Below are 56,729 nucleotides of genomic sequence, written 5' to 3'. Positions count from 1 at the left end.
GACAGACCGCGGAGGTCGCCTGACTCCCCCTCGGGGTGGAGAGGGGAACCAACCTCGAGCGGGATGTGTCCTATCCGCGAGCCCGCCACACTGGACGAGGCCGCACGAGACACCTGGGGGATCTCATGGACAACCGACCGAGCCGAGCCGAACAGCGCAGAGCGCGCAACGCGCTCGCCCGCCAGGCAGCGATCGTGATGCTCGCGTTGCTGCTGGCGGGCGCGCGGCGCTGACTCAGAGCGGACTCAGACCGGGATGACCGTCGGCACGATCATCGGCCGCCTGCGGTAGGTGTCGGCGACCCATCGGCCGACGACCCGGCGCACCGCCTGCGCGATGCGGTGGGTGTCGGTGATGCCCTCGGCTTCCGTCCGCGCCAGCTCCATCTCCACGAGCGGCACGACGGCGTGCAGCGCCTTCGGGTCGTCGGAGAAGCCGCGGCCGGAGATCGTCGGGCTGCTGACCGCGCGGCCGGTGTTCGAGTCGATCACCACCGTGATCGCGATGAACCCGCCCTCGCCGAGCACCAGCCGGTCGGACAGGGTCGACTCGCCGACGTCGCCGACGGACAATCCGTCCACGTACACGTGCCCGACCTCGACGCGGCCGGTGCGCGAGGCCTTGCCGTCGACCAGGTCCACGACCACGCCGTCCTCGGCGATCACCACGTTGTCCGGCGCGACGCCGGTGCGGATCGCGAGCTCTCCGTTGGCGCGCAAGTGTTTCCACTCGCCGTGCACCGGCATCACGTTGCTCGGCCGCACCGCGTTGTACAGGTACAGCAGCTCGCCCGCGGACGCGTGCCCGGACACGTGCACCTTCGCGTTGCCCTGGTGCACGACGTTCGCGCCGAGCCGGGTCAGGCCGTTGACGACGCCGAACACCGCGGTCTCGTTGCCCGGGATCATCGAGCTGGCCAGCACGACGGTGTCGCCCGCGCGGATCGAGATCTGCCGGTGCTCGCCGCGCGCCATCCGCGACAGCGCGGACAGCGGCTCGCCCTGCGAACCGGTCGAGACGAACAGCACCTTGCTCTCCGGCAGGGTGCTGGCCTGGTCCAGGTCCACGAGCAGGCCCTCGGGCACGTTCAGCAGGCCCAGTTCGGCCGCGATGCCCATGTTCCGAACCATCGACCGGCCCACGAACGCCACGCGGCGGCCGTGCCGCACCGCCGCGTCGAGCACCTGCTGCACGCGGTGCACGTGGCTGGCGAAGCAGGCGACGATCACGCGCTGGTCCACGCGCCGGATGACGTCGTCGAGCACCGGGCCGATGTCGCGCTCGGGCATGACGAACCCGGGCACCTCGGCGTTGGTCGAGTCCACGCAGAACAGGTCCACGCCTTCGTCGCCCAGGCGCGAGAAACCCGCGAGGTCGGTGAGCCGGCCGTCGAGCGGCAGCTGGTCGAGCTTGATGTCGCCGGTGTGCAGCACGACGCCGGCCGGCGTGCGGATGGCGACCGCGAGCGCGTCCGGGATCGAGTGGTTCACCGCGAAGAACTCGAGGTCGAACGCGCCGACCTGGCGCCGCTCCCCCTCGCGCACCTCGATCAGCTTCGGCCGCTGGCGGTGCTCCTTGGCCTTGGCCGCGAGCAGCGCGTTGGTGAACCGCGAACCGTAGATCGGGACGTCCGGGCGCAGCCGGAGCAGGAACGGGACGGCTCCGATGTGGTCCTCGTGCCCGTGCGTGAGCACGAGGCCGTCGATGTCGTCGAGCCGGTCCTCGATCGCGCGGAAGTCCGGCAGGATCAGGTCGACGCCGGGCTGGTCGTCCTCGGGGAAGAGGACGCCGCAGTCGACGATCAGGAGCCTGCCGTCGTACTCGAAGACGGTCATGTTGCGCCCGACCTCGCCGATGCCGCCGAGCGCGACGACGCGCAGGGCTCCCTCGGGAAGGGCGGGCGGGAGGTGCGTCGGGCCGGGTCCGGCGGGAAGTGAAGTCACCGGGGCATTGTCCCAACGCTGGTGTGCGAGGTGGGGGCGGTGTAGGCCGCCTGCGAATCTGCTTGTGCCACCCGTGCACCATGCCAGTCCGAGGCCGCGCTGTCCTCCAGCGGCACGCCGCCCTGGGCGAGATCGGCCGCGATCTGCTCCAGCTGGTCGTCGAACGGGGCCACGATCGGCAGCCGGGGGTCGCCGATCTCGAACCCGCGCAGCCGCAGCGCGGCCTTGCTGAACGCGACGCCGCCGACGCGCGACATGGCCCGCAGCACCGGCAGCATCCCGCGGTGGTTCGTGCGCGCGGTGGACGTGTCGCCCGCCTCGTAGGCCTCGATCATCGCGCGGATCCGGCCCGCCACGACGTGCCCGATCACGCTGACCACGCCGACCGCGCCGACCGACAGCCACGGCAGGTTCAGGCCGTCGTCGCCGGAGTAGTAGGCGAGGTGGGTGTTCGCGATGACCTCGGAGCCGGCGATCAGATCGCCCTTGGCGTCCTTCACCGCGACGATCCGCGGGTGCTCGGCCAGCCGCTGCAGGGTGTCGACCTCGATCGGCACGATCGAGCGCGGCGGGATGTCGTAGAGCATCACCGGCAGCTCGGTCGCGTCCGCGACCGTGGTGAAGTGCGCGTACAGCCCGGCCTGGCTCGGGCGCGAGTAGTAGGGCGTGACGACGAGCAGGCCGTGCGCGCCCGCCTCGGCGGCGGCGTGCGCCTGCTCGATGCTGTGCGCGGTGTTGTTGGTGCCCGCCCCCGCGACGACGGTCGCGCGGTCGCCGACCGCCTCGACGACGGCGCGGACCAGCTCGGCCTTCTCCTCGTCGGTGGTGGTCGGGCTCTCGCCGGTGGTGCCGTTGACGACGAGGCCGTCGTTGCCGAGGTCCACGAGGTACTCGGCCAGTTCCTGGGCCCGCTTCACGTCCAGCGCCCCGGCCCGGTCGAAGGGGGTCGCCATCGCGGTGAGCACGCGGCCGAACGGACGTCCGGGCGCGGCGGCAGGTGAGGTGGACATGGCCACGACGGTACCTCGTCGGATCGCCGAACCCGGCCCCGACCTGGTGCGCCGCCGGGAACTTCGGAGAATTTCCGCCGTCGCGGCTGTCCTGGAGGAACTTCTCGCGCGGCTACTTGACCTTGGCGGTGATCTGCGCCGGGATCTGGCCGTTGTTCGCCCGCGAAAGGACACAGTAGATCTTGCGGTTCGGGCCGCTGCTGCTGTCGTTGTCCGGCTGCACCTGCCAGGCCTGCTGGGTCGGCACGATCGCCCGGTACGAGAGGTCCGCGCGCTGCTGCGGCGGCACCACCGCGGAATGGAACGACGCCGCACAGCGCGCCTCGGCCGCCCGGCTGATGTCTTCCTGCCCGGGATACGGGGCGACGACCGCCTCGTCGTTGCTCCAGTTCTCCAACGGCAATGGGTCGGCGGTGTCGAAGACTTCGAGCGTGTGGTTCTTCTTGCAGTCGACGTTGTTGTCCGAGCTGATCACCACGCCCGGCTGGACCACGGCGTTGTAGCAGAGCTCGTACGACGAGAACTTGGCTTTGAGGTAGCCGTCCGGGCCGTAGGTGACGGTTTCGGCCCGCTGCTCGTCCTTCGCGGGCGACCAGACCGGCTTGCCGAGGAAGAACCCGCCAGCCAGCGCGGCGATCACCAGCACCGCGACCGCGCCCGCCCACCAGCCGCGGCGGCTCTTGCCTTCGGGCTTCGCGGCCATCCGGGTCGGCTGGCCGCCCACGCGGGTCTCCTGCGGCATCACCGCGGTGGCCGGACGTTGCGTCGGACCGGTGGCGTGGGCCAGCTGCGCCCGCGCCTGAGCCGCGGTGAGCCGGGCTTCCGGGTTCGCCACCAGCAAGCCGAGAATGACCGCGCCGAGCGGACCCTGCACCCGGGTCAGGTACGGCACTTCGGTCATGATCGCGTGCAGCGTGGCGGCCGTGGTGGGCCGTTCGAACGCGACAATGCCCTCGACCGCGAAGTACAGCGTCGCGCCGAGCGACCACAGGTCCGATTCCGGCATCGCCTCGCGGCCTTCGACCCGTTCCGGGGCCATGAACGCGGGCGAGCCGACGATCATCCCGCTCGTGGTGAGCCGCGGATCGTCGATGGCGTGCGCGATGCCGAAGTCGGTGAGCTTCACCCGGCCGTCCGGCGCGACCATGATGTTGGCCGGTTTGACATCACGGTGCACGATCCCCGCGGCGTGCGCGGCCTGTAGCGCCGACAGCACCCGCTCCCCGATCGCCGCCGCCTGCTGCTCGGGCATCGGGCCGTGCGCGCGCACCAGCTCGGCGAGCGTGGGCGCTTCGACGAGTTCCATCACGATCCAGGTGGTGCCCTGGTCGGTGACCACGTCGTACACCGTGACGACGGCTGGGTCGTTGAGCCGCCCGCCCGCGCGCACCTCGCGCAGGACCCGCTCGGAAAACACCGCGGCACCTTCGGATTCGGGCAGCCGCAGCTCCTTGATCGCGACCTGCCGCCCGATCACCTGGTCCTGCGCGCGCCACACGATGCCCATGCCGCCGCGGCCCAGTTCGCCGAGCAGCAGGTAACGGCCGGCCACCACGCGACCGGCGGGAGCCGTGCGGTTCGGGTCGTAGGGGCGGGTCTGTTCGTCGGTCACGGGGTCGGGCTCCTCGGTCGGCTTCGCGCAGATGCTAGTCCGACCGTCCGGGGACGCTGCCGGTTCCGTCCGGTTAGGACAGCGTCAGCCGGTGACTGTGAGCACGATCAGCACCACGTTGAGCAGGATGATCACCGCGGCGACGACGACTGCGAACACCGTGGTGGTCCGGCGGTTGACGTCGGAGCCCATGAGCCCGCGGTCGGAGGTCAGCCGGATCAGCGGCACGAGCGCGAACGGGATGCCGAACGACAGCACCACCTGCGACACCACCAGCGCCGCGCTCGGATCCGCCCCCAGCGCCAGCACGATGATCGCCGGGGCGAGCGTGACGAGCCTCCGTGCCACGATCGGAATCCTCTTGCGCAGCAAGCCTTGCATGATCATCGCGCCCGCGTAGGCGCCCACCGACGTCGACGCCAGCCCGGACGCGAGCAGCCCGATCGCGAACATCAGCGCGACCCCGGGCCCGAGCGCGGCGGCGACTGCCCCGTGCGCGCCTTCGATGGTGTCGACGCCTTGCTGGCCTTGAAGATTCGTCGCGGCCACCAGCAGCATGCCGAGGTTCACCGCACCGGCGAGCAGCATCGCGAACCCGACGTCGTAGCGAGTGGCTCGCAGCAGCCGGCGGCGGCGTTCGGGTTCGGGTTTGCCGTGCCGGTCGCGGACCAGTCCGGAATGGAGATACACCGCGTGCGGCATGACGGTCGCGCCGAGCATCGCGGCCGCGATCAGCACGCTGTCGCCGCCGCTGAACCGCGGGATGAGGCCGTTCGCGAGCCCGGCGGCCGAGGGTGATTCGACGAACAGGCTCGCCAGGAACCCGACCGCGATCACCACCAGCAGGCCGGTCACGACGCGTTCGAACGGGCGCTGGCCGCCGCGGTCCTGCACCGCGAGCAGCACCAGCGACACGAATCCGGTGATCAGGCCGCCCGCCACGAGCGGGAGGCCGAAAAGGAGGTTGAGCGCGATGGCGCCGCCGACGACCTCGGCCAGATCGGTGGCGATCGCGACGATCTCGGCCTGCGCCCAGTACCCGAGCCGCCCCGCGGTCGAAAGCCGGTCGCGCAGCGCCTCGGGCAGCGACTGGCCGGTGACGAGACCGAGCTTCGCCGACAGGTACTGCACCAGCACGGCCATGAGGTTCGCGACGACGATCACCCAGACCAGCAGGTAGCCGTAGCGCGCGCCCGCGCTGACGTTGGCCGCGACGTTGCCCGGATCGACGTACGCGATCGCGGCGACGAACGCCGGTCCGAGCAGTGCCCAGCCTGCCCGCAGCCGGGCCACGCCGCGCGGACGTGTCGCCTCCGCCACCGCCATGTCCGCCCACTCTCTGGTATCGGTCGCCCCAACTCAAAGTTTAGGCGCGCCGAACTTTACCGGGCAAGGGTGTGCTGCGCCACGCTCGCGCGCTTCTCAGGCGGGCAGGAGCACTTCGTGCCCGGCTTCGCGGAAGGCCGCGACGGCCCGGTCGAGGTCGTCGGAGCGCACCAGGATGTGGTCGGTGTCGAAAGTGGACAGCGAGAACAGCGCGACGCCCGCCGCCGCGAGTTCCGACGCGAGCGCGGAAATGACGCCGGTGAGGGTGAACGCCAGCGGCCCGCGGACGGTGAACAGCCGCCAGCCGTCCTCGACGGTGCCGCCCTCGGGCTCGCGGCCGGTCGGGCAGATCACCGACAGTTCGTCCGGGGTGCGGGTGACCGAGACGAGCGCGGGCTCGCCGGGTTCCAGCAGCTCGGCGGGAACGGCCGCGTCGGCGGGCAGCCGCACGACCGAGTAGGGACCGGGACGGAGGTCGATCGCCAGGTGTTTCATCAGTGGTTTGTCAGCCTTCCAGCACTTTCGGGCTCGAGGCGATCTCGGTGCCGTCGGGCAGGGTCGAAATCGTGAAGTCGGCGAACACGTTGGCCGCCGCCTTGTGCAGCTGCCGCAGGCATTCGATGGCCAGCGAACGGATCTCGACGTCCGCGTGTTCGGTGGCGCGCATCGCGATGAAATGCCGCCACGCCCGGTAGTTCCCGGTGACGACGATGCGGGTTTCGGTCGCGTTCGGCAACACGGCGCGCGCCGCCTGGCGCGCCTGCTTGCGGCGCAGGGTGGCACTGGGCGTGTCCGCGAACTTCTCCTCCAGCCCGGCCAGCAGTTCGTCGTACGCGGCGGCGCTGGCCTGCGTGGCCTTGACGAATTTCTCGTGCAGCACCGGGTCTTCGGCGATCACGTCCGGCTCGACGAACTCGGCGTCGCGCTCGGGAACGTAGCGCCGGGAGAGCTGGGAGTAGGAGAAATGCCGGTGCCGGATCAGCTCGTGGGTGAGCGAGCGGGAGACCCCGGAGAAGTAGAAGGTGACCGACCCGTGCTCCAGCACGGCCAGGTGGCCGACGTCGATGACGTGCTCGAGGTAGCCGGCGTTGGTCGCGGTCGCGGGATTCGCCTTCTCCCAGGACTGGTAGCAGGCGCGCCCGGCGAACTCGGCGAGCGCCTCGCCTCCGTCCGCGTCGGTGGACCAGGGCACGTCTTCGGGCGGGAAGAACTCGGTTTTCGCGATCAGCTGCACCTTGGGCGGCACCGGTCTCGCTCCCCTCATGTCGGCTCCGCCAGCCTAACCCGGCGGCACGGGTGACATCACCGCGCCTTGACGTGACGTCACGAGTGACGCCATAGTGGTGTCATGGACTTGACGCCGTACATCGCGAACCTTCGCGAAGACCTCGCGAACACGGCCTCCGCCGGGGACGAGCAGACCCGGCGGGCGGCCGCACTCCTGTCGTCTGCTCTGGAACCGGCCGTCCGGCTGACGCTGATGAACGCGCTGGCCGACCTGGCGGCCGAGGTGACCGCCGCCCTGCCCGGCCAGGTGGTGGACGTCCGGCTCGACGGCCGGGACGTGCGCGTGGTCGTCACCGGCGGCGAGGACCGTGCCGAGTCCGCGCCTCCCCCGCCACCGCCGCCGCCCGCGCCCCCGATCGACGGCGGCGACATCTCGCGGATCACGCTGCGGCTGGTCGAGCAGATCAAGGGCCAGGCCGAACAGGCGGCGGCCGCGCAGGGGGTTTCGCTGAACACGTTCGTGGCGCAGGCCGTGCAGGGGGCGCTCGGCCAGGCGCAGCAGCACCAGCGCTGGCACGACAGCAGCGGCGGGGGCCGCACCGAGACCAAGCTGCACGGCTGGGTCGAAGGCTAGAAGGGGGCAACACCATGGGCGAGAACCGGGAAGACCAGGGGAAGAACACCGAAGGCCGGGTTGGGGAACCCGGATTCGGGAGCACGGGCGGGGCGGAAGCCGGGTCCGGCGGCACTGCCGGTGGCGGGAGTGCTGCGGGCGAGGAGGGCGTTGCGAAGGCATCGGCTGCGCCGGGCGGGGAGTCCGGCATTTCTGCCGGTGCCGCGGGCGAGGCGGGCGTTGCGAAAACCTCGGCCGCACCGGGCGGAGAGTCCGGCTCCACTGCCGGTGCCGCAGGCGACGAGAGCGTTGCGAAAGGCTCGGCTGCGCCGAGCGGCGAGTCCGGCTCTGCTAGCAGCGGTGAGTCCACTTCGGACACTGCGGCGAGCGGGGCGTTCGCGGGGGCGGAGTCCGCGGCCTCGTCGAGCGGCAGCGGATCCGAGCCTGGTCCCGAGGCCGCCGGAACCGCGGCGAGCGGCAGTGAGTCCACTTCGGACATTTCCGCGGCCCGCTCCGGCTCGGATTCCGGGGAACCGGGGCCGTACGTGCGGCTGCAGGACTTCGAGGCGGACGGTCCGGTGGAGCTGGACCTGGGCGTCACGATCGGGCGGGTCGAGGTCGTGCTCGGGCGGGCGTCCGGGGTGACCGTGCGGCTCCAGCACGACGCGGGCGAGCAGCCGTCGTGGGTGAACGGCGTCAGCAGCCTGCTGTCGTGGGTCGGCGAGAAGTTCGGGGACCAGTTCGGCGGCATGCCGGAGTTTTCGGTCGCCGACGCGGTGCGGCAGGCGCGGATCGAGAAGACCGGCAACCGGGTCGTCGTGCGGGCGGCGAAGGCGTGGCAGCTGCGGAACGTCCCGGTGGCGGTGACGGTCCACGCCCCGGCCGGCTCGCACCTCGAAGTGCGCGCGGGCTCGGCGGACGTCACGGTGACCGGCGCCGCGGGCCGCGCGGACATCCTCACCGGATCCGGCGAGGTGGCGCTGGAACGCGCGGACGGCGCGGCCACCATCCGGACCGGAACCGGAGCCGTGAAGCTCGGCCCGACGCTGGCCGGTCTGCAACTGCGCAGCGGCAGCGGTTCGGTCGAAGCGGCGTCGATCGCCGGACCGGCGACGCTCGGCACCGGAACCGGAAACGTCTGGCTGGGCGCGGTCGAAGGCGACGTCATGGCCCGCACCGGCAGCGGCGACCTCTCCGTGGCCGACGCGGCCTCCGGATCGCTCGAACTGATCACCGGTTCGGGAGAGGTGCGGGTCGGCATCCGCAGCGGGGTCCGGGCGGAAGTGGAACTGGCGTCGGCGGCCGGGCGGGTCTCGAGCGAACTGGACGTCTCGGACACGCCGCCGGAGGGCGCGGTAGCGCTGAAAGTCCGCGCCCGCACCGGAACCGGCAACGCGGTGGTGACCCGCGCGGCGGGCTGACGCCGAGAACATCCCGTTTGCCGCGGCCGCCCCCGCTACCCCGGGTGCGCCGGGCAGACGGATGCACAAGGGGGAGGCGGCGGGCCGCACCGGAGGCATCCCGGGCGGCCCGCCGCTTCGTATCGCGCGAATTCCTTTGCGCGCCAAGGAAAGTCGCAGCAGCGAGGACTTCCCTGGCACGCCACGCCCAGCCACTACAGCGTGGATTCTGCCGCCCCGCCACGCCCAGCCACCACAAGGACTTCCGCCCACGCCAACCTGGCTCTCTCAGGAGGGGACCTCCGCGCGAGCCAGTCGAGGCGGCTGGGCGCGGGAGAATCGCCCGCCAAGGCTTCATCTGCGACCGCGGGGGAAATCGCGTCGGCACTGGCGGCGGTCTCGTGAGTGCCTGTGCCGGTTCTAACCGGCACAAGCACTCACGAGACCCGAGGTTGTCCCGCCGCCGTCGCCCTGGTCAGCGCGGGAGCCTCACTTCACCGCGCGCCGCAACGCACGGGCCAGATCGCCCCGCTCCCCCACCGCCACGCCGTCCAGCCCTTGCCATTCCGCCATCGTCCGCAGTTCCCCGGCCAGTTCCGCCGCCACCCGCGCCTGGTCGACGCCCGGTTCGGCGAACGCGCCCTGCACCCGCAGCACCCCGGCCGCCCGGTCGGATTTCAGGTCCACGCGCGCCGAGAGCGCCCCGTCCAGCAGGAACGGGAAGACGTAATACCCGTGCACCCGCTTCGGCTCCGGGACGTAAATCTCGATGCGGTACCGGAATCCGAACAACCGCTCCGTCCGCGCGCGCTCCCAGATCAGCGGATCGAACGGGCACAGCAAAGCCCGTCCGGTCACCGCCCGCGGCGTGCGGGCGCCGGCGTGCCGGTACGCGACCGCGCGCCAGTCGGCGACCTGGACTGGCTCCAGGACGCCTTCCTCGACCAGCTCCTGGACGGCTTGCCGGGAGACGTCCGGGCCCAGCCGGTAGTAGTCGCGCAGGTCGGTTTCCGTTGCCACGCCCAGAGCCCGCGCCGAGCGCTCGATCAGGCCGCGGGCGCCTTCCTCCGCGGAAACCTTGCGGGACAGGATCTCCGGCGGCACGACTCGTTCGGTCAGGTCGTACAACCGCTCGAACGATCGCCGGGTGCCGGTGCTCAGCTGGCCGACGCCGAACAGGTACTCGCAGGCTTTCTTCACCACCGAGCGTTCCCACCACGCCCCGGGACCGCGTTTGACCGCGTCGGTTTCGAGTGCCTTTTCGATCGCCCCGGCCCCGATCGGGCCGTGTTCCTTCACGACCGCCAGCACGTCGTCGAGCAGGCCGGGCACCGTGTCGACCACGCGGGTGTAGTTCCGCCACCAGCCGTCCCGCTTCGCGCCGGACCGCAGCAGCGGCCAGTCTTCGATCGGCAGCAGGCTGGCCTCGTGCGCCCACGACTCGACCAGCAGCCGCGGCCGTCGGGCGCGGTGGCTCCACGCGGCGTCGTCGACGAGCGCCGGGTCGTACGCACCCAGGCGCGAGAAGAGCGGCATGTAGTGCGCGCGCACGGCGACGTTGACCGAGTCCAGCTGCAGCAACTGGACCCGGGACAGCACCTTGGCGAGATGGCGCCGGGTCGGGTCCGTGGCGGGCCGCGGGTCGGCGAATCCCTGTGCGGCCAAAGCGGTGCGGCGGGCGGCGGAAAGGCTGATCGTCTGCATGATGCCGCCATGGTGCCAGCCACCCCCGACAGTTTCGGTACATTGCCCGCGTGAGTGCCGCCGAAGTCCGTCCCGCGAACCCGTCCGACGCCGCGGAGATCGCCCGCATCCAGCGGCTGACCTGGCGGGCCGCCTACGCCGGGCTGCTGGGCGACGAAGCCATCGAAGAACTCGACAAGGCCGACCTCGAAGGCACCTGGGCGGAGACGATCGCGTACCCCGATTCCCGCGTCTACCTGGCCACCGAGGGCTCGTTCACGGTCGGCTACTGCGTCGCGGGCCCGGCGCCGCGGGACGAAGCCGCGGCGGCCGACGGGTCGCCGCCCGAGGACGCTCCGGGGTTGATCGCCTCCGTGGTGGTCGAGCCGCGCTGGGGCCGCCGGGGCCACGCCGGGCGGCTGCTCGCGACGGCCGCCGCCGACCTGCGCGCGAACGGGCTCAGCCGCGGCATCGCCTGGGTCGCGCAGTCCGACCACGCGACTCTCGGCTTCTACCGGCGCGCCGGCTGGTCTCCCGACGGCACCGTCCGCACCCTCGACACCGGCCGCGGCACGCTGCGCGAAGTCCGGCTCACCGGCACGCTCGACCTGGAACTCACGCAGTGACCGGCTCTTCGCGCTTCGCGAAGACCACCCACCGCATCACCGAGTACATGAACACGCCCTCGCACGCCCCGGCGATCAGCCGCGACAGGTGGTACTCGACGCCGAGCGCGGTCAATCCGGCGCCCAGCCCCAGCAGGAACGCCGCGTAGTTCACCGCGATCGCCACCACGTACAGCACCGCCTGACGGCCGACCGGCGCGTGCGAACGGAAGTTCAGCGCGCGGTTCAGCACGAAACTCAGCCCGAACGCGACCACGTAAGCGAGGCTGATCGACAGCCACACCGGCCACTTGAGCCCGCCGTGGAACATCGTCAGCAGCAAGAGATCGACGCCGAACGTGAAGCCGTTGATCACCGCGAAACCGAGGAAACTCGGCGCGACCACGCGGGACAATCCGAACGGCAGGACGCGCACGACGGCGGCGCACAGCCCGGCGAAACGGTCGGCGATCGGCACCTCAGGCACCTGCCCGATCCTGGCAGCGGAAGGTGTCCGAGACCGGTCGGCCAGGTGATCTTCTGGTGCTGGCTCCCGGGCAAAGAGTGGGGTTAGCCCCCGTGATCTTTTCGTGACGGCTGATAGCTTGGAGTGAGCAGGGACACGAAGGGGGTGGCGCGATGGGATGGGTGCTCATCACTCTCGGCGTCGCCTTCGGCTCGGCGATCGTGCCGCTGGTCAACGCCGAGCTCTTCGTCATCGGTCTCTGCGCGAGCCAGCAGAGCGTGCACTGGCTGTGGCTCGGCGGCGCGGTCGCGGTCGGGCAGATCGCCGGGAAACTGCTGTACTACCTGGCCGCCCGCGGCACGATCCGGCTGCCGAAATTCCTGCACGACCGGCTGCACCGCGAACGCCCGCTGACGCCGCGGCGGGTCCGCTGGCAGCTGCGCACCAAGGCGATCCGCGGCAAGATCGAAGCCCTGCGCGAACGCTGCCAGCGCCATCCGCACTGGATGACCGGCACCTACGGGGTCAGCTCGCTCGTCGGGCTGCCGCCGTTCATGGCGACGAGCGTGCTCGCCGGGATGGTCCGGATGCGGCTGTCGACGTTCCTCGCCGCGGGCCTGGCCGGACGGTGGGTGCGGTTCAGCCTGCTGGCGGCGTCGCCCGCGATGTTCGCGGGCTGGCTGCACTAGCCAGCCCGCTGCGGGCGGGGCGGAGCGAGCGTTACCGGCGCTCCGCGGCTTCCAGCTCGATCGCCTTGCGCATGGTCGCCCGCGCCCGCCGCCGGTCCCCCGCGATGTCGTACGCGTACGCCAGCCGGTACCAGGCCCGCCAATCCTCTTGGCTCGCCTCGACTTCCGCGCGGCGCTCGTCGAACCACGCGTCGGCGGCGTCGCGGTCCACGCGGCCGGACGGGCGGCGCGGCAGGTCCGACACGTCCGGGAGGCCGCCCTCGGCGTCCAGCTGCCGCGACAGCCGCTGGATCTGCATGCCGGACCGCCAGGTCACCACGACGATCCACACGCCCAGCAGCGGCAGCAGGAACACGCCGATGCCCAGTGCGATCCCGGCGGGCGTCCCGGTCTGCAGCAGTGCCACGGCCCGGTCCGCCAGCAGGACCAGGTACACCACGAGCGCCGCCGTCATCAGCAGCGCGAAATTGCGGGCTTTCACAGGTCGAGCACGTTCTCCAGGCCGACCGTCAGGCCGGGACGCGACACCACCGAGCGTACGCCGAGCAGCACACCCGGCATGAACGATGTCCGGTCCAGCGAATCGTGCCGGATGGTCAGGGTCTCGCCCTCGCCGCCGAACAGGATTTCCTCGTGCGCCACCAGGCCCGGCAGCCGGACCGAGTGCACGCGGACGTCCTCGACCGAAGCGCCGCGGGCGCCGTCCAGTTCGGACGTCGTGGCGTCCGGGCCCGGAGCGACCCCAGCCTCGGCCCGAGCGGAGGCGATCATCCGCGCGGTGTGCGCGGCGGTGCCGGACGGGGCGTCGGCCTTGCGGTTGTGGTGCAGTTCGATGATCTCGGCCGAGGCGTAGAACTTCGCCGCCTGCGCCGCGAACCGCATCGCCAGCACAGCTCCCAGCGCGAAGTTCGGCGCGATCAGCACGCCCAGCTGAGGCTTGTCCGCCAGCAGCCCGCGCAGTTCGGCCAGCCGCTCTTCGCTGAACCCGGTGGTGCCGACGACCGCGTGCAGGTCGTGCGCGATCAGCCAGCGCAGGTTGTCCATCACCGCGTCCGGGTGCGTGAAGTCCACGACCACCTGGGCCTTCTCCAGCGCGGCGAAATCGTCGCCCGCGTCCAGCGCCGCCACCAGTTCCTGGTCCGCGGCGCCTTCCACGGCTTTCACCACGGTGGCGCCCATGCGGCCGCGCGCGCCCAGCACGCCGACGCGGATCGGGGACTCGGTCATGACGCGATCACCTCGTGCAGATCGTCGGGAAGGTCGTCGGCGTGAGCGTACGGCCCCACCACCGCCGCGGACGACACCCCGCCGGGGCGCCGCAGCAGAGTGCGAGCGAGCGCACACACGTCTTCGGTCGAGACCGCGTCGATCCGCGCGATCGTGTCGTCCACGCCCAGGTACCGGGCGTAGTTCAGTTCGTTCTTGCCGATCCGGGACATCCGCGACGACGTGTCCTCCAGGCCCAGCACGAGCCCGCCGCGCAGCTGTCCCTTGGCGCGCGCGACCTCGGCGTCGGACAGCCCGTCCGCGGCGACCGAGTCGAGCACCTCCCGGATCACGCCCGCGACCTGGCCCAGCCGCTCCGGCTGACAGCCCGCGTACACCGACATGTGCCCGAGATCGGCGTAGCTCGCCACCGACGAATACACCTGGTACGCCAGGCCCCGGCGTTCGCGGATCTCCTGGAACAGGCGCGAGCTCATGCCGCCGCCGAGCGCCGCGTTGAGCACCGACAGCGTGAACCGGCGCTCGTCGTGCCGCGGCAACGCGCGGAAACCGAGCATCACGTGCGCCTGTTCGGTGTCGTCCGGGTGCAGCGCCAGCTTCGGCACGCTTTTCAGCCGCGCACGGCCGGACCGAGGTGCGACCGGCGTCGCCGTGCCGCCGAGACGGTCCTTGAGCGCCCGTTTGACCAGCCGCAGCACCTGCGCGTGCTCGATGTTCCCGGCGACCGCGAGCACCATCCGCGGCAAGGTGTAGCGACGGCGGTAGAAACCGCGCAGCGCGACCGGCGACATTTCGGTGATGGACTTTTCCGTGCCCAGCACCGGGCGGCCCAGCGGATGGTCGCCGAGGATCGCGCTGACGAACTCCTCGTGCAGCAAGTCTTCCGGGTCGTCGTCGCGCATCGCGATCTCTTCGAGCACGACGCTGCGTTCCATGTCCATGTCGCGGTCCGTGCACTGCGCTTCGAAGACCACGTCGGTGACCAGGTCCAGCGCGAGCGGCAGGTCCGCGTCGAGCACCTGCGCGTAGTAGCAGGTGTGCTCTTTCGCGGTGAAGGCGTTGAATTCGCCGCCGACCGCGTCGATTTCTTCGGCGATCTGGGTGGCGTCGCGGTGGCTGGTTCCCTTGAACAGCAAGTGTTCCAGGTAGTGCGCGGCACCCGCGACCGGAGCCGGCTCGTCGCGGGAACCGACGCCTACCCACAGGCCGACGGTCGCCGACCGGGAGGCGGGCACGTGCTCGGTGATGAGCCGCAGGCCGCCGGGGAGGACGCTCCGCTTGACGACCGAACCGTCCGAAGTGGACTCGAGCGTACGGGTGGTGCCGACGGGCTGCTCGTGCCCGGAAACCTGCCGTGCCAATGCAATCCTTTGCTCACATGCGGTGAAGGCCCCCTCCCCGGCCGGAGAGGGGGCCTTCACGGACCAAGCTGTACGGGAGGCGAACCTTACTTGGCTTCGGCCTTCTCCGCCTCGGCGTCGCCCTCGGCGGGCTTCGCCGCGTCCTCTTCCTTGACGACGATCAGGCTGATCTTGCCGCGGTTGTCGATGTCGGCGATCTCGACGCGGATCTTGTCGCCGACGTTCACCACGTCCTCGACCTTCGCGATCCGCTTGCCGTTGCCCAGCTTCGAGATGTGCACGAGGCCGTCCTTGCCCGGCAGCAGCGAGACGAACGCGCCGAACGCGGCCGTCTTCACCACGGTGCCGAGGAAGCGTTCGCCGACCTTCGGCAGCTGCGGGTTGGCGATCGCGTTGATCTTGCCGATCGCCGCCTCCGCCGACGGGCCGTCGGCCGCGCCCACGTAGATCGTGCCGTCGTCCTCGATCGAGATGTCGGCGCCGGTCTCCTCGGTGATCGAGTTGATCATCTTGCCCTTCGGCCCGATGACCTCGCCGATCTTGTCGACCGGGATCTTCACGCTGGTGACGCGCGGGGCGTACGGGCTCATCTCGTCCGGGCCGTCGATCGCCTCGGCGATGACTTCCAGGATGGTGAGGCGAGCGTCCTTCGCCTGCTTGAGCGCGGCGGCGAGCACCTCGGACGGGATGCCGTCCAGCTTGGTGTCCAGCTGCAGCGCGGTGATGATGTCCTTCGTGCCGGCGACCTTGAAGTCCATGTCGCCCAGCGCGTCCTCGGCTCCGAGGATGTCGGTGAGCGCGACGTAGCGCGTCTCGCCGTCCACCTCGTCGGACACCAGGCCCATGGCGATGCCCGCGACCGGCGCTTTCAGCGGCACGCCGGCGTTGAGCAGGCCCATGGTGGACGCGCAGACCGAGCCCATCGAGGTCGAGCCGTTGGAGCCCAGCGCCTCGGAGACCTGGCGGATCGCGTACGGGAACTCGTCCCGCTTCGGCAGCACCGGGACCAGGGCGCGCTCGGCGAGCATGCCGTGGCCGATCTCGCGCCGCTTCGGCGAGCCGACGCGGCCGGTCTCGCCGGTGGAGAACGGCGGGAAGTTGTAGTGGTGCAGGTAGCGCTTCGTCGTCTCTGGGGACAGCGAGTCGATCTGCTGCTCCATGCGGAGCATGTTCAGCGTGGTGATGCCCAGGATCTGGGTCTCGCCGCGCTCGAACAGCGCCGAGCCGTGCGCCCGCGGGACCACGGCGACCTCGGCCGAGAGCTGGCGGATGTCGGTCAGGCCGCGGCCGTCCATCCGGATCTTCTCGGTGAGGACGCGGTTGCGCATGATCTTCTTGGTCAGCGCCTTGAACGCGCCGCCGACCTCCTTCTCGCGGCCCTCGAAGGCTTCGCCCTCGCCGAGGCCGAGCTTCTCCAGGACGGTGGCCTTGACCTCGTCGGTCGCGGCGTCGCGCTCCTGCTTGCCGGCGATCTGCAGGGCCTTGGCCAGCTCGTCGGACGCGATCGCGGCGACGGCCTCGTAGATGTCCGGCTGGTAGGCCGGGTACACCGGGAACTCGCCGGTCGGCTTCGCGGCGTCGGCGGCCAGGCGCTGCTGCGCCTCGCACAGCACGCGGATGAACGGCTTCGCGGCCTCGAGGCCCTGCGCGACGGTCGCCTCGTCCGGCGCGGTGCCGCCGGCGGCGATCAGGTCGAGCGTGTGCTCGGTGCCCTCGGCCTCGACCATCATGATGGCGACGTCATCGCCGACGATGCGGCCCGCGACCACCATGTTGAAGGTGGCCTTCTCGAGCTGCGGCCAGGTCGGGAACGCGACCCACTGGTCCTCGATCAGCGCGACGCGCACGCCGCCGACCGGGCCGGAGAACGGCAGGCCGGCGATCTGGGTGGAGGCCGACGCGGCGTTGATCGCCAGCACGTCGTACGGGTCGTCCGGGTTGAGGCTCTGGACGGTGATGACGACCTGGATCTCGTTGCGGAGGCCGTCGGCGAAGGACGGGCGCAGCGGGCGGTCGATCAGGCGGGCGGTGAGGATCGCGTCGGTCGACGGGCGGCCCTCGCGGCGGAAGAACGCGCCCGGGATGCGGCCGGCGGCGTACATCCGCTCCTCGACGTCCACGGTCAGCGGGAAGAAGTCGAAGTGCTCCTTCGGGTGCTTCGACGCCGTGGTCGCCGACAGCAGCATGGTCTCTTCGTCCAGGTACGCGACGACGGCGCCGGCGGCCTGCTTGGCGAGCCGGCCGGTCTCGAACCGGACGGTGCGGGTGCCGAACCGGCCGTTGTCCAGAACGGCTTCGGTCTCGAACACGGTGACTCCGGTGGAGTCGGTCATATGGTCAATCTCCTCTTTGGTTCCTTCGTACGGCGAGAGTCTCCCACTGTGGGACCCGGTTCGCCCGAGGACGCTCGAGGAGGTGTGAGGCCGGTCTTCGATCGAAGCCCCCGGGTCCGTTGCCCGGGAACCACTACCGAGGACCGGCGGGATCGTTCCTCCAGCGCGCTCGCGCCGTGTGGGGGTGTGCTTGCGGCGAGGGGGAGCGGCCGGAGCCGCTCCCCCTCGTCAGCACGCTAGCGGCGCAGGCCGAGACGCTTGATCAGGTCGCGGTACCGCGCCACGTCCACCTTTTCCGTGTAGTTCAGCAGCCGGCGGCGACGGCCGACCAGCAGCAGGAGACCGCGACGGGAGTGGTGGTCGTGCTTGTGGGTCTTGAGGTGTTCGGTGAGGCCGACGATCCGCTTGGTCAGCAGCGCGACCTGGGCCTCGGGGGATCCGGTGTCCGAGTCGTGCAGCCCGTACTCGGCGAGGATCGTCTTCTTCTCTTCGGTGGACAGCGCCACTGGTGGTGCTCCTTGTGCATCTAGTGCCGTGAGGCCCGCACCGCGCCACGCGGCCGGGTGAGACGGTCGCGGCCGCCACGGACTGCAGCCGGACCCGATTGCGAGGTTACCAGCCGGTTGAACTGCGGCTTCCGGCGCGTGCGGCTAGCTGGGCAGCACGGCCTCACGCACTCCGCAGCCGCCAGGTCCGCAGCGTGCGGTACGGGCTGCCGCCCATCAGCTCGACACGGTCCGCGGTCCAGGCCCGGCTTCGGAAACCGGCCAGTCGCTCCGTCCACTCCGTCGGCGGCTGCGTGCGCGAGCAGCGCGCCAGCGTCAGGTGCGGACGGTAGGGACGGTCCTCGCCGGAGGCCACGGCCGCGGCGAGATCGGCCAGGTGCTCCCCTGCCACTCCCAACCACAGCACTCCCGGAAATGTTCCCGAACCGCACAGCTGGACGTCAACGGATTTTCGGCCGTCCAGCGCGCGGTCGAGGAAGGCAGCGCGTTCGGCGAGGTCTGTTTCGCCGTAAAAGGCCAGCGTGATGTGCCAGCCCACCGGGTCGGACCAGCGCATCAGCCGGTCCCGGGACCCGAGCGCGCCGTCGATGTCCGCCACGACGTCGGCGGGCGGGCGCAGCGCGGAGAACAGCCGCATCGGCTACTGGCCCGACGCTCCCGCGCGGCGGAGCAGGTCGGCGATCGCCGGGAAGTCCTCGTCGAGCAGCTTCGCCGCCTCGGCGAGGTTTTCGTCCTCGGCGACGTCCCGGATGCCCGCCAGGACGATCTTCTCGTCCGAGCTGACCGGGATGTTGTCGCGGCCGACGGTAGGCCGCGAATCGCGCACGTCCTCGAGCGCGGCCTGCATCGCGTCGCGGTCGCCCGCGGCGACCTCGGGCACCAGGATCTTGCGTTCGAGCATGATCATCCTGGCCAGCACGACCGGATTGCCGATCTTCGCCCGCCGCCCGCTCATCACCTGGCTCAGCATCGGCGCGCTGATCCCCAGCACCTCGGCCAGGAACGCCTGCGACACGTCGAAGGCCACGACCAGCCTGCGCACCCGATCGCCGAGCGGCTCCCCGTACCACTGCCGCTGCAGCGCGATGTTCCGCTGGACGATCTTGTGGTCCTCCACCTGGCTCCGCTCCCCTAGCGCTGTCGTCGCGCGGCTCCGGCCGCCCGGCTTTGCTCCTCCGGCCCGGCGCCGCCGGCCCATCTTGCCACCCCGGACGCCCCCGCCGGGCCGGAACGCCCGATTCGCCCCGGGGCCGGGTCCGCTCAGCCGCCCGAGCCGAGCGCTTCCCTGGTCCGGGCCACGTCCTCGTCGATCTTCTTCACGAGGTCGGCCGACGCCCCGAACCGCGCCTGGTCCCGCAACCGGGTGACGAAGTCCAGCGCGACGTGCTGGCCGTAGAAGTCCTCGTCGACGTCCAGCACGAACGCCTCGACGGTGCGCTCGCGGCCGGAGAACGTCGGGTTCGTGCCCACCGACACCGCCGCGCGCAGCCGCCGGCCCGGGTCGGACAGCCGGGTGAACCAGGCCGTGTAGACGCCGTCGGCGGGCACGGCGGCGAACCGCGCGGTGGACAGGTTGGCCGTCGGGTAGCCGAGGTCGTGGCCCCGGCCGTCGCCGCGGACGACGATGCCCTCCAGCCGGTGCGGCCTGCCGAGCGCGTCGGCCGCGGCCACCACGTCGCCGGCGTCGATGCACGAGCGGACGTAGGTCGAGGAGAAGGTGATGTCGTTGGCGCCGCGGTCGTCGTCGAGCGAACGGCCCTGCAGCTCCGCGCCGAAGGCGACGAACCCGAACCGGCGGCCGAGCTCGCGCAGCAGCGCGACGTTGCCCGCGGCCTTCGCCCCGAACGTGAAGTTGTCGCCGACCAGCACCGCCGCCGCGTGCAGCCGGTCGACCAGCACCTCGTGCACGAACTCGTGCGGGCTGAGCCGGGACAGCTCCAGGGTGAAGGGCAGCACGCAGAACACGTCCACGCCGAGCCCTTCGACCAGCTCGGCCTTGCGCCGCAGGGTGGTCAGCTGCGCGGGATGGCTGCCCGGGCGCAGCACCTCGGACGGATGCGGGTCGAAGGTGAGCACCACGCTGGGCACGCCGCGTTCGGCGGCCGCCGCCACGGTGCGCTTGATCAGTTCCTGGTGCCCGCGGTGCACGCCGTCGAACACGCCGATGGTGACCACGCACCGTCCCCAGCCGCCCGGGAGGTCCCCGAGCCCACGCCACCGCTGCACTGTTGTCAACTCTCCCCGAGCAAAGGTGCCTTTGCCCCCACCCTATGCGGGCAGGAGGACCACCACCGAGCGGGTCACTCCCTCGGCGTCGGAAGCCAGCGCGAGCACGTGGCCGTCCGGCGCGAACAGGCCGTACGTGCCGGTGATGCCCGCTGCCGGGATGCGCCTGCCGTACTGGACCGCCTTGGCGGTGGCGGCGTCGAGATCCCGGCGCGGGAAGGCGGCGGCGACGGCGGCGTCGAGGTCGAGGGAGAGTTCCGGTTTTTCTTCGAGCTGGTCGAGCGTGCGCGCACGGGCGAGCGTGAACGGCCCGACTGTGGTGCGGCGCAAGGCTTTCAGGTGCCCGCCGACGCCGAGCCCGGCGCCGAGATCGCGGGCGAGCGCGCGGACGTAGGTGCCGGACGAGCACTCGACGATCGCGTCGAGCTCGATCCGGTCGTCCTCGCGGCGGAGACCGAGAACGTCGAACCGGTGCACGGTCACCGGCCGCGGCGGGATGACGACGTCTTCGCCCGCGCGGACCCGGGCGTAGGCGCGCTTGCCGTCGATCTTGACCGCGGAGACGGCGCTGGGCACCTGCTGGATGTCGCCGGTCAGCGCGGCGATGCCGTCGGCGATCTGCTCGTCGGTGACGGCGGCGAGGGTTTCCGGCGCGGCGTCGGTTTCGGCCAACGGTTCGCCCTCTGCGTCGTCGGTGGTGGTGGACCGGCCGAGCGACAGGGTGGCGAGGTAGGTCTTGCGGTCGAGCGCGAGGTGGCCGAGGAGTTTGGTGGCGCGCTCGATGCCGAGCACGAGCACGCCGGTCGCCATCGGGTCGAGCGTGCCGGCGTGGCCGACCTTGCGGGTGCCCATGATCCGCCGCGCCCGCGCGACCACGTCGTGCGACGTCATCCCCGCCGGTTTGTCGACGATGAGCAGTCCGGGAGGCGGGGCGGGACGGGACGGTTTTTTCGGGCGAGACACGGCGGAAACCCTACCCAGGCCGGGGTTCGCGGCCGGCGCCCGGTTGGGGTGGGCGTGCGCGGGGGAAGGGGACGGCCTGGCTGGCGAGGACGGCCGGGTGGGGGCGGGCACGCGGGTGGGAGGTGCGGCCGGGGTGGGCGGCGAGAGCGCGCGGCTGGGGCGGCGAGAGTGCGGAGGGCGCGGGCGGCTTGGGCGACGGGCGCGGGCGGCGGGCTTGGGTGGGGGGCGCGGGCGGCTTGAGCAGGAACAGGCGGCGCGAGCCGGTGGCCCGGACAGGAACGAGCAGCGCGAGCCGGTGGCCCGGGCAGCAACGAGCAGCAGGAGCCGATGGCCCGGGCAGGAACGAGCAGCGGGAGCCGATGGCTCAGGCAGGAACGAGCAGCGGGAGCCGATGGCTCAGGCAGGAACGGGCAGCAGGAGCCGGTGGCCCGGGCAGGAACGAGCGGCGCGAGCCGATGGCTCAGGCGGCGGGAGCGGGTGGTGGGCGCGGGCGGCTTGGGTGGCGAGACGAGTCCGGGTTGGGTGCTGGCTCAGGCGGCCGCGGCCTCTTCCGGTGCGCGGTCCCAGCGGTGCCGCCGGATCCGGACCGGGACCTCCTCGCCGCGCGCCTCCGCGGCGAACACCTGGGCGCGCGCTCGCCGCCACCACACCAGCATCCGGGACGCGCCCAGTGCCAGCATGGCGACGACGACCAGCAGCGCGATCCGGAAGTTGCCGCCGGTCGCCTGGAGCAGGATGCCGATCAGCAGGGCGGTCACGGTGGTCGCGAGGAAGCCGCCGACGTTCACCACGCCGGTCGCGGTGCCTACGCGCGACAGCGGGTTGTAGTCGCGGGCGATGGCGAAGCCGATCATCGACGCGGGGCCGCCCAAGGTCAGGAAGGCGAACGCCGGGACGAGGACGCCTACCGGAATGTGGCCGTTCCAGCCGAGCAGCACCGCCCACACGAGTGCCGCGCCGACGAGGTAGCCGATGACCAGCGGCACGCGCAGCGCCGGGGCGCGGCCGATCACCGCGCCCAGCAGCGGGCCGCCTGCCATCGAGCCGAAGACGAAAACGGTCAGCAGTGCGCTCGCCGTCGCCGCGGGCAGGCCTTCTCCCTGCACCAGGAAAGGCACGCCCCACAACAGGGTCAGCACGTTCGGCGCGAACATCGTCGAGAAGTGCACCCAGAAACCCAGCCGGGTGCCAGGAGTCCGCCAGGCCAGTGTGACCTGACGGCCGAGTTCCGCCGGACGCACGGGTTCGCGCTTTCGTTCCGGCACGCCTTCCGGGGTGTCGCGGACGCGCAGGGCGACCGGAATCGAGTAGAGCACCGTCACCGCGCCGACGGCGAGGAAGGTGACTGTCCATCCTGGACCGTCGAGGAGCAGGGTGAGCGGGACTGTCGCGACGAGGTTGCCGATGTAGCCGACGCACGAGGTGAAGGACGCGAGCAGCGCGTACCGGTGGGCCGGGAAGTGCGCGGCGACGAGACGCAGGACGCTGACGAACGTGAGCGCGTCGCCGAGGCCGAGGACGGCGCGGGCCACCAGGCCGAGCGCGTAGGTGTCGGCGAGGCCGAGCAGCAGCTGGCCGGAGCCGAGGATCAGGACGGCGGCGGTGAGCACGCGGCGCGGGCCGTAGCGGTCGACCAGCACGCCGGTCGGGATCTGCATGGCCGCGTAGACGCCGACCTGCAGCACGGTGAAGATGCCGAGCGCGGCGGAGCCGACGCCGAAGCGTTCGGCCGCTTTCAGCCCGGCGACGCCGAACGAGGTGCGGTGGAAGACGGCGAGCAGGTACACCGTGACCGCGGTGAGCCAGATGAGCCAGGACCGGACAGGGGCGCGGCCGGCGGGCGTCAAGAGATCCTCCAGAGTGCGGGCGAGCGTCGGGACAGAGGAGGACGACGACGCTGCCGCCTCGATAGTTGTATCGCCTCAGCAACCTCGATACATAGCCGTAACCGGAGTGTGCTTCACCACAGGTCCACCTCGCCCCGGATCCCGACCACCGTCTCGCCGCCGACCCACACGTCGTCGCCGTCTCGTTCGACGTGCACCCGCCCGCGCCTGCCGAGCCGCGTGCCCTGCGCCGCGACGTACGACTCGGGCGCGATGCCCTCGCTGATCAGCCACTGGCCGAGTGCCGCGTTGAGGCTGCCGGTGACCGGGTCCTCGACGACGTCGCTGAACGCGCGGACCTCGAACGCCGTTTCGGAGCCGGCTGGCTGCGCACCGGCGACGCCCACCTTGAACGAGCCGAGCGCGCCGAAGTCCGGCTCGATCGCGAGGACGGCCGCCGCGTCGCGCAGCAGCAGCGCGACCCAGCCGGGGCCGTTGTCCGCCCAGCGCGCGTCGAGGACGTCGGCGTCGCCGAGGTGCAGTCCGCGCTTCACCGCGGCGAGATCCGCGTCGTCCACCGGGCCGCCGCGACGCAGCGGAGGCGCGGCGAACGCCAGCCGGTCGCCGTCGCGGCGCACCCGGACCAGCCCGGCCCCGCATTCCTGTGCGAGGTGCCCGGCCTTCGGCTCTCCCCCGGCGGCCAGCCACGCCCGCGCCGACCCGAGCGTCGGATGCCCGGCGAACGGCAGCTCGCCGTGCGGCGTGAAGATCCGCACGCGGTAGTCGGCGGCCGGATCGGACGGCTCCAGCAGGAACGTGGTCTCGCTGAGGTTCGTCCAGCGGGCGAACGCGGCCATCCGCTCGTCGGACAGCCCGTCCGCGCCGTGCACGACAGCGAGCGCGTTGCCGCGGGTGAGCTCGTCGGTGAAGACGTCGACCTGGGTGAACTTCGGCATGCGCCCACCCTCGCATCCGCCGGGCGAGGGCGGCGAGCGGGTTTCGCCGTTACGCCATCACGCCTCCCGCACCGCACCGACCACGGCCCACCGCCCGGACCGCCATCGCGCCACCACCGCCGCCAGCCGGAACACCATGAACAGCGACAATCCGCTCCAGATCCCGGTCAGCCCCCAGCCCAGCGCCAGCGAAAGCCAGATCAGCGGCAGGAACCCGAGCCCTGCGCTGACGAGCGTCGCGGTGCGGAGGAAGGCGGCGTCCCCGGCGCCGAGGAGGACGCCGTCGAGAGCGAACACCACACCCGCGATCGGTTGCAGCGCAACGAAGAACCACCAGGCGTGCGGGATTTCGCCGAGCACCCCCGGATCGGACGTGAACGCGTGCGGCAGGACGCTCCACAACGCCGCGAACAGCACGCCCAGGAAACAGCCGAAGACCAGGCCGTATCCGGTGATCTGCGTGGCCACCCCGCGCGCCTGCCGCGCCGCTCCCGCGCCGAGCGCCGCGCCGACGAGCGATTGGGCGGCGATCGCGACCGAATCGAGCACCAGGGACAGGAACGTCCAGAGCTGCAGGACCACCTGATGCGCCCCGACCGCCTCGGTCGAGGTGCGCGCGGCCACCGCGGCAGCGGACACGAAGCACGCCTGGAACGCGAAACTGCGCAGCACCAGGTCCCGGCCGAGACCCAGCTGTGCCCGCATCACCGGGAAATCCGGCCGCAGCGGCACTTTTTCCCGCACCAGCGCGGCGACGAACATCGACGCGGACACGACCTGCGCGACGACGTTCGCGATCGCCGACCCCTCCAGCCCGAGATCGGCGACGTACACGAGCACCGGGCACAACACCGCGGAGATTCCGTTGCCCGCCAGCACATAGCGCAGCGGACGGGTGGCGTCCTGCACGCCGCGCATCCAGCCGTTGCCCGCCATCGTGACGAGGATCAGCGGTGCCCCGAACAACGCGATGCGCAGCCAGGACACGGCCGCCGCGGCGATCTCGTCGCTGCCCGAAAGCGCGCGGGCGATCGGCCCGGCCAGCAGTTGCCCCGCGACGAGCAGCACCAGCCCGACCAGCACGGCGAGCCAGGTGGCCTGCACGCCTTCGCGGACCGCGTCCGAACGCCTGCCCGCGCCGTGCAGCCGCGCGGTGCGCGAGGTGGTGCCGTAGGACAGGAAGGTGAGCTGCGTGGAGACCTGCGACAGCACGACGCCGCCCAGCGCGAGGCCGGCGAGCGGCAACGCCCCGAGATGGCCGACGACGGCGGTGTCGACCAGCACGTAGAGCGGCTCGGCGGCGAGCACGCCGAGCGCGGGCACGGCGAGGCCGAACACTCGGCGGGGCGGGATGCGGTCACCGCTGACGGCGGTGGTCGTGGCGTTTTCGGACACGGGACGAGAGTAGCCACCGGGTCCGACAATTCCGGCGGACCGGAGGGCGGGGTTCACCGAGGCGGGTGCCGGGAGCCGGGGAATGCGGTTGCGGGGCAATGGGATTCTGCTGGGAGCGCGGTGGATTCCCGGGATGCGGGAGGGTTGTCCGGGCGGCTCGGCTTTGGCTGGGGGCATGCCTGGGAACACCGGCGGCGTTTCAGCAGGGCGGTTCGGCTTTTGGCTGCGAACACGCCGGTGAGTGGCGGCGTCCAGGGCAGGAACGCTCTCCCAGCTCGGCGTCGTCTGCGGGCGTGCCGGGCGGGCGCATCCGGAAGCCCGGCCGGGGGCAGTTTCCTTCGGGTCGGGAACCGGCCGCTCGACAGAAGCTGTGGTCGAGCGGCCAGCCCGGTCAGGCGTCGAGCCGGATCACCTTGGCCGCGCGCGGCGGACCGCCAGCGCCCCGGAGCGGGACGCATCTCCCGCGGACGGCTGTCGCAGGCCGCGGGATTCGGCATGCGGTCTCCAGGGGCGCTGGCGAACCCGCGCCAGACGCCCGGATCAGGAAGCCCGCAGCAGCGGCGCCCTCCCGAGCGCCTCCCGCAACCGGTCCAGCACCTCTTCCGCCGGACCCTCCGCGGTGCAGCCCGCCGCCATCCGGTGCCCTCCCCCGCCGAACTCCGCGGCAGCGGCGGACACATCGATGTCACCGGCCGAGCGCAACGAGACCGTCCACACTGGACCCGGACCGGCCTCCTTCAACACCGCCGCGACCCCGGCCTCCCGAGTCGCGCGTACGACATCGATCACCGACTCGACTTCTTCGAGCCGCACCGTCGCCGCCGCGGCCGCGCGCACTACCGTGTGGACGAAGCCGAATCCTTGTGCCGCTTCGGGTTCCAGACGTGCCTCGGACAGCACTGTCGCCAGCATGGGCAGCCACGCGAACGGATGGTCGTCGACGATCCGGCGGGCCACCTCGCCCGGGTCGGCTCCGGCTTCCAGGAGGCGGGCGGCGATCCGGTGCGTTTCGGGGCTGGCCCGGCGGAAGCCGCTGGTGTCGGTGACCACTCCGGCGTACAGGCAGCGCGCGGCGGCCGCGTCCAGGTCCACGCCCATCGCCTCGACGATGCGGGTGATCAGGATCGCCGTCGCTTCGGCGGTGTCGTCCACGACGTGATGGGTGCCGTAGCGGCCGTTCGTCGCGTGGTGGTCGACGACCAGGACCGAACCGCCCGCCTCGCGGACCGCGGCGACTCGCGGGGCGAGCCTGCCCAGGCGCGCCAGCGTCGGAGTGTCCAGGGCGACCAGCAGGCCGTCCGTCGGCGGGAGGTCGTCGACCGGGGTGATCAGGCCGTCGACGTCCAGCCAGGCCAGCGTTTCCGGGGCCTCGTCAGGCTCGCCGAAGGCGACCCGCACGCGCGCGCCCCGTTGATGCAGCACGTGGCCGAGCGCCAGCGCGCTGCCGAGGGCGTCGGCGTCGGGACGCACGTGTCCGAGCAGCGTCACGTCAGTGGCCCCGGCCAGCAGTGCGGCGGCGGCCTCGATGTCCTGTACCAGGGAAGCTGTCACGAAGTGTCACGCTACGCTCTGCGGGATGCCTGAGTACGTGATTCTCGTTCTGCCTTCCGCCAACCGCGTGTACGCCGCCTCGTCACCGGCGCTGCTGCGCGCCGAACTGGCGGCCTTCGGCGCTGGTCTTTCCGCCGAGGTGTCGGCGATCGAAGAGATCGAACTCGGCGGTGTCGGGTACGTGAAATTCGCCTGCGCGGCGCCGCTCGGCGAGCGCGACTTGGCGCTGCTGTCGAACCTGTCCTCGCTGTACGCCCTGTTCGAGCTGGGCGACGGCGTGCTGCGGCCGGTCGCCGTGCACCCGCTGGCGAAGGCGGACTCCGATCTGCTGACCATCCAGAAGTACCCGGGCAAGACCAACGAGCAGTTCACCAAGCTGCTGCTCAACCTCACCCTGCTGGCGACCGCGCGGCCCGCGGACTGGCCGGACCGGGAACTGCACGTGCTCGACCCCTTGTGCGGCCGCGGCACGACGCTCAACCAGGCCGTGATGTACGGCTTCGACGCGACCGGCCTCGACGTCGACGAGCGCGATTTCGAAGCGTACGAACAGTTCGTGAAAACGTGGCTGCGCACGAAGCGCGTGAAGCACACCGCGGAATCCGGGCAGCTGCGCCGCAACAAGGTCCGCCTCGGCCGCAGGCTGGACATCGAGTACGCGTTCGACAAGGACGCCTACAAGGCCGGCCGCACCCGGCGGCTCAGCTACCTCAACGCGGACACCCTGACCACCGACGAGGTCCTCCGGCCCGCGTCCGTGGACCTCATCGTGACCGACGCGCCGTACGGCGTGCAGCACGGCAGCCACCGCGACACCGGCCTGGCCCGCAGCCCGCGCGACTTGCTCGCGGCGGCGATCCCGGTGTGGAACCGGGTGCTGCGGCCCGGCGGGGCGATGGGGATCTCGTGGAACACGCACGTGCTGCCGCGCGAGGAACTGGTGGCGATCCTGGAACGGGCGGGGCTGGCGGTGCGGTCCGGCGGGCCGTACGAGGAGCTGGCGCACCGGGTGGATCAGGCGATCGTGCGCGATCTGGTGGTCGCCGGAAAGCCCGGCTGAATCGATCGGGGAATAGCGTTACCGGGCGCAAGAATTGTTCACCGAAATGAGTGAACGAGGGTTCGGCGCGAGCGAATTTCGCCGCTCATTCACCCCCCAGAGTTGACCGCTCGCCGAACGCGCGGACCGGAACTGGCACGGCAGCATCGAGGTCCGGCAGTCTCGGGCGAGAGATGGACACCACAGCGCAGCCACCCCCGGCCCTCCTCTCCGTACCCGCGGTTCCCCTGGCGACCTGCACTCCGGATCAGCTCGGCATCTTTCCCTTGGGCGACGACGGCCGGTACGGCCGCACGGCGCCGGAAACGACGATCTACTTCCCGCGGAAACACGATGCGGAACTGGAAACCGTCATCGCGGCGGCTGCGGGCGGGACGAGCCGGATGGCCATTCTTATCGGCGATCCAGCAACGGGGAAGAAACGTGCGCTGTGGGAGGCGATCCGCGCGAACGACGACGGGTCCTTCCTTCTCCGCCACTGGATGATCTGGCCAGGCCTCAGTCCCTGCACGCCGGAAGAGCTGCTGGCGAACGAGAGCGGGCTGGCTCCCTGGACGGTGGTGTGGCTTCCGGCCGCCGAGCGGTGCCTCTTGTCCGGCGACGCCGAACTCGACGACCGCGTCGCCCGCTGCCTGCGCACTCTTCTCGGCGACGAGACCCGCGCCCCCTGCCTGATCCTGATCACTCTGACCCGCGAGAGCTGGAAAACGCTCAACGCGCCGCCCGGCCGGAAACCGACGAGCCCGGACCGGCCCAACGTCCAGCTTCTCCTGCGGCAGGGAACTGTCATCCGGGTGGCCGAGTCCTTCACCAAGATCGAACTCGGTAAGGCGCGCGATTCTCCTGAACCGAGGCTGGCCGAAGCGGCGGCGAGCGCACCGGACGGCCGCGTGATTCAGACTCTCGTCGCCGAACCGGAACTTCACGCGCGGTACCGCGACGCGGGCCTGGAAGCTCGCGCGCTGCTGGACTTCCTGATCGCGGCCCGGCACGCCGGACACGGCCCATGGCTGCCGGAGGATCTTGTGCGCCGGGGCGCGCAGGCCGTTCTCGGAACCCATTCGCCCGATTCGGCCGAGTGGTTCGCCGAAGCGGTGAGCGAGCTGACCGAGCCGGTGCCCGGCGGGGCGGCGGTCTTGGTCCGGAAGTCCGGCGGCCCCGGCTCGACGGCGGACTCGTACGGCCTCGCGCCGTCGCTCGAGCGGCACCACGTGACCGGCGCGGCGAAGCTGGTTCTGCCGGACGACCGGGTATGGCCGGTGCTGCTGGAGCAGGCGGACCCGGAAAACTGTCTCGCGCTGGCGACAGAATGCGAAAAACGCCACCTGCTGGAATTGAGTGCTCGCTTCTACGCGAAGGCCGCCGAGAACGGATTCCCTCGCGCACGCATCCAACTCGCCGCGCTGCTGGCGAGAGCGGGCCGGATCGACGACGCGCTGAGCCAGTACGAAACGGTCGCGCGGACCAGCACCGATCCGGACGACGTGGAGAACGCCATAGGCGAAGGATCCAGGATGCTTTTCGCCGCCAAGCGGCCCAAAGACGTCATCGACTGGCTCGGCCCGCTCGTCGCCGAGGGAAACCTTTCCGCTGAAGTGCTGGTGGCGGTCGCGCACACCCAGCTCAACCAGTCGCACAAGGCGCTGGCCATCCATCGGCGGCTCGCCGAGAAGGGAGATCTACATTCGGCGGCGGTCGTGGCCGAAGGCATCGCGTTCCGGGAGGACTCGCCTCCGCGACCGCCGGGCCGTTCCCCGTTGACGCCGCAGGAGCGGGGCGAGGAACGAAGACGCCGGGAGGCCAAGCTCGGCGAAGCGGTGCGCTACCTGACCGGGCTCGGCGAACGCACCGGGCTCGACCTGCTGCCCATGATCACGGACCTGACAGTCGACGCGGCCGGCCCCGGCGCGGCGGTCGCCATGCTCTCGGCGGAAGCGACCGGGCACGGCCGGCACGACGCGTACCTTCTCGGCGCCCGCGTGCTGGCTTCGGCAGGCCAGCTGGAAGACGCGCTCGACTGGGTGGCGACCGCGCGGCAGTACGACGTTCCGGGCGCGCTGGCCGCCGCGGTGCGGATAAACCTGAGCGCGGGTCTGAAACCTGCCGCCCAGCAGCTCGCCTTCGCGTGCGCGGCCGAGGGCGACGCGGTGCCGCTGATCGCGGTCGGCGACGCTTACTCCGCCTCGGGTCTTCCCCGGAAGGCACTCGATTGCTACTACGAGGCCGCCGAACACGAACCTCGTGCGCTGGGCGCCGCCGCACTCGCTGCCGCCCGGCACGGTCTGCTGGACGACGCCGCCGGGTGCTACCGGAACGCTCAGCGAGCGGGCGACGCGCCGGACCCCGCGGAGATCGCCCTGCTGCTGTGCAGGTTCGGAGAATCCAGGAAAACCGAGGAATCTGAGTATTCCGAGCTGATCGCCGAAGCGCTGAAATGGTACGTCGGAACGGTTCCGCTGGCAGCTGGCGTGCTGGCCCCGGTCGCTCGGCATCTCACTGAGGCCTATGCCGGGAACCTGGTGGAGGCTTATCGCGCACGCAAGGATGTTTCGCACGCGCACGCGTTGCTCTGGGTCGCCGACGCGCTCGTCGAGGCCGACAGCCTCCGGCCCGACGGGACGGACCGGGCGACCGTGAGCGGGTCCGGGGTGGAACTCGCGTCGTCCGCTCTTCTGGTCGTGGCTTCCGGGCTCTATTCCGAAGCCGCCCATGCCGGGTCGGTGCTGGCCAGGGAGCGGGCGGTGCATCTTTTGCTGAAACGCCAAAGCTTCGCCGAGGCGATCCAGCTGCTCAGTTCCGAGAGCACTCGCACGTCCGCCCGGCTGCAAGGCCTGCGGGCGGAAACCCTTGCCGGGCTGGGAGAGCTGGACGAAGCGGAGCGGATGGTCGAGCAGCAGATCGCGGACGGCGATTTCAGTGCCGTGGCGGGCGTCGCCCGGGGGTTCCTCCTGCACGGCAATCTCGACACGGCACCGGAAAACCTCGGCCGGGCCCGGGAAAATCTCCGCACGGCCTGGGATCTCGCGGAGCGCGGGGTGCGCGGCGGCGACATCGAATCCCATGTCCTGCTGGCCGATCTCCGCCGCAACGCCCGCAAACCAGGCCGCGTCCTGGACCTCTACTGCACCGCGCTCGCCTACGGCCACCCGGGCGCGCGAACGCGCATCGACCATTGTCTCGCGTCCGCGGAAAACCCGGACTGGAATCACAAGCAGTTCCGGAAATACGGGCTCGACGCGCGGGGGGAAATCGCGGGAGGCTGGGCTGTTCCGGCCTTTCCCGAGGATGCGCGGTGAGAGGTGCACGGCATCGCCGGCTCCGGACGCTGGCTGTCGCGGCGACCGGAGCCGCCGGGGCGGTCTCGGCGCTGTGGTTCCTGCTCGGGCCGCTGGTGTCCTGGATCGCCGGCGCCGACGTCGCGCACCTCGCGGTCGCTGAGCGGGCAGCCGTCCTCAACGGCATTCGCGGGCAGATCGCCGGTTTTCTTACGCCGCTTGGCCTCGGCGTCCCGGTGTGGGTCGCGGTCCGGAAGCTTCTGCTCGACCGGGACAAGCAGGTCACCGACACCTACGCCACGGCGATCGGCCATCTCGCCGCAGAGCACCCTTCGACGCGAGCGGGCGGGGTCCGGACGCTGGAAAGAATGTACGAGGACTCGCCCCGCGACCGGGGCCGGATCGTCGAAACCCTGACGGACTTTCTCCGCAGCCATCGCGCGGCCGGCGAACCGCTGCCGATGGACGTCCGGGTCGCACTGCAGGCTCTCCGCGCTCACCCGCCGCCTCCGCGGACGCGGCTCGATCTCGTCCGCGTCCAGCTGCCGGGGGCGGAACTGCGGCTGGCCGATCTTCGTGCCGCGTGCTTCGCCGCGGCGAGGCTGCCTGGCGCGGACTTCACCGGGGCACGGCTCGACCGAGCCGATTTCTCCGCCGCGATCCTGACCTCGGCCCAGCTGGCGGGCGCGAACCTGTCCGGGGCGACGCTCGAGCACGCCCACTGCCGCCGCGCGGACCTGCGGGGCGCGGTGCTCGCGGGCGCCTGCCTCCGGGGCGCCGATCTGACCGAAGCCTCCCTGGCCCGCGCCGATCTCGGCAAGGCCGATCTGACCGGAGCGGTCTTGACGCGTGCGGACGTCTCCGGCGCGGTGTTCGCCGGCGCCGTCCTGTCCGGGGTCGACCTGACGTCCGTGCGCGGCCTCGGCCGGGACTCGCTGCGGCTGGCCGTCACGGATCCCGCGACGAAGCTGCCGCCGGACCTGGCTGCCGAGTAGCCCGCCGCTTCTCGCGCTCGATCGCTGTCCACGGCGTCGAGTAGTCGTGTTATCACTTGCATACACAACCCCGGCCACCCGAACCGGTGATCCGCTATTTCAGGCGCGGCCCGACGAACCGCAGCACCTCGGGCAGCACGCCCTTCCAGTACTCCTCGGTGTGCTCCCCCGGCGTGATCCGCGAGACCTCCGGCTTGGCTCCGCTGATCAGCTTCCGGTTGGCGGCCAGGAACGGATCCCCGTCGCCGCACCACACGCCGAGGCCGCGGGACGGGAGTTCGTCCAGGTGCCGCAGCGGTTCGGCGGCCGCCCAGTCGTCCTGCGCCGGGAAGACGTGCCGGGTCCGGGCCTCCGGCCAGGTGCGGAACAGCGCCGCGCTGCAGGTGGCCACTGCGGTCACATCGCGGCGGCGGCGGGCCAGGTTCAGTGCTCCGAAGCCGCCCATCGAGATGCCGAAGAGGCCGGTCATCGGGCGGAGCCCGGATTCGGACAGCCAGCCGGGGAGTTCGTCGGTGAGCATGCGGTGCGGGTCGTCGCCGTCCTCGGGCATCCAGTAGTGGCTGCCGTCGACCGCGACGACCGCGAACGCCGGGGTCCCGGACCGGACCGCGCCGGTGAGGGCCGCGGGCAGGTCCAGGTCCAGGAAGGTGCGGGCGGTGGACCCGCGGCCGTGCAATGCGACGCACACCGGCAGGCCGGTGCTGGGGACGCCCTCGGGCGTCACGAGCACTACGTCGACGTCCCGGCCGCGGGCCGCGGAGTGCCTGCGGTGGATCGTGACCGACGCTTTCAGGGGCGACGGGCTGGAGGCCGGGGCAGCCGAGGTCGGCGCAACCACCGGGGCGGAGCGCCCGGTGCAGGCGGAGACGAGCGCCGCGGCACTGCCGAGCAGCAGGCCGCGTCGCGTGACACCGGGCTTTGACCGCATCGTTTCAGCCGCGCGTCTCCTCTTCTGCTTGCTCCTCGTCCTCTTCGGTGCGAGGAGCCTTGTACGGGTCCGCTTCGCCCGCAGGCTGGGCTCCGGTCGCCCGGCGCGCCACCTCCGCGTCCGATTCGCGCGCCTTCGCGAGCAGTTCTTCGATGCGGCGGGCGTCGTCCGGGACGCTGTCCGCGACGAAGGTGAGCGTCGGGGTGTAGCGGACGCCGGTGCCCTGTCCCACCTTCGTGCGCAGGACGCCGCGTGCGGCCTCCAGCGCGGCGGCGGCGCTCGCGAAGTCCGGCTCCGCGTCGACGGTTTCGCCGAGCACCGTGTAGTACACCGTGGCGTCGTGCAGGTCCGCAGTGACGCGGGCGTCGGTGATGGTCACCGCGCCCAGTCGCGGGTCCTTGACGTCGTGTTCGATCGCCGAGGCCACGATCTGCGAGATCCGCTTGGCGAGCTTGCGTGCCCGAGCGGGATCGGCCATGGCTGAGGTCTCCTTCTCCGGATTTCCGGGTGCTAGTCGTCCGGGCCGAGCAGCCGGCGGCGCGCGGAAAGCAGTTCGAACTCCGGGCGTCCGGCCGCGAACCGCTCGCACGCGTCGAGCACGTCCCGGATGTGCTCGCCGTCGGGGGCGACCGCGGCGACGCCGATGAGCGCGCGCCGGTGCAGGTCCAGATGTCCCGCCTCGGCGACCGAGACGGAAAAGCGTTTCCGCAGTTCGGCCACCACGGGCCGCACCACGGATCGTTTCTGCTTCAACGAATGCACGTCGTCGAGCAGCAGGTCGAGCTCCAAGGCTCCGACAAACATAGGCAGCGAAGTTGTGCCGCGAGCGCGGTCCGGGGTGTGCGCTCGGCACACCCCGGACCGTTGGCTCACGCGCGGGGCTTCTCCCGCTGTTCGTAGGTCTCGATCACGTCGTCGACCTTGATGTCGCTGTACGAGCCCAGCGTGAGACCGCACTCGTACCCTTCCCGGACCTCGACCACGTCGTCCTTGAACCGGCGCAGCGAGTTGATCGGCAGGTTCTGCGCGACGACGTTGCCGTCGCGCAGGAGGCGGGCCTTGGCGTTGCGCCGGATCTCGCCGGACATGACCAGGCACCCCGCGATCGTGCCGATCTTGGAGGACTTGAAGACGTCCCGGACCTCGGCGCGGCCCAGTTCGACCTCTTCGTACTCCGGCTTGAGCATGCCCTTGAGAGCCTGCTCGATCTCCTCGATCGCCTGGTAGATGACCGTGTAGTAGCGCACGTCGACGCCCTCGCGGGTGGCCCGCTCGGTCGCCTTGCCCTGCGCCCGGACGTTGAACCCGAGGACGATCGCGTCGGACGCGGTCGCCAGGTCGATGTCCGATTCGGTCACGCCGCCGACGCCGCGGTGGACGACGTGCAGTTCGACGTCTTCGCCGACGTCCAGCTGCAGCAGCGCCGCTTCGAGCGCTTCGACGGTACCCGAGTTGTCGCCCTTGATGATCAGGTTGAGGCTGCTCGTCTCCTTCAAGGCGGAGTCGAGGTCCTCGAGGCTGACCCGCTTGCGGCGCGACGCGTTGAGCGCGTTGCGGGTGCGGGCGGAGCGGCGCTCGGCGATCTGCCGGGCGACGCGGTCCTCGTCGACCACCAGGAAGGTGTCGCCCGCTCCCGGCACCGAGGTGAACCCGATGACCTGGACCGGACGCGAGGGCAGCGCCTCGGTGACGTCCTCGTTGTGCTCGTCGACCATCCGGCGGACGCGGCCGTAGGCGTCGCCCGCCACGACCGAGTCGCCGACGCGCAGCGTGCCGCGCTGGACCAGGACGGTGGCCACCGGGCCGCGGCCGCGGTCGAGGTGCGCCTCGATCGCGACGCCCTGGGCCTCCATGTCCGGGTTGGCCCGCAGGTCCAGAGCCGCGTCCGCGGTCAGCAGGATCGCCTCGAGAAGCCCGTCGATGTTGATGTTCTCCCGCGCGGAGATCTCGACGAACATCGTGTCGCCGCCGTATTCCTCGGCGATGAGGTTGTACTCGGTGAGCTGCTGCCGGATCTTGTCCGGGTTCGCGCCCTCCTTGTCGATCTTGTTGATCGCGACCACGATCGGGGCCTTCGCGGCCTGCGCGTGGTTGATCGCCTCCACCGTCTGCGGCATGACGCCGTCGTCGGCCGCCACCACGATCACCGCGATGTCGGTCGAGTTCGCGCCTCGGGCACGCATGGCGGTGAACGCCTCGTGACCCGGGGTGTCGATGAAGGTGATCAGCCGCGGCACGCCTTCGAGCTCGGTCTCGATCTGGTAGGCGCCGATGTGCTGGGTGATCCCGCCGGCCTCGCTCTCGCGGACCTTCGTCTTGCGGATCGTGTCCAGCAGACGCGTCTTACCGTGGTCGACGTGACCCATGATGGTGACGACCGGCGGCCGGACCTGCAGGTCCTCCTCGCCGCCCTCGTCCTCGCCATAGGTGATGTCGAAGGTCTCCAGCAGCTCGCGGTCCTCCTCCTCGGGGGAGACGACCTGGACGACGTAGTTCATCTCGCCGCCGAGCAGCTCGAGGATGTCGTCCGACACGGACTGCGTCGCGGTGACCATCTCGCCGAGGTGGAAGAGCACCTGCACCAGCGAAGCCGGGTTGGCGTCGATCTTCTCGGCGAAGTCGGTCAGCGAAGCGCCGCGCGGCAGCCGGATCGTCTCGCCGCTGCCCTTGGGCAGGCGGACGCCGCCGACGCTGGGCGCCTGCATGTTGTCCATGTACTCCTGGCGCTTCTGCCGCTTCGACTTGCGGCCCTTGCGCGAGGGGCCGCCGGGACGGCCGAAGGCGCCTGCAGTGCCGCCGCGGCCGCCGGGGCCGCCACGACCGCCGCCGCCGCCGCGGAAACCGCCGCCGCCGGCCGGGGCGCCACCGCCGCCGCCCGGACGGAAGCCTCCGCCGCCACCGCCGCCGCCACCGGGACGGAAGCCGCCGCCACCGCCACCGCCGCCGGGGCCGCCGCGGAAGCCGCCGCCACCGCCGCCAGGACGACCGCCGCCGCCACCGGGACGACCGCCGCCGCCGGGGCCGCCTCGGCCGCCGGCCGGTCCGGCCGGACGGGCGCGGCCCGGCATCATGCCGGGGTTCGGGCGCGGGGGCATGTTGCCCGGGCTCGGCCGGGTGCCGCCGCCCTGTCCGCCGCCGGGACGCGGCGGACGCTCGCCGCCGCCCTGGCCGCCGCCGGGACGCGGGGGACGGTTGTCGCCGCCCTGGCCGGGACCCGGACGCGAGGCGGGCGGGCGCGGGGCCGGGGAACCGGATCCGACGCCGAACGGGTTGTTGCCGACCCGCGGGGTGCGCGGACCGGGCTTGGGACCGCCGGGCTTGGGGCCCTGCGGCTTGGGCGGCACGACCGAACCGGCGGACGACGAGTCCTGCTGCTTCGGGGCCGGCTTGGGCGCGGCGGGCTCGGCCTTGGCGGCCGGGACCTCCTGCGCCGGGGCCGGCTGGGCCGGTGCGGGCGGGCGCGGCCCGGGACGCGGGCCGCCGGGCTTCGGGCCCGGGGAGGCCGCGGGCTTCGCGGCCTGCGGGCCCGGCTTGACGGCCGGGGCCTGCTGCTGCGCCGGGGCCGGCTGGGCCGGAGCCTGCGCGGCGGCGCTCTGCTGCGGGGCGGGCGGCTTCGGGGCCGCCGGAGCGGGCCGCGGTCCCGGCGTGGGACCGGGCTTCTTCCCGCCCTTGGCGGGGTACGCGTCGCGGAGCCGGCGGGCGACGGGCGCCTCGACGGTGGACGACGCGGACTTCACGAACTCGCCCTGCTCCTTCAGCTTGGCGAGAACTTCTTTGCTGGTGATGCCGAGCTCCTTAGCGAGCTCGTGTACACGGGCCTTGCCTGGCACAGCTCTCCTCATCTAGGGGAGGCCAGGCGGGGACCCGCTGACCTCGTCCTTATCGTCGCGCGTTCATGGCTTCAGCTTCACGGCTGACTCATGACGGGTCGACCTGCTTCCTTGTATCTCGCGACCCCGGGTGTGTCCCGGCGTCGTTGTCTTCGGCGAACGCTGCGTGGTCGTGCAGCCCCGCGGTCTCGAGCGCGCCCTGGACCCGGAGAGCCCGGGGGAACGCCCGCTTCCGCTCGGCTTTGGCCAGGCAGCCCGTCCCGGGGTGCAGCCACGCACCCCGGCCCGGCAGCCGCCGACCTTCGTCGACGACCAGCCGCCCGTCTGCCGCGACCACGCGCAGCAGTTCGCCGGCCAAGCCCCGTTTCCGGCAGCCGACACACGTGCGCACCGGCGAATGCCGGTGGCGCGGGAGGTCGGGGGTGTCCCCAGTAGCCGTTCGCGGGTCTTGAACCCTTGTCGAGTCTAGCGCCTGCACCCTCAGTCGGCCGAACCGGTTGCCGCGGCGGGCCGCGCCTGGCCGGCGTGGTCTTGCTCACCCTCGCCCGGACCGGCGGGTTCGGCGGGGGCCGCGTCGCTGCGGATGTCGATCCGCCAGCCGGTGAGCCGGGCCGCGAGCCGGGCGTTCTGGCCTTCCTTGCCGATCGCGAGCGACAGCTGGAAGTCCGGGACGACGACCCTCGCCGTCTTGGCCCGCTCGTCCACGACACGTACCGAAACAACCTTCGCCGGCGACAATGCATTCCCGACGAACTTGGCCGGGTCGTCGGACCAGTCGATGATGTCGATCTTCTCGCCGGCCAGCTCGCTCATCACGTTGCGCACGCGCGCGCCCATCGGGCCGATGCAGGCGCCCTTGGCGTTGACGCCGGGGATGGTGGAGCGCACCGCGATCTTCGACCGGTGCCCCGGTTCGCGGGCGACCGCGGCGATCTCGACGGTGCCGTCGGCGATCTCCGGGACCTCCAGCGCGAACAGCTTGCGCACCAGGTTCGGGTGCGAGCGCGACAGCATGATCTGCGGGCCGCGGTTGCTGCGCGACACCCCGAACACGAACGCCTTGATCCGGGTGCCGTGCTCGTAGGACTCCCCCGCGACCTGTTCGGCCTGCGGCAGCACGCCCTCGGTGTCGCCGACCTGGATCACGACCATGCCGCGGGCGTTGGCGCGCGCGTCGCGCTGCACCACGCCGGCCACGATCTCGCCCTCCTTGGCGGAGAACTCGCCGTAGGTCTTCTCGTGCTCGGCGTCGCGCAGCCGCTGCAGGATGACCTGGCGGGCGGTGGTGGCGGCGATCCGGCCGAAGCCCTCGGGGGTGTCGTCCCACTCCTCGTCGACCTCGCCGTCGGCGGCGAGGGTGTGCGCGAGCACGCGGACGAGGCCGGTCTTGCGGTCGATGTCGATGCGGGCGTGCGGCTGGTGGCCCTCGGTGTGCTTGTACGCGGTGAGCAGCGCGGTCTCGATGGCCTCGATGACCGTGTCGAAGGGGATGTCCTTGTCCCGTTCGATCGCCCGCAGCGCGGCGATGTCCACGTTCACTTCGACTCCTCCTTCTTCTCGTTCTCATCCGCGGCGAGCGTTTTCAGTTCTTCCGCGGGCGGTTGCTTGAATTCGACTTCCACCACTGCCTTCGCGACGGATTGGTAGTGCACGTCCTTGATCCGGCCGTCGGTGAGCACGCGCGCGCTCTTCTCCCCTGCGTGTCCCACGCGGCCGAGGTAGGCGGGGCCTTCGACGGGCGTGATCTTGACGAGGCGGAAGCGGGCGCGCCGCCAGTGCCGCTGCTGGGTGAGCGGCCGGTCCAGGCCCGGCGAGGTGACCTCGAGCGTGTAGGCGCTCGCCAGCACGTGCTCGTTCTCGTCGAGGGCGGCCGAGACGGTGCGGCTGACCTCGGCGACCTCGTCCAGCCCGACGCCGTCGTCGGAGTCGACGACCACCTTCACCAGCTGTCGCCGTCCGGCTTGCTGCACCTCGAGCGAGTCGAGGTCGAAACCCGCGGTCGTGACGGCTTCGGCCACGATCGGCTCCAGCCGGCTGGCGAGTTCGTTGGGCACGTGGAGCACTCCTGTTCGGCCGTCGTGACGCGGGCTGGTCACGGCTGTGGTCGGTGAGGGTCAAGCTTATCCTGCGACCCGGCGGAGACGCGCGAGCGGCGGCGCACCCGGGCGGCCTGGCAGGATGGGCCGACGTGACCGCAGACCTCTCCCGGCGCGCCGTGCTGCGTCTGGGCGCACTGAGCGCCACTGTCGCCGCGGCTGTGCCGCTCGCCGCCTGCTCGGGCGGCTACGACGACGCCCCCGATCCGCTGGCCCCGCTGCTGGCGATGGCCGAGGCGGACGCCGCCGCGGCCAGGAAGCTGCCCTCCGGCGGCGACGCGGCCGGCCAGGTCGCCGACGCCAGAGCCGCGCAGGCGGCCGCGCTGAAGGCCGAGGTGGACCGGCTGAACCGGCCCAAGCAGGCGGCGAACGTCCCGCCCGCGCCCGCCGACCTGGGCGGGTTCAAGGACCGGCTGGCCGCCGCGCGCAAGCAGGCCGAGGATCTGGTGCCCGCGCTGCCGGCGTACCGGGCCGGGCTCGTCGCGTCGGTGGCCGCCGGATGCGCCGGGCTGCAGCGGATCGCGCCGGAACTCGGGCCAGGAGCCGACGCGAAGGCCGCGGCCGCACCGTCTTCGGTGCCGAAGGAAGCGGTGGACCCGCTGCAGAAGGCGCTGGCGGCCGAACACGCGTCGTTGTGGGTGTACGGGCTGGTGACGGCGTTCCTGCCGGGGGATTTCGGGGACGCGGTGAAGGCTGGCCGCGCGGAGCACACCGCACGGCGGGACGTGGTCACGCAGATGATCGCTTCGGCTTCGGCGACGCCGGTCGCGCCGGAAGCCGCGTACGTGCCGCCCAAGCCGGTGACGGACACTGCTTCGGCCGCGGCGCTGGTGGCCAGCGCGGAAGCGGACACGGCCGCGGCCTGGCTTGCCGTGCTCACGCATACCGACGATTCGGGGCTGCGCGGGATGGCGCTGCAGGCGTTGATCGCGGCGGCGCGGCGCGGAATGCCTTGGCGGCAGGAAGCGGGCCAGAAACCCGCGGCGGTGGCGTTGCCTGGGCAGCCCGCGTAAGGCTCCGCGGAACTGGCGGTTGCGTTGCCGGGCCAGCGTCAGCCCCAGCGACACGCGACGGTCGCCCTCCCCGGGCAGTCCGCATAGGAAAAGCGCGCACGCCCGGGCGAACCCGGGACGGCGCGCTTTCCGCGACGGTCAGCGGAGCTTGCCGGACAGTTTCAGCGCGTTCTTCGCGATCCGGGTGAGCAGCTGCTTGTCGTGGTGCCCGTAATAGAAGTCGGTGAGCACGATCGTCACCTCGGGGCCGTTGGCTTTCGACTCGTACGCGGCCTGGTCGCCGCTCAGCTTCGGGGCGTCGGTGTCGTGGAAGGTGCCGTCGCGGACCAGGTCGCTCACGTTGCCGGTGCCGTCCCGGTCGGTGAGCTGTTTCAGCTCGGTCGCCTTCGCCGCGTCCGGCATGGTCACCAGCACGACCGACACCAGCGCCTTCGCGTCCCCGGACTGCACCGTGTACAGCGCCCGCGCCAAGGACGTGCACGGGTTGTCCTGGAAGAACTTCTTCGCGCCCGAGTAGGCGTTGGCGGCGCAGTCGGTGGCTTTGACCGGGCCTTCGGCCAGTTTGTAGTCGAAGGCGGGCTTCGCCGTGGTCGCCGGGGGTTCGGCGACCGGCTCGTCCGGCGTGCTGTCGTGCCGGATCAGGTACCAGACGAGCCCGGCCACGAGGGCGATCGCCACGAGCCCGGCTCCCCGCAGCAGCAGGGCGCGGTTGCGCGGCGGCCCGGGCGGCGGCGGACCCGGGGGCGCGGCGGGCACGGCCGGGATCGGGGCCGTGTCCGAAGGGCCGCGGGTGCCGGGCGGACCGGGGTTGCCGGGGGTGAAGTGCGGAGGGGACACGCGAACACCGTAGTTCACCGCCTCCGCCCCGGTGACCCAGCCGTTCAGCCCAAGGCTGCCAGCACGCGTTCGACGTCGTCAGGGCCGTTGTAGAGGTGGAAACCGACGCGGACCCGCCCGTTGCGGACGCTGGCCACGATTCCGGCTTCGGCGAGCCGCGCCGGGTCGGCTTCCAGCGCCACGATCGCGCTTCCCTGCGGTTCCATCCCCGCGGCGGTGCGCAGGGAATCGGCCAGTCCGGCGTTGTGTTCGCGCACCGCGGCGAGGTCCAGTGACGCGAGGTAGTCGAACGCTTCCGCTGCGCCGACATGCGACAGCCACACCGGCGACAGGTCGAATCCGCACGCGTTTCCGGCCAGCCGCAGTGGCATTCCGTAGACCGAGGACCACGGATCGTCGCCGGCGTACCAGTTCGCGGCGACTGGCCGGGTCCGTTCGTGTGCCCTCGGGTGCACCGCGAGCCAGGCGCAGCCGCGCGGCGAGAACAGCCATTTGTAGCCCGCGCAGACGATCCAGTCCGCCCACGCGACGTCCAGCGGAAGCCAGCCCGCGGCTTGCGTGACGTCGATCAGGACCGGCACGCCGGCGGCTTCGGAGGCGGCCCGCAGCGCGGCGGTGTCCAGCAGCGCGCCGTCGGCGGACTGCGCGAGGCTGACCGCGACGAGGTCGTGGCCTTCGACGTGCTGCGCCAGCTTGGCGAGCGGCGCCTCGGTGACGTTCGCCCTTTGCGCGAACGGGAACGTGACACTGGTGAATTCGTTCTCGGCGACCAGGACGCGGGCGTCCGGGGCCAGCCCGGCGGCGACGTTCGCCGCCAGCTGGGACACCGACGCGCCGATCGCCACCCGCTCCGCCGCAACCCCGGCGAGCCGCGCGAATCCGCTGCGGGAACGGGAGACCGCCTCGTCGAAGTCCGACGGGGTGTCCTTGCCGGTGCGCCATCGGCTGACCGCGGCGTCGACCGCTTCGGCGACGGGCGCCGGCGGGATCCCGATGCTGGGCGTGTTGAGGTATCCGGCGGGGACAGCGAAGTCGGTGCTTCCTCCGAAGATCATGCGGCCCAGATTACGGGAGCAATGCCGTGACCTCACCGTATGACGGCGGCCGCACCGGCAGTTCCGTCTCTTCCCGGACTGAGTCCACTGTGGCCAGTGCGACGGAAAGCGCTACGCGGTAAGGCATCGAGCCGAGACTGACCCTCGCCACGCCCAGGGAGGCCAATTCGGAGAAAGTGGCTTTCCCGGGCAGGTGCAGGAGGTTCACCGGTACGTCGACCGCTTCGACCAGCTCCGTGACGTCGGCGGGACCGTGCAGGCCGGGGACGAACACGCAGTCGGCACCGGCGTCGGCGTACGCGCGGACCCGGGTGATGGCGTCCGCGACCGGGCCCGTGCCGAGCCAGTGGGTGTCGGTGCGGGCGTTGAGGAAGATGCCCGGAACTCGTTCGCGCACCTTGGCCAGCAGCGCGGCCTGGACGACGATCGGCGCGAGAGTGTCCGCGCGGCTGTCTTCCAGGTTGACGCCCACTGCCCCGGCGTCGGCCAGTTCCGCGACGAGGTCCGCCACCTCCCCGGGATCGGCGCTGAACCCGTCGGCGATGTCGACACTGACCAGAATGTCCAGCGGGGCCAGCGATTTCGCCAGTGCGACGGTCGCGGCCCGGGAGTCCGGCGCGCCGTCGGCGAGCCCGGCGGCGGCCGAGACGCCGAGGCTGGTGGTGCCGACTGCGGGATGACCCGCGGCGGCGAGCGCGGCGGCGAAACCGAACTCCCAGACGTTCGGCAGCAACAGAGGACGGCCCGGGACGTGCAGCGCGGCGAAGGAGGTCATGGCCGCCACAGTACGAGGTCCACGCTTCGGCGGCGGCCGAACTGTCGGTCAGCCCCCTCGGCTGACCGACAGCTCAGCCTCCGGAACCGCCGGCGAACGCCGCGCGCCTGCCCGCCACCGCCTTGCGCAGCGCCGGAACCACCGGTCCGGCGAGCTTCTCCAGTTCTTTCAGCCGGTCGGAATGGTCTCGCGCGTCCGACCGGGACATCCCGGTTCCGGAGGCCGCGGCCAGTGCTGCCAGCGCCGCGGCCGGGGCGTCCACTTCGGACAGCGGGGCGGTCAGGGCGTGCTCGAGCTGTGCGTGTGCGTCGCGGACTCGCGCGGGGTCGGAAGGGACCAAGACCTTGCGGTGCAAGATCGAGCTGCTGCCTTCTTCCAGCAATCCCGCCGCGGAGAGTTGCGTTTCCAGCGATTGCAGCGTGTCGTTCCTTCCGCGGCGCAGCAATGCCCGCCAGGAAGCCGGTTTGTGCGCGCGGAGGTCGGCGAGCAGATCGTCGAGCAGGAGGTCGCCGGTCGGGGCCGCGCCGGTCGGGTCGGCGTGGCCGCGCTGGTCGCGGAGGTTGCCGCGCAACGCCAGGTCGGTCACCGCGGCCGCGCGGACCAGCAGGGCCACGCGGGAACGGCGGGAGACCGGGCCGCCGTCCGGATCGCAGGCGAGGAAATACGCTCGCGCGGGCAAGGAGTCGCTCATTGTTTTTTCACCTCTGGCCAGATCGTTTCCCAGGATTGCTTACGCCCGGTGTACAGCCACATCAGACCGGGCACCACTTCAGTCACCGAAGAGAAGTACGGCCGCAGCAACGCCGGATCGAAGCCCGCGAAGAGCACGTTCCGCGCGGAATCCGGCGGCCGGTCGAAGTACCAGTATCCTCGGTGTCCACTGTAGACATCGGTGATCCCGTATCGCGGCCCGTAGTACTCCACGGCCGCGGCGAACGGATAGATTTCCCCGTATACCGCGGTTTCCCGGCGCACTGCCTCCGGCAACGACTGGTACGCCTGCCCGACGCCGTCCGCCAATTGCTGTTGCGCGGTCTCCCCGGCCGCGAACAGGGTGCCGAGCGGAAACGGCCCGAACGAGGTGGCTTTCATCGAAGCGGGCCACACCGGAAGCCCGGCCACCGTGACCGCGGCGGAAAGCGCGAACGCGATTCCGACCGGGATCTTCCACCAGCGCACCAGGTTTCGCCGGGAAAGCTCCGTCGCGGCGGCGGCGAACGGCAGTGAATACAGGCTCGTCAAATAGTACGAGCGGCCGTGCGTCACGACGATCACCGCCACGACGAGCAGCAAGGCCACCGCGAGATACCGGTACGGCACCAGGTCCGGCGAACGCAGCAGCCGCCACATCCCGTACAGCAGCGCCAGCACGCCGATTCCCATTCCCGCGCCGAGCAGGCCGTCGCGCGCGAAGGCGAGGTAGCCGGGGAATTCGGCTGCGACGACCTCGCCCATCTGCGTATAGGCCCAGCCGTGCGTGGCTTGCCAGAACAATGTCGGCAGAGTCGCCAAGACGGCGATCAACGCGCCTAGCCACAGTTTCGGCCGGGACACCAGCTGCCGCGGGCCGAGCACGAGCGCCGACACCAGCACCGCGCCCCACAGCGCGGGGATCAGGAATTTAGTCTGCAGCGACACCGCGGTGACGACTCCGGCCCAGACGAGCAGGCCGTCGCGCCGGGTCCGCGTCCAGCGCACGAGCAGGAACACCACGAGCGTCCAGAAGAACGGGTCCAGCGCGTACGTGGCCACCCAGTGGCTGATGATCATCAGCCCGGAAGTCGCGTACGCCCCGGCTGCCAGCACCTGCGCCCCGCGTCCGCCGCCGAGTTCGCGGGCGGTCAGCGCGGTCACGATGACCCCGGCGCCGGCCGCGAGCGCCATCGGCAGCCGCAGCGCGACCAGCGAACCGGGGAACCACTGGTCGAGCGTCCCGGCCAGCAGCGGGACGAGCGGCGGCTGGTCGAAATACCCCCAGGCCAGGTGATCTCGACCAGCCACGAGGAAGTACAGCTCGTCGAATCCGTGCGCGTACCGGCTGCTCGTCGCCACCAGCAGCGCGACGGCCGCCGCCGCGACCGCCAGCACGGGCAGCCGGGCGAACGGCGGCGCGGCTCGCGTTTCTTCGCTCGTCATGGCGTCGAGTCCACCGTGCCGGGCGGGTGCGGGGTAAGCGCGCTCGGTAGCGATTCGCAACGACGAAAGTGGATCGTTCCGGGCGCGGCCGCAACTTTCGGCGGTAGGCCGCCACCCGCCCGGTGCGAATCGGGCGCGAGCGGACCGCCGACCGGTTACCGTGGCCGGGTGACCAGCACGTCCCGCCACTGGCCGCGGTTGGCCGACTGGCTCTGGCTGGGCGGCGCCGCGCTGGTGTTCGCCTGTCTCGACTTCGGGCTTTTCCTCGCCTCCGAGCCCACCACCGGATTCCTCGGGCCATACGCGACACTCGTGCTGGAACTGGTCTGCGACGCGTCGCTGCTGCTCCTCGCGCGCTTCCCGAACGCCGTGGCCGGGCTGCTGATCGTCGCCTCGCTGGCGATGCTGGCGTCCGATCTTTTCTCCCCCGGGCTGCTCGTGCCCGTTCACCAGCCGACGCTGATGACCGTGCCGACGATCACGCCGATCGTGCTGGCGCAGCTGGTCCGGCAGCTGGACCGGCGGCGGCTGCTGTGGATCGCCGGGTTCCTGGCGCTGCTGGCGACGCGGCCGTGGAACCCGGCGTGGAACACGACGCCGTTCGGGCTGCTGAGCACCGCGCTGCCGGTGGCGATCTCGCTGTATTTCGAGGCGCGGCGGCAATTGCTGAGTTCGCTGCGGGACCGGGCCGAACGCGCGGAACGCGAGCAGCATCTGCTCGCCGAACAAGCGCTGGCGGCGGAGCGGCGGCGGCTGGCGAGCGAGATGCACGACGTCGTCACCCACCGGCTGAGCCTGATGGTGCTGCACGCCGGGGCGCTAGGCGTGACCTCGCCGGATCCGGCGGTGAAATCGGCCGCCGAGGACATCCGGCGCGAGGGCGCGCACGCGCTGGACGAACTGCGCGACCTGGTCGGCGTGCTGCGCAACGGGACCGGGATCGAGCCGCCAGTGCCGGATCCGCCGCTGCCGGGCGAGGTCGCGGACCTGGTCGCCGAATCGGTCGCGGTCGGCATCGCGACCGAGCTGTCGGTGACCGGCGACCGGACTTCGGTGTCGCCGACCGTCGCGCGCACCGCCTACCGCGTGGTGCAGGAAGCGCTGACCAACATCCGCAAGCACGCGCCGGGCTGCTCGGCGACGGTTTCGCTGCGCTACCACCCGGGAGGACTGGACGTGGCCGTCCTCAACACCCGGGCGACCCGGCCGCCGGACGAGACACTCGCGGGCAGCGGCTCCGGCGCGGGCCTGAGCGGGCTGCGCCAGCGGGTCGAACTCGTCGGCGGGACCTTCGAAGCGGGCCCGGCGCCCAGCGGCGGGTTCAAGATCAATGCGATACTGCCCGCCTACGTCCCGACCACGGAAGGTGCGGCCCGGTGATCACGGTCGTGGTGGCCGACGACGAGCCGATGGTGTGCGCGCACCTGCGCACGATCCTCGGTTCGGCCGGCGACATCGAGGTAGTCGCGCAGGCGCAGGACGGCGCGGAGGCGGTCGAGGAAGTGATCCGGCACCGGCCTTCGGTCGTGCTGATGGACCTGCGGATGCCCGGCGTGGACGGGCTCGCCGCGATCGAACGGATCTGCGCGCTGCCGGAGCCGCCCGCGGTCGTGGCGCTGACGACGTTCGACGCGGACACCTACGTCATCCGCGCGCTCCGCGCGGGCGCGGCCGGGTTCCTGGTGAAGTCGACGCCGCCGGAGGACTTGATCGGCCTCGTTCGCGTCGCCGCGGACGGGCACACCGTTCTTTCGCCGTCGGCCGCGCGCCGGTTGGTCGCGCTGTCGTCGGACGGCCACCGCCGCGACGACGAAGCCCGCCGCCGGACCGCCGGGCTGACCGAACGGGAGCGGGATGTGCTGGCCTGCCTTGGCGAAGGACTGTCCAATGCGGACATCGCCGGGCGGCTGCATCTGGCGGAGGCGACGGTGAAGAGCTATGTCTCGCGGATGCTGGTGAAGCTCGGCTGCGCGAACCGGACGCAGGCCGGGCTGCTCGCGCACGAGGCAGGGCTCGTCGGGCGTTAGCTATTTCAGCAGCGAGCCCAGCCGTTGCGCTGACGCCACCACCAACCGGCCCAGCTCGTCCGGGTCCGGGGCCTCGAACAACGACAGCCCGATGGCCGTGCCCGGGGCGTCGCGGCCGGTCGGCACCACCGCGGAAATCCCGGTGATCCCCGGCGCTATCTCCCCCACCGACACCGCGTAGCCCCGGGTCCGGGCGCGGGTGATCTCCTCGCGTTCGCCTTCCACCGGCGGTTCCGCCGAAAGCAGCGCGAGCCCGGCGGACCCGCGGCCGATCGGGTCCAGCTGGCCGCTGCGGAACGACACGTGCATCCGCGCCTGCCGCGGTTCCACGATCATCAGCATCCGCACCTGGTCGGCGTTTTCGCGGACGACCAGGTGCGCCGACGCGCGACCGGCGTCGGAAAGCTCCTCCAGCACCGGGCGCGCGAGCGTGCGCAGGTCCTGTTCCACCGGCTCGGCCAGCCGCACGAGACCGGTGCCGAGCGAGATCCGCTTGAACCGGTCGCGCCGGCAGAGGTGGTGCGCCTCCAGCGTGCGCACCAGCCGGTGCGCGACCGTGCGGTGCACGCCGATCCCGTCGGCGATCTCGGTCATCGTGAGCCCCTGCGGATGCTCCACCAGCAGCTCCAGCACTTGCAGCCCGTGGCTCAGCGTCTTCGACGTCCCCGAATCGGACACACGGCTCCCTTGACGACAGCTTGCCCGGCGACCTACTGTTCCTTCATATCGCACGGTGCGTGCGAATATAGCACGTTTGCCACTCCAGGCAACTACTCCGCGGACCGAGGTGGCCGAACATGAGCGAAGTCCCCGTCAAGGACGTGCTGGCGGTGCATCAGCTGTACGGCCGCCAGAGCCACGCCATCGACTCCGGGCAGGCCGCACGCTGGGCCGCCACGTTCACGCCGGACGGCGAGTTCGTCTCGCCCAGCTACCCCGAGCCCGCCGTCGGCACGGCCGCGCTGACCGCGTTCGCCGAGCGGTTCCACGCCGGGTGCGCCGAATCCGGCGAACGGCTGCGGCACGTGGTGTCCACAGTGGAAGTCCGGTTAGGACAGTCCGAGGACACGTTGCGAGCGCTGGCTTATCTGCAGATCGTCGGGACGCCGGAAGGCGGGTCCCCTCGGCTGCACCGGCTCACCGTGCTGGACGACGAACTCGTGCGCACCGCCGGCGGCTGGCGCGTGCGCCGCCGCACCGTGCACCGCGAGCCCTGAGAAACAACGAGGAGAAAACCCAGATGACCACTCTCGAGCCCACCGGCCCCGGCCGGGTGCTGCACCAGCCCGCGACCGCGCGGTACCCGGAGATGCCGGGCAAGGTCGCCGTGGTCACCGGCGCGGCCCGCGGCATGGGCGCGCGGTTCGCCGCCGGTCTCGCCACCCGCGGGGTGCACGTGGTCGGCGGCGATCTCGACGCCGCCGCGATGACCGCCACCGCCGACGAGCTGACCGCCGCGCTGGCCGCGGAGTCCCTTGAGGACAAGCCGGGCCGGATCGTCGCGTCCGCTTTGGACGTCACGCGCGCGGAGGACCACGTCGCGCTCGCCCAGCGCGCGATCGACGAGTTCGGCCGCATCGACTTCTGGGTCAACAACGCCGGGATCTTCCCGTACGCCGAGGTTCCGGACATCACCCCGGAGCAGATCCGCTCGACGCTTTCGGTGAACGTCGAAGGCGTGCTGTTCGGTGCGCAGGCCGCGGCCGCGCGGATGGAACCGGGTAGCGCGATCGTCAACATGGCGTCGGTGTCCGCGGTCCGCGTGCGCAAGGGCCGCGCGGCGTACTGCAGTTCCAAGGCGGCGGTCGCGCACCTCACCGAATCGCTCGCGGTGGAGCTCGGCGACCAGGGCATCCGGGTCAACGCCATCGCCCCGGGCTACATCGACACCGAGATGACCCGCTGGATCCAGGACGACGCTCCCGCACTGGCGAAGGCGCTCGACGCGGTGCCGCTGCACCGGATCGGCTCACCGGAAGAAGTGTGCAGCGTGCTGCTGTTCCTGCTTTCGGACAGCTCGCGATACGTGACCGGGCACAGCCTCGCGGTCGACGGCGGCTCCCGGCATGTCTGACGCCACCGAAGCCGTGCGCTACCCGGACGTCGTGCTCGTGACGGGCGCGGCGAACGGGATGGGCGCACAGCACGCCCGCGCGCTCGGCGAACGCGGCGTGCACGTCTGCGTCGCGGATTTCGCCGGTGCGGACGAGATCGCGGACGAGATCCGCGCGGCGGGCGGTGCGGCGACACCGTACACAATGGACGTCGTCGAACCAGCGCAGTGGGCTCGGGTGCTCGACCGGATCCGCGCCGAGCACGGCACGCTCGGCGGGCTCGTGAACAACGCCGGGATCTCGCGGCGGCTCGAATTCCAGGACACCACCGCCGAGGTCTGGGACCGGGTGCTGGCGGTGAACCTTTCCGGGCCGTTCCACGGGATGCGCGCGGCCGCGCCGCTGATGCGCGATTCCGGCGGCGGTTCGATCGTGAACATCTCGTCGATCTCCGGTCAGATCGGCTACTTCTCCCCCGCCTACTCGGCGAGCAAATGGGGGCTGACCGGACTGTCGAAGTCCGCCGCGGGCAATTTCGCGAAGTGGCGGATCCGGGTCAACTCCGTCCATCCCGGACTGGTCGACACCGGGCTGCTGGCCGGAGCGGACGCGTTCGTCAAGTCCGCTGTGGACAGTGTGCCCGCCGGAAGAATGGCCGAGCCCGAGGAAATCACCGACACGGTGCTGTTCCTGCTGTCGGACCGGTCCACCTACTTGACCGGAAGCGAGGTCACCGTGGACGGCGGTCTCGTCTCCAACGGTCTCTACCATCGCATTCTCGCCGAAACCGGAGGTGATCTGGGATGAGCGTCGACATGGACGTCGTGGTGATCGGCGGGGGCGGCGCGGGTCTGGCCGCGGCGGTGTCCGCGGCCGAGCACGGCGCCTCGGTGATGCTGTTCGAATCGGAGAAGGAACTCGGCGGCTCGACCCAGCTGTCCGCGGGAATGCTCACCGCCGCGGGCACGAGCGTCCAGCGCGAACTGGGCGTCGAGGACACGCCGGAGCGGTTCTTCCAGCACTACCTCGACCTCAACCAGTGGCAGCTGAAACCCGGCCTGCTCAAGACTTTCTGCCGCGAGGCCGGTCCAGCCGTCGAATGGCTGATCGGGCTCGGCGCGGAAATCCCGGCGAAGGTGTCGCACGACGCGCACACGCCGGGATTGACGCGGGCGGGCGTCGAGGACGTCTGGCGCGGGCATGTGCCGAAGGACCAGGGTTACGGCCTCGTCCAGGTGCTCGACCGCGCGCGCCGTCGCGTCGGGGCCGAGGCGGTGTTGAACACCCGGGTCGAGCGGCTGCTCGTGGAGGACGGCCGGGTCGCCGGCGTGGTCGCCGACGGCATCGAGGTCCGCGCGAATTCGGTGATCGTGACCAGCGGCGGGTTCGCCCAGGACCCCGCCCTGCGCTCGCGGTACTACCCGGACGCGGACGCGGCGGGCGAGGATCTGTTCGTCGTCGCCGCGCCCGGCTCCCGAGGCGACCACTTCGCGTTCGGCGAGCAGGTGTCCGCCTCGATCACCGGCGAAGGCTGGGGACTTCTGCTGCCCACCGCGTATTTCCAGCGCCTGCATCACTGGCAGTCCGGTTTCCCGCCGCGCTCCCGCGTGCTGGTCAACAAGCACGGCCGCCGGTTCATGGACGAGGACGCGTCGTACGCGGTGTCCAGCGGCATCATCTCCGCGCAAGACGGTCCAGTGTGGATGGTCTTCGACGACCAGGCCCGCCGCGACCTCCCGCCGGGCTACGCACATTGGAACGCCGAGCACGTACTGTCCGAAGCGGACGCTGGCCGCACCCTGCGCGCTAACACGCTGGAAGAACTGGCGGGCAAGATGAACGTGCCCGCCGACGCTCTCCGGGCCACTGTGGACAGATGGAACACCCAGCTCCCCACCGGCGAGGACCCGGAGTTCCTGCGGCACGAAACCTTGTCCGCCAAGGGATCGGCCGAACCGCCCGCGAAGATCGCCACCGGACCGTTCTTCGCCGCCCGCACGCTGCCCGCCGAACTGGTCTGCACGCACGCCGGGCTGGAGATCGACTCCAGCGCCGCCGTGCTCGACGTCCGCGGCGACCGCGTGCCCGGGCTGTTCGCCGCGGGCGAGGCCGGGGCCGGAGTGCTCGGCTTCCGCTACGTCGGCGGCGGCAACGCGGTCGCCAACGCCGTCACCATGGGCCGCATCGCCGGTCGCTCCGCCGCTGCTTGATCTTTCAGAGTTACTGCTCACCGTCGAGGAGAACCCATGTCCGTCCCCGCCGCAGCCGCCACCACGGCGGACTCCCCGCTGGCCAGACGCACCGTCCGCAAGGTCGGCTTCCGCGTCATGCCGATCGTCCTGCTGCTCTACATCTTCAACTACATGGACCGGGCGAACATCGGCTACGCCCAGCTCGGCATGGCCAAAGAGCTCACCATCACGGCCGCGACCTTCGGCGTCGCGTCGGCGATCTTCTTCCTCGCCTACGTGGTGTTCGAGGTCCCGAGCAACATGATCATGAAGAAGGTCGGGGCCCGGCTGTGGCTCAGCCGGATCGCGGTCAGCTGGGGGGTCGTGACCGTGCTGACCGGGTTCGTCGCGAGCGTCACGCACCTGATGATCGCGCGGATCCTGCTCGGCATCGCCGAGGCCGGGCTGTTCCCCGGGCTGTTGCTGTACTTGACCTTCTGGTTCCGCGGCAAGGAACGCGGCCGGGCCATCGCGACGCTCGCGCTGGCGCAGCCGATCGCGCTGATCCTCGGCAGCCTCTTCGGCGGCTGGATCCTCGACCACGTGCACTGGTTCGGCATGAGCAGCTGGCAGTGGGTGTTCATCCTGCAGGGCGCGCCCGCGGTGCTGATCGGCCTGCTGACCTTCTTCTATCTGCCGAACAAGCCCGCCGACGCGAAGTTCCTGACCGCCGAGGAAAGCTCCTGGCTGCAGGCTGAGATCGACCGCGAGTACGTGCCCGAGGAGAAGGAAACGTTCCTCGGCCAGCTGCGCGCGGTGCGCGACGGCAAGGTCCTGCTGCTGGCGATCTCCAACCTCTTCATCGCCTGCGGCCTGTACGGGCTCACGTTCTTCCTCCCGCTGATCGTGAAACAGCTCGACCCGAAGTACTCGTCGACCAACATCGGCCTGCTCGGCGCGATCCCGTACGTGGTCGGCGCGGCCGGCATGCTCCTGCTGGCCCGCAACTCCGACCGCACCGGCGAGCGCAAGGGCCACGTGATCGCCACCGTGCTGGTGGCGGCGATCGGGTTCTTCGGCGCGATCCAGTTCAAGACGGTTCCGGCGTTGTCGCTGATCAGCCTGTCGCTGGCGGCGATCGGCGTGCTCGGCTACCTCGCGCCGTACTGGGCGATGGCCGCGCGCGTGCTGTCGAAGGAGCACACGGCGGTCGGGCTGGCCGCGATCAACTCGATCGCCGCGCTCGGCGGGTTCTTCGGGCCTTACGCGATCGGGCTCGCGGCCACCGAGACCGACGTGACGGTCGGGCTGTACTTCCCGATCGGCTGCCTGGTCGTCGCGGCGGCGATGCTGGCGTTCCTGAAGGTGCCGCGCGACGCGGGCGCCCGGCTGGCTCGTCCGGTGAAGTAGTTTCGAGTTTGATTATCCCGGCGGCGCGGGTACCGTGCTGGTCATGCAGGACCCCGCCGCGCCGCCGGACCCGGACTCGCTCGACTTCTGGTCGTTCATCGCGCTGGCCAACCGCAGGCTCGCGGACGAGTTCGGGTTCCGCCACCAGCTGGCGACCGAGGTGCTGCTGACGCTGAACCGGGCGTCGAACCTGGTGACCTACGATCTCGAATCCGCCGTGCACCGGCCGCGCGGGCGGTCCTGGTCGGCGTTCCGGCTGCTGTTCGTGGTGTGGCTCGCCGGACCGCTCGAACCGTCCGCCGCCGCGCGGCTGACCGGGATGAGCCGGGCGGCCGTCTCGAATCTGGCGAAAACCCTGGTCAGCGAGGGGCTGCTGACGCGGACGCCGGGCGAGACCGACGGCCGCTCGGTGCGGCTGTCGCTGACCGGGGCCGGGCACGCCGAGATGCTCGAGGTGTTCGAGGCGCAGAACGAACGCGAGGCCGGGTGGGTCGAGGTGCTCACCGAGGCCGAGCAGCGCGTGCTGGTGATGCTGCTGGACAAGCTCATCTCCGGCCGGGCCGGGTTCGCCACCCGGCGCTGACCCCTTTCCCCTGGCCAGCCAGTGGACTACGCTGGCCACAAAGTAGTACATACTTTAATCACTTCGCGCCGAGGAGGCGACCCATGGCCTACTACCGCAGCGCGGGCAGCATCCCGCCTAAGCGGCATACCCAGCACCGCACGCCCGAAGGCGGGCTCTATTCCGAGGAACTGATGGGCGAGGAAGGCTTTTCCTCCGACTCGTCGCTGCTCTACCACCGCGGCATCCCGTCCGCGATCGTGGACGCGACGCCATGGGAGCTGCCGGACCAGACGCTCACCGAAAACCGGCCGCTCAAGCCACTGCACCTCAAGCTGCACACGCTGTTCCCGGGCGAAGAATGGAAGAGCGCGGACGTCGTCACCAGCCGCCGCCTGGTGCTCGGCAACGGCGACGTGCGGATCTCCTACGTCGCCGCCGGCGAGGCTTCTCCGTTGTACCGCAACGCGATCGGCGACGAATGCGTGTACGTCGAGTCCGGCGAAGCGGTCGTCGAGACAGTCTTCGGCGCGTTGCCCGCCCGCACCGGCGACTACGTCATCCTCCCCCGCGCCACCACGCACCGCTGGGTGCCGAAGGGCACGGAACCGTTGCGCGCCTATGTGATCGAGGCGAATTCGCACATCGCGCCCCCGAAGCGCTACCTGTCGCGCTACGGCCAACTGCTGGAGCACGCGCCCTACTGCGAGCGCGACCTGCACGGCCCGGCCGAGCCGTTGGTCGTCGAGGGCACCGACGTCGAGGTGCTGGTGAAGCACCGCGGCTCGCGGGGCGTCGTCGGCACGCGTTACGTGTACCCGACGCACCCGTTCGACGTGGTCGGCTGGGACGGCTGCCTCTACCCGTACACGTTCAACATCTCCGACTTCGAACCCATCACCGGCCGCGTGCACCAGCCGCCGCCCGTGCACCAGGTGTTCGAGGGCAACAACTTCGTCATCTGCAATTTCGTGCCGCGCAAGGTCGACTACCACCCGCTGGCGGTCCCGGTGCCGTACTACCACTCCAATGTGGACTCCGACGAGGTGATGTTCTACTGCGGCGGGAACTACGAGGCGCGCAAGGGCTCCGGCATCGGCCAGGGCTCGATCAGCCTGCACCCCGGCGGGCACAGCCACGGCCCGCAGCCGGGCGCGGTGGAGCGTTCCCTCGGCGCGGAGTTCTTCGACGAGCTGGCCGTCATGGTCGACACGTTCCGCCCGCTGGAGATCGGTGAGGGCGGGCACGCGAGCGACGACCCCGGCTACGCCTGGACCTGGGCGGGACGGGGACCGCAGTCGTGACTGACGCATTGACCCGAGGCTTGCTGGACGACGCCGCGGTCTTCCCGCCCGGCCTCGCCCCGCTGCCGGACGCCGTCGCCGCGCACGACCGGCACACCGCTTCGGCGTACGCCGCGATGGTCGGCCCGCTGGTCGTCGCCGCGTCCGGGCTGGCTGAACTCGCCGAGGTCGTCGCGGGCCGGGAAACCATCCTGCCGCTCACCGTGACGCTGCCCGCCGGTCCGGCCGTGATCCCCAACGTGCTCAAGGCTGTCGACGGCCTGCCGGTGTCGGTCGAATCGCTGGAAATCGCGGTGCCGCAAGGAATGAGCGTCGCCGAGTTTCTGTCCGCAGTGGACGGTTGCCCGGTTCCGGTCGCCGTGGAAATCCCGCGCGACGAACGCCGGATTCCGTTGCTGCAAGCGCTTTCCGGCACCCCGCACAAGGCGAAGTTCCGCACCGGCGGCACGTCGGCGGAGTACTACCCGGACGAAGCCGAACTCGCCGCCGCGATCCGCGCGTCCGTCGAGGCGGGCGTGCCGTTCAAGGCCACCGCGGGCCTGCACCACGCGATCCGCAACACCGACCCCGAGACGGGTTTCGAACAGCACGGATTCCTCAATCTCCTGCTCGCCGCCGAAGCGGTCGACCGCGGTGCCGAGGACGAGGAAGTCGTTGCCCTGCTTGCCGAACGCGACGCCGCCGCGGTCGCCGACCGGATCCGCGCGCTGACCCCGGAACGCCTGGCCGCGGCCCGCGCTCGTTTCACCTCGTTCGGCACCTGCAGCATCACCGACCCGCTCACCGAACTGACAGACCTAGGCCTGATCGGAGCCCCCGCATGACCGTGCTCGACATCCCCGCCGGCTCCCCCTTCGGCGTCGAAAACCTGCCGTACGGCGTGTTCTCGGCGGGCGGCGGCAGCCCGCGAGTGGGCGTGCGTGTGGGCGAGCACGTGCTGGACCTGTCGATCGCCCTTGGCGACGCGGTCTTCGCCGAGCCGACGCTCAACGCCTTCATGGCGCAGGGCTACGACCGCTGGGTCGAGGTCCGCACGCGGCTGCAAACACTGGTGACCGGGGAGGTGCCCGCCGAAGCGGTGCACGCGGTCGCCGACGTCACGCTGCACCTGCCCATCGAAGTCGCCGACTATGTGGACTTCTACGCCTCGGAACACCACGCGTCGAACGTCGGCCGCCTGTTCCGCCCTGACGCGGAACCGTTGCTGCCCAACTGGAAACACCTCCCGGTCGGCTACCACGGCCGCTCCGGCACGGTCTACGTGTCCGGCACCGACGTGGTCCGCCCGAGCGGCCAGCGCAAGGGCGAGAACGGCCCGGTGTTCGGCCCGAGCACCCGCCTGGACATCGAGGCGGAACTGGGCTTCGTCGTCGGCGCGGGCACGCCCGCCAACACCCCGATCCCGCCGGACGACTTCGCCCGGCACGTGTTCGGCGCGGTCCTGCTGAACGACTGGTCGGCCCGCGACATCCAGGCCTGGGAGTACGTGCCGCTGGGCCCGAACCTGGGCAAGAGCTTCGCCACGTCGATCTCGCCGTGGGTGGTCCCGGTGCTGGCGCTGGCCGAAGCCCGGGTGCCGCTGCCCGGCCAGACGTCCCCGGAACCGCTGCCCTACCTGCGAGAATCGTCGCCGTGGGGCCTGGACATCACCCTGGCCGTGGAATGGAACGGCCAGGAAGTGGCCCGCCCGCCGTACCGCGAGATGTACTGGTCCCCCGCCCAGATGCTGGCCCACCTGACCGTCAACGGAGCCTCCGCCCGCACCGGCGACCTCTACGGCTCCGGCACCATCTCCGGCAAGGAACCGTCCGAACGCGGCTCATTCCTGGAACTCTCCTGGGGCGGCCGAGACCCCCTGACCGTCAACGGCGAGCAACGCACCTTCCTGCAAGACGGCGACGAGGTCGCCATCACCGGCACCGCCACCACCCACAGCGGCGCGCAACTGGGCTTCGGCGAAGTCCGAGGCCGCATCCTCCCCGCCCGGTAACCAGCCCAACATCCGTGAGGGGAACCCTGAGGGAATCTGATTCCCTCAGGGTTCCCCTCACAGACCTCTCGCGCCCCCGCGCACCCCACCGCAGCCCGCGCACCCCACTCACCAAGGCACCCACACCCCCCGCGCACCCCACCGCAGCCCGCGCACCCAACTCACCAAGGCACCCACACCTCCCCCGCACCCCGATACGAAGCCAAAAACACGGCGCGGGGGGGGGGGGGGGGGGGGGCGCACCTCCTCATCACCCCCACCCCCACACCCGTCTCCTCCTCCCCCCCTCTCTG

Annotated in this window: 54 protein-coding genes (1 of these 54 running past the window's edge); 20 read left to right on the top strand and 34 right to left on the bottom strand. The window is 71.4% G+C overall.

What is annotated here, in order from left to right; all coding sequences use genetic code 11:
* A protein-coding gene (locus ACZ63D_RS22370) for an EamA family transporter (RefSeq protein ID WP_465356250.1) crosses the window boundary here: on the top strand, positions 1–23 show its final stretch. 922 nt of this gene lie to the left of the window's left edge; 23 of the gene's 945 nt are visible here — the last part of the coding sequence; the start codon falls outside the window, past its left edge; it ends in the stop codon at positions 21–23.
* Between the two features lie 222 nt (positions 24–245).
* Here the strand turns inward: ACZ63D_RS22370 and ACZ63D_RS22365 are convergent, their stop codons facing one another.
* From ACZ63D_RS22365 to thyX, 6 genes are all read right to left on the bottom strand, one after another.
* Complete coding sequence (locus ACZ63D_RS22365; protein WP_465356249.1) at positions 246–1,943, bottom strand: ribonuclease J; 1,698 nt, start codon at positions 1,941–1,943, stop codon at positions 246–248.
* On the bottom strand, positions 1,940–2,953 hold the full coding sequence (gene dapA / locus ACZ63D_RS22360) for a 4-hydroxy-tetrahydrodipicolinate synthase (RefSeq protein ID WP_465356248.1): 1,014 nt from the start codon (positions 2,951–2,953) through the stop codon (positions 1,940–1,942). The genes ACZ63D_RS22365 and dapA overlap by 4 nt, the downstream gene beginning before the upstream one ends.
* 112 nt (positions 2,954–3,065) lie before the next feature.
* Complete coding sequence (locus ACZ63D_RS22355) at positions 3,066–4,565, bottom strand: serine/threonine-protein kinase (RefSeq protein WP_465356247.1); 1,500 nt, start codon at positions 4,563–4,565, stop codon at positions 3,066–3,068.
* Between the two features lie 84 nt (positions 4,566–4,649).
* Positions 4,650–5,891 carry an Nramp family divalent metal transporter gene (locus ACZ63D_RS22350; protein ID WP_465356246.1) on the bottom strand — a complete coding sequence of 414 codons (1,242 nt, stop codon included), beginning with the start codon at positions 5,889–5,891 and terminating at the stop codon, positions 4,650–4,652.
* Between the two features lie 96 nt (positions 5,892–5,987).
* Positions 5,988–6,386, bottom strand: a complete 399-nt coding sequence (locus ACZ63D_RS22345) for an ACT domain-containing protein (RefSeq protein WP_465356245.1) — start codon at positions 6,384–6,386, stop codon at positions 5,988–5,990.
* Positions 6,387–6,396: 10 nt separating this feature from the next.
* Positions 6,397–7,155 carry an FAD-dependent thymidylate synthase gene (thyX, locus tag ACZ63D_RS22340; protein ID WP_465356244.1) on the bottom strand — a complete coding sequence of 253 codons (759 nt, stop codon included), beginning with the start codon at positions 7,153–7,155 and terminating at the stop codon, positions 6,397–6,399.
* A gap of 84 nt (positions 7,156–7,239) precedes the next feature.
* Between thyX and ACZ63D_RS22335 the strand changes: the two genes are divergently transcribed.
* Together ACZ63D_RS22335 and ACZ63D_RS22330 are read left to right on the top strand one after the other, a co-directional pair.
* Positions 7,240–7,752, top strand: coding sequence for a toxin-antitoxin system HicB family antitoxin (locus ACZ63D_RS22335; RefSeq protein ID WP_465356243.1), 513 nt, complete (start codon positions 7,240–7,242; stop codon positions 7,750–7,752).
* A 476-nt stretch (positions 7,753–8,228) separates the two neighbouring features.
* Positions 8,229–9,152, top strand: coding sequence for a DUF4097 family beta strand repeat-containing protein (locus tag ACZ63D_RS22330; RefSeq protein WP_465356311.1), 924 nt, complete (start codon positions 8,229–8,231; stop codon positions 9,150–9,152).
* Positions 9,153–9,620: 468 nt separating this feature from the next.
* Here the strand turns inward: ACZ63D_RS22330 and ACZ63D_RS22325 are convergent, their stop codons facing one another.
* Entirely contained in the window at positions 9,621–10,835 is a 1,215-nt protein-coding gene (locus tag ACZ63D_RS22325; protein WP_465356242.1) for a winged helix-turn-helix domain-containing protein, read from the bottom strand.
* Positions 10,836–10,885: 50 nt separating this feature from the next.
* Here ACZ63D_RS22325 and ACZ63D_RS22320 point away from each other — a divergent pair, with 50 nt between their 5' ends.
* Positions 10,886–11,440 (top strand): GNAT family N-acetyltransferase, encoded by a 555-nt coding sequence (locus tag ACZ63D_RS22320; protein WP_465356241.1) that lies wholly within the window; start codon positions 10,886–10,888, stop codon positions 11,438–11,440.
* Here the strand turns inward: ACZ63D_RS22320 and ACZ63D_RS22315 are convergent.
* Positions 11,430–11,906 carry a GtrA family protein gene (locus ACZ63D_RS22315; protein ID WP_465356240.1) on the bottom strand — a complete coding sequence of 159 codons (477 nt, stop codon included), beginning with the start codon at positions 11,904–11,906 and terminating at the stop codon, positions 11,430–11,432. The two genes, ACZ63D_RS22320 and ACZ63D_RS22315, sit on opposite strands and share 11 nt — an antisense overlap.
* Positions 11,907–12,058: 152 nt before the next feature.
* On the opposite strand from ACZ63D_RS22315, the gene ACZ63D_RS22310 reads away from it, so the two are divergent.
* Positions 12,059–12,574 carry a hypothetical protein gene (locus ACZ63D_RS22310; protein ID WP_465356239.1) on the top strand — a complete coding sequence of 172 codons (516 nt, stop codon included), beginning with the start codon at positions 12,059–12,061 and terminating at the stop codon, positions 12,572–12,574.
* Positions 12,575–12,605: 31 nt separating this feature from the next.
* Here ACZ63D_RS22310 and ACZ63D_RS22305 read toward each other — a convergent pair whose 3' ends face one another.
* The 13 genes from ACZ63D_RS22305 to ACZ63D_RS22245 all read right to left on the bottom strand — a co-directional run bounded on the left by ACZ63D_RS22305 (position 12,606) and on the right by ACZ63D_RS22245 (position 26,918).
* A complete protein-coding gene (locus ACZ63D_RS22305; RefSeq protein WP_465356238.1) occupies positions 12,606–13,055 on the bottom strand; it encodes a tetratricopeptide repeat protein in 450 nt (149 codons plus the stop codon).
* Positions 13,052–13,801, bottom strand: a complete 750-nt coding sequence (dapB, locus tag ACZ63D_RS22300; RefSeq protein WP_465356237.1) for a 4-hydroxy-tetrahydrodipicolinate reductase — start codon at positions 13,799–13,801, stop codon at positions 13,052–13,054. Before dapB ends, ACZ63D_RS22305 begins: the two co-directional genes overlap by 4 nt.
* Entirely contained in the window at positions 13,798–15,162 is a 1,365-nt protein-coding gene (locus ACZ63D_RS22295; RefSeq protein ID WP_465356236.1) for a M16 family metallopeptidase, read from the bottom strand. The genes dapB and ACZ63D_RS22295 overlap by 4 nt, the downstream gene beginning before the upstream one ends.
* A gap of 86 nt (positions 15,163–15,248) precedes the next feature.
* Positions 15,249–17,495 carry a polyribonucleotide nucleotidyltransferase gene (locus tag ACZ63D_RS22290; RefSeq protein ID WP_465356235.1) on the bottom strand — a complete coding sequence of 749 codons (2,247 nt, stop codon included), beginning with the start codon at positions 17,493–17,495 and terminating at the stop codon, positions 15,249–15,251.
* Between the two features lie 236 nt (positions 17,496–17,731).
* Positions 17,732–18,001, bottom strand: a complete 270-nt coding sequence (gene rpsO, locus ACZ63D_RS22285; protein WP_465356234.1) for a 30S ribosomal protein S15 — start codon at positions 17,999–18,001, stop codon at positions 17,732–17,734.
* A gap of 163 nt (positions 18,002–18,164) precedes the next feature.
* Positions 18,165–18,638, bottom strand: coding sequence for an RNA 2',3'-cyclic phosphodiesterase (gene thpR, locus ACZ63D_RS22280; RefSeq protein WP_465356233.1), 474 nt, complete (start codon positions 18,636–18,638; stop codon positions 18,165–18,167).
* A gap of 3 nt (positions 18,639–18,641) precedes the next feature.
* Positions 18,642–19,118, bottom strand: a complete 477-nt coding sequence (locus tag ACZ63D_RS22275) for an XRE family transcriptional regulator (protein WP_465356232.1) — start codon at positions 19,116–19,118, stop codon at positions 18,642–18,644.
* A 143-nt stretch (positions 19,119–19,261) separates the two neighbouring features.
* Positions 19,262–20,227: a bifunctional riboflavin kinase/FAD synthetase gene (locus tag ACZ63D_RS22270; RefSeq protein ID WP_465356231.1), complete on the bottom strand. Its 966-nt coding sequence runs from the start codon at positions 20,225–20,227 to the stop codon at positions 19,262–19,264.
* Positions 20,228–20,269: 42 nt separating this feature from the next.
* The gene (gene truB / locus ACZ63D_RS22265; RefSeq protein ID WP_465356230.1) at positions 20,270–21,190 is read right to left on the bottom strand and encodes a tRNA pseudouridine(55) synthase TruB; all 921 of its coding nucleotides are present in this window, start codon (positions 21,188–21,190) and stop codon (positions 20,270–20,272) included.
* 530 nt (positions 21,191–21,720) lie between these two features.
* The gene (locus ACZ63D_RS22260; RefSeq protein ID WP_465356229.1) at positions 21,721–23,037 is read right to left on the bottom strand and encodes an MFS transporter; all 1,317 of its coding nucleotides are present in this window, start codon (positions 23,035–23,037) and stop codon (positions 21,721–21,723) included.
* 113 nt (positions 23,038–23,150) lie between these two features.
* A complete protein-coding gene (locus ACZ63D_RS22255; protein ID WP_465356228.1) occupies positions 23,151–23,972 on the bottom strand; it encodes a PhzF family phenazine biosynthesis protein in 822 nt (273 codons plus the stop codon).
* 57 nt (positions 23,973–24,029) lie between these two features.
* Positions 24,030–25,367: an MATE family efflux transporter gene (locus ACZ63D_RS22250; protein WP_465356227.1), complete on the bottom strand. Its 1,338-nt coding sequence runs from the start codon at positions 25,365–25,367 to the stop codon at positions 24,030–24,032.
* A 540-nt stretch (positions 25,368–25,907) separates the two neighbouring features.
* A complete protein-coding gene (locus tag ACZ63D_RS22245) occupies positions 25,908–26,918 on the bottom strand; it encodes a DHH family phosphoesterase (protein ID WP_465356226.1) in 1,011 nt (336 codons plus the stop codon).
* 25 nt (positions 26,919–26,943) lie between these two features.
* Between ACZ63D_RS22245 and ACZ63D_RS22240 the strand changes: the two genes are divergently transcribed.
* The 3 genes from ACZ63D_RS22240 (at position 26,944) to ACZ63D_RS22230 (ending at position 32,248) form a co-directional block, all read left to right on the top strand.
* On the top strand, positions 26,944–27,978 hold the full coding sequence (locus ACZ63D_RS22240; protein WP_465356225.1) for a TRM11 family SAM-dependent methyltransferase: 1,035 nt from the start codon (positions 26,944–26,946) through the stop codon (positions 27,976–27,978).
* Positions 27,979–28,151: 173 nt separating this feature from the next.
* Complete coding sequence (locus tag ACZ63D_RS22235; RefSeq protein WP_465356224.1) at positions 28,152–31,274, top strand: hypothetical protein; 3,123 nt, start codon at positions 28,152–28,154, stop codon at positions 31,272–31,274.
* Complete coding sequence (locus tag ACZ63D_RS22230; protein WP_465356223.1) at positions 31,271–32,248, top strand: pentapeptide repeat-containing protein; 978 nt, start codon at positions 31,271–31,273, stop codon at positions 32,246–32,248. Before ACZ63D_RS22235 ends, ACZ63D_RS22230 begins: the two co-directional genes overlap by 4 nt.
* 94 nt (positions 32,249–32,342) lie before the next feature.
* Here ACZ63D_RS22230 and ACZ63D_RS22225 read toward each other — a convergent pair whose 3' ends face one another.
* The 7 genes from ACZ63D_RS22225 to rimP form a co-directional block, all read right to left on the bottom strand.
* The gene (locus ACZ63D_RS22225; protein WP_465356222.1) at positions 32,343–33,176 is read right to left on the bottom strand and encodes an alpha/beta hydrolase; all 834 of its coding nucleotides are present in this window, start codon (positions 33,174–33,176) and stop codon (positions 32,343–32,345) included.
* A gap of 4 nt (positions 33,177–33,180) precedes the next feature.
* Complete coding sequence (gene rbfA, locus ACZ63D_RS22220) at positions 33,181–33,654, bottom strand: 30S ribosome-binding factor RbfA (RefSeq protein ID WP_465356221.1); 474 nt, start codon at positions 33,652–33,654, stop codon at positions 33,181–33,183.
* Positions 33,655–33,686: 32 nt separating this feature from the next.
* Positions 33,687–33,980 (bottom strand): DUF503 domain-containing protein, encoded by a 294-nt coding sequence (locus ACZ63D_RS22215; RefSeq protein WP_037812533.1) that lies wholly within the window; start codon positions 33,978–33,980, stop codon positions 33,687–33,689.
* A gap of 65 nt (positions 33,981–34,045) precedes the next feature.
* On the bottom strand, positions 34,046–37,006 hold the full coding sequence (gene infB, locus ACZ63D_RS22210; protein WP_465356310.1) for a translation initiation factor IF-2: 2,961 nt from the start codon (positions 37,004–37,006) through the stop codon (positions 34,046–34,048).
* 88 nt (positions 37,007–37,094) lie between these two features.
* On the bottom strand, positions 37,095–37,364 hold the full coding sequence (locus ACZ63D_RS22205) for a YlxR family protein (RefSeq protein WP_465356220.1): 270 nt from the start codon (positions 37,362–37,364) through the stop codon (positions 37,095–37,097).
* 122 nt (positions 37,365–37,486) lie between these two features.
* Positions 37,487–38,545 (bottom strand): transcription termination factor NusA, encoded by a 1,059-nt coding sequence (gene nusA, locus ACZ63D_RS22200; protein ID WP_465356219.1) that lies wholly within the window; start codon positions 38,543–38,545, stop codon positions 37,487–37,489.
* On the bottom strand, positions 38,542–39,060 hold the full coding sequence (rimP, locus tag ACZ63D_RS22195) for a ribosome maturation factor RimP (RefSeq protein WP_465356218.1): 519 nt from the start codon (positions 39,058–39,060) through the stop codon (positions 38,542–38,544). Before rimP ends, nusA begins: the two co-directional genes overlap by 4 nt.
* Positions 39,061–39,194: 134 nt before the next feature.
* Between rimP and ACZ63D_RS22190 the strand changes: the two genes are divergently transcribed.
* On the top strand, positions 39,195–40,115 hold the full coding sequence (locus ACZ63D_RS22190; protein WP_465356217.1) for a ferritin-like domain-containing protein: 921 nt from the start codon (positions 39,195–39,197) through the stop codon (positions 40,113–40,115).
* Positions 40,116–40,253: 138 nt separating this feature from the next.
* Here the strand turns inward: ACZ63D_RS22190 and ACZ63D_RS22185 are convergent, their stop codons facing one another.
* From ACZ63D_RS22185 to ACZ63D_RS22165, 5 genes are all read right to left on the bottom strand, one after another.
* Entirely contained in the window at positions 40,254–40,952 is a 699-nt protein-coding gene (locus ACZ63D_RS22185) for a hypothetical protein (protein WP_465356216.1), read from the bottom strand.
* A gap of 44 nt (positions 40,953–40,996) precedes the next feature.
* A complete protein-coding gene (locus tag ACZ63D_RS22180; RefSeq protein ID WP_465356215.1) occupies positions 40,997–42,007 on the bottom strand; it encodes an aminotransferase class V-fold PLP-dependent enzyme in 1,011 nt (336 codons plus the stop codon).
* 10 nt (positions 42,008–42,017) lie between these two features.
* Positions 42,018–42,782, bottom strand: a complete 765-nt coding sequence (locus ACZ63D_RS22175) for an isocitrate lyase/PEP mutase family protein (RefSeq protein ID WP_465356214.1) — start codon at positions 42,780–42,782, stop codon at positions 42,018–42,020.
* Between the two features lie 73 nt (positions 42,783–42,855).
* Positions 42,856–43,473 (bottom strand): GPP34 family phosphoprotein, encoded by a 618-nt coding sequence (locus ACZ63D_RS22170; RefSeq protein WP_465356213.1) that lies wholly within the window; start codon positions 43,471–43,473, stop codon positions 42,856–42,858.
* Positions 43,470–44,918, bottom strand: a complete 1,449-nt coding sequence (locus ACZ63D_RS22165) for an ArnT family glycosyltransferase (protein WP_465356212.1) — start codon at positions 44,916–44,918, stop codon at positions 43,470–43,472. The genes ACZ63D_RS22170 and ACZ63D_RS22165 overlap by 4 nt, the downstream gene beginning before the upstream one ends.
* Before the next feature lie 168 nt (positions 44,919–45,086).
* On the opposite strand from ACZ63D_RS22165, the gene ACZ63D_RS22160 reads away from it, so the two are divergent.
* Positions 45,087–46,298, top strand: coding sequence for a sensor histidine kinase (locus ACZ63D_RS22160; RefSeq protein WP_465356211.1), 1,212 nt, complete (start codon positions 45,087–45,089; stop codon positions 46,296–46,298).
* Positions 46,295–46,945, top strand: coding sequence for a response regulator (locus ACZ63D_RS22155; protein WP_465356210.1), 651 nt, complete (start codon positions 46,295–46,297; stop codon positions 46,943–46,945). The genes ACZ63D_RS22160 and ACZ63D_RS22155 overlap by 4 nt, the downstream gene beginning before the upstream one ends.
* On the opposite strand, the gene ACZ63D_RS22150 is transcribed toward ACZ63D_RS22155, so the two are convergent.
* Positions 46,946–47,623 carry an IclR family transcriptional regulator gene (locus ACZ63D_RS22150; RefSeq protein WP_465356209.1) on the bottom strand — a complete coding sequence of 226 codons (678 nt, stop codon included), beginning with the start codon at positions 47,621–47,623 and terminating at the stop codon, positions 46,946–46,948. It lies immediately after the preceding gene.
* A gap of 119 nt (positions 47,624–47,742) precedes the next feature.
* On the opposite strand from ACZ63D_RS22150, the gene ACZ63D_RS22145 reads away from it, so the two are divergent.
* The 9 genes from ACZ63D_RS22145 to fahA all read left to right on the top strand — a co-directional run bounded on the left by ACZ63D_RS22145 (position 47,743) and on the right by fahA (position 56,436).
* Positions 47,743–48,162, top strand: coding sequence for a nuclear transport factor 2 family protein (locus ACZ63D_RS22145; protein WP_465356208.1), 420 nt, complete (start codon positions 47,743–47,745; stop codon positions 48,160–48,162).
* A gap of 23 nt (positions 48,163–48,185) precedes the next feature.
* Complete coding sequence (locus tag ACZ63D_RS22140) at positions 48,186–49,019, top strand: SDR family NAD(P)-dependent oxidoreductase (RefSeq protein ID WP_465356207.1); 834 nt, start codon at positions 48,186–48,188, stop codon at positions 49,017–49,019.
* Positions 49,012–49,806, top strand: a complete 795-nt coding sequence (locus ACZ63D_RS22135) for an SDR family NAD(P)-dependent oxidoreductase (protein ID WP_465356206.1) — start codon at positions 49,012–49,014, stop codon at positions 49,804–49,806. The genes ACZ63D_RS22140 and ACZ63D_RS22135 overlap by 8 nt, the downstream gene beginning before the upstream one ends.
* The gene (locus ACZ63D_RS22130) at positions 49,803–51,209 is read left to right on the top strand and encodes an FAD-dependent oxidoreductase (RefSeq protein ID WP_465356205.1); all 1,407 of its coding nucleotides are present in this window, start codon (positions 49,803–49,805) and stop codon (positions 51,207–51,209) included. The genes ACZ63D_RS22135 and ACZ63D_RS22130 overlap by 4 nt, the downstream gene beginning before the upstream one ends.
* A 36-nt stretch (positions 51,210–51,245) precedes the next feature.
* Complete coding sequence (locus ACZ63D_RS22125) at positions 51,246–52,580, top strand: MFS transporter (protein ID WP_465356204.1); 1,335 nt, start codon at positions 51,246–51,248, stop codon at positions 52,578–52,580.
* Between the two features lie 43 nt (positions 52,581–52,623).
* Positions 52,624–53,163, top strand: coding sequence for a MarR family winged helix-turn-helix transcriptional regulator (locus ACZ63D_RS22120; protein WP_465356203.1), 540 nt, complete (start codon positions 52,624–52,626; stop codon positions 53,161–53,163).
* An 83-nt stretch (positions 53,164–53,246) separates the two neighbouring features.
* Complete coding sequence (locus tag ACZ63D_RS22115) at positions 53,247–54,446, top strand: cupin domain-containing protein (protein ID WP_465356202.1); 1,200 nt, start codon at positions 53,247–53,249, stop codon at positions 54,444–54,446.
* Positions 54,413–55,270, top strand: coding sequence for a hypothetical protein (locus tag ACZ63D_RS22110; RefSeq protein ID WP_465356309.1), 858 nt, complete (start codon positions 54,413–54,415; stop codon positions 55,268–55,270). Before ACZ63D_RS22115 ends, ACZ63D_RS22110 begins: the two co-directional genes overlap by 34 nt.
* On the top strand, positions 55,267–56,436 hold the full coding sequence (gene fahA, locus ACZ63D_RS22105) for a fumarylacetoacetase (RefSeq protein ID WP_465356201.1): 1,170 nt from the start codon (positions 55,267–55,269) through the stop codon (positions 56,434–56,436). Before ACZ63D_RS22110 ends, fahA begins: the two co-directional genes overlap by 4 nt.
* Positions 56,437–56,729 lie beyond the last annotated feature (293 nt).

This window comes from Amycolatopsis sp. NPDC104775, assembly GCF_055583325.1.
Note: the sequence above shows the minus strand (reverse complement) of the source record. Positions and strands in the feature narration are given on the sequence as shown.

Coding starts and splice junctions, on each gene's coding strand:
- dapA (WP_465356248.1), bottom strand. CDS start 2,953: ATGTCCACCTCACCTGCCGCCGCGCCCGGACGTCCGTTCGGCCGCGTG.
- ACZ63D_RS22350 (WP_465356246.1), bottom strand. CDS start 5,891: ATGGCGGTGGCGGAGGCGACACGTCCGCGCGGCGTGGCCCGGCTGCGG.
- ACZ63D_RS22345 (WP_465356245.1), bottom strand. CDS start 6,386: ATGAAACACCTGGCGATCGACCTCCGTCCCGGTCCCTACTCGGTCGTG.
- thyX (WP_465356244.1), bottom strand. CDS start 7,155: ATGAGGGGAGCGAGACCGGTGCCGCCCAAGGTGCAGCTGATCGCGAAA.
- ACZ63D_RS22335 (WP_465356243.1), top strand. CDS start 7,240: ATGGACTTGACGCCGTACATCGCGAACCTTCGCGAAGACCTCGCGAAC.
- ACZ63D_RS22325 (WP_465356242.1), bottom strand. CDS start 10,835: ATGCAGACGATCAGCCTTTCCGCCGCCCGCCGCACCGCTTTGGCCGCA.
- ACZ63D_RS22310 (WP_465356239.1), top strand. CDS start 12,059: ATGGGATGGGTGCTCATCACTCTCGGCGTCGCCTTCGGCTCGGCGATC.
- dapB (WP_465356237.1), bottom strand. CDS start 13,801: ATGACCGAGTCCCCGATCCGCGTCGGCGTGCTGGGCGCGCGCGGCCGC.
- ACZ63D_RS22290 (WP_465356235.1), bottom strand. CDS start 17,495: ATGACCGACTCCACCGGAGTCACCGTGTTCGAGACCGAAGCCGTTCTG.
- thpR (WP_465356233.1), bottom strand. CDS start 18,638: ATGCGGCTGTTCTCCGCGCTGCGCCCGCCCGCCGACGTCGTGGCGGAC.
- ACZ63D_RS22255 (WP_465356228.1), bottom strand. CDS start 23,972: ATGCCGAAGTTCACCCAGGTCGACGTCTTCACCGACGAGCTCACCCGC.
- ACZ63D_RS22240 (WP_465356225.1), top strand. CDS start 26,944: ATGCCTGAGTACGTGATTCTCGTTCTGCCTTCCGCCAACCGCGTGTAC.
- ACZ63D_RS22235 (WP_465356224.1), top strand. CDS start 28,152: ATGGACACCACAGCGCAGCCACCCCCGGCCCTCCTCTCCGTACCCGCG.
- ACZ63D_RS22225 (WP_465356222.1), bottom strand. CDS start 33,176: ATGCGGTCAAAGCCCGGTGTCACGCGACGCGGCCTGCTGCTCGGCAGT.
- rbfA (WP_465356221.1), bottom strand. CDS start 33,654: ATGGCCGATCCCGCTCGGGCACGCAAGCTCGCCAAGCGGATCTCGCAG.
- ACZ63D_RS22215 (WP_037812533.1), bottom strand. CDS start 33,980: ATGTTTGTCGGAGCCTTGGAGCTCGACCTGCTGCTCGACGACGTGCAT.
- ACZ63D_RS22180 (WP_465356215.1), bottom strand. CDS start 42,007: ATGATCTTCGGAGGAAGCACCGACTTCGCTGTCCCCGCCGGATACCTC.
- ACZ63D_RS22175 (WP_465356214.1), bottom strand. CDS start 42,782: ATGACCTCCTTCGCCGCGCTGCACGTCCCGGGCCGTCCTCTGTTGCTG.
- ACZ63D_RS22170 (WP_465356213.1), bottom strand. CDS start 43,473: ATGAGCGACTCCTTGCCCGCGCGAGCGTATTTCCTCGCCTGCGATCCG.
- ACZ63D_RS22165 (WP_465356212.1), bottom strand. CDS start 44,918: ATGACGAGCGAAGAAACGCGAGCCGCGCCGCCGTTCGCCCGGCTGCCC.
- ACZ63D_RS22145 (WP_465356208.1), top strand. CDS start 47,743: ATGAGCGAAGTCCCCGTCAAGGACGTGCTGGCGGTGCATCAGCTGTAC.
- ACZ63D_RS22140 (WP_465356207.1), top strand. CDS start 48,186: ATGACCACTCTCGAGCCCACCGGCCCCGGCCGGGTGCTGCACCAGCCC.
- ACZ63D_RS22135 (WP_465356206.1), top strand. CDS start 49,012: ATGTCTGACGCCACCGAAGCCGTGCGCTACCCGGACGTCGTGCTCGTG.
- ACZ63D_RS22130 (WP_465356205.1), top strand. CDS start 49,803: ATGAGCGTCGACATGGACGTCGTGGTGATCGGCGGGGGCGGCGCGGGT.
- ACZ63D_RS22125 (WP_465356204.1), top strand. CDS start 51,246: ATGTCCGTCCCCGCCGCAGCCGCCACCACGGCGGACTCCCCGCTGGCC.
- ACZ63D_RS22120 (WP_465356203.1), top strand. CDS start 52,624: ATGCAGGACCCCGCCGCGCCGCCGGACCCGGACTCGCTCGACTTCTGG.
- ACZ63D_RS22115 (WP_465356202.1), top strand. CDS start 53,247: ATGGCCTACTACCGCAGCGCGGGCAGCATCCCGCCTAAGCGGCATACC.
- fahA (WP_465356201.1), top strand. CDS start 55,267: ATGACCGTGCTCGACATCCCCGCCGGCTCCCCCTTCGGCGTCGAAAAC.